We start from the raw sequence: 55,119 nt of genomic DNA on the forward strand, positions 1-55,119 counted from the left end.
CGGCGGGGCCCGCGCGGCCCCCACGCCCGGCGGGCGGGGGGGGGCGCCCCCCCGCCCCCCCCGCGCCCCGTCCGGAACCCGATCCCCGTCAGTGACTGACGGCGTCCTCTTCCGCCTTGCGCCTGAGGTTTTCGGCGACCTCCGCCTCCCACGCCTCATTGGCCTTGGTGGTGTCGACCTCGAACTCGAAGCGCTGCACCGACTTCGGGTCGATGTCGGCGACGTCCACGTAGAACTGCTCGTACCAGCGGCGCAGCTGGTAGACCGGGCCGTCCTCCTCGGTCAGCAGCGGATTCTCGATCTTGGACTTGTGCTTCCAGATCTCGACGTCCTGCAGGAAGCCCTCACCGATGCCGACGGTCATCTTCTTCGCGATCCGATCGGCCGAGGCATCGTCGATGCCCTGCGGCTTGCGCACCGACATGCCGTACTGCAGCACGAACGCGTCCTGCGAGATCGGGTAGTGGCAGTTGATCAGCACGGTCTCGAGCTCGAACCCGCTGTAGTTGTTGACGAGCGGATTGACCATGTAGGACGGCCCGAAGTACGAGGCCACCGACTTCAGCGTCGAGTTGCCGCCGTACTGCGTGGCCATGCCCTTGTCCGGGCGCGCCGTGGAGTCCAGGAACTGGGTGGCGACGTGGCCCTCGAAGACGTTCTTGAAGAACGTCGGATACGCGTAGTGGATGTAGAAGAAGTGGGCCATGTCCACGACGTTGTCGATGATCTCGCGGCAGTTGGAGCCCTCGATCACCATGGACTCCCAGGTCCACTCGGTCCAGCCGTCCGCGAGCCCCTCGGTGCCCTTGCCCTCGGCATCGGTGTACGGGCCCTCGATGTAGGGGATCGTCACCTCGTCCGGCGGCGGGTTGCCCTCGTGGTCGTGCCACACGAAGAGCTGGTCGTTGCGCTCCAAGGTGATCCACGACCGCGTCCGCGCCAGCGGCGGCACCCGCCGCGCGTACGGAATCCCGGTGCACTTCCCATTGCCGCCCCAGCGCCAGTCGTGGAACGGGCAGGCGATGGAATCACCTTTGATCTCACCCATGCTGAGGTCGCCGCCCAGATGCCGGCAGTAGGAGTCGAGCACGTGCAGCTCACCCTTGCTGTCGGCGAAGACCACCAGCTTGGTCCCGAATGCGGAGATCTGATGCGGCTTCCCGTCCCGGAACGACTTCGCGAGCCCGAGGCAATGCCATCCGCGTGCGTACCGCGTGGGCGCCTCGCCCACGTCGATCTCCCGCACCTTCCGAACCCGACCCTGCGGCGCCACTGCCATGACGAGCCCCTTCTCTAAAAACTAGAACGTGTTCTAATCACGGTCGCTTAATACGGTACAGCCCCTGAGCACCGATCGGAAGTTCCCGGGAATAGAAGAAGGCCCCGGCACTGAAACGTGCCGGGACCTTCCGAAACCCATTGGGCCAGTTCAGGAAGCCTGCCGGGTCAGTTCAGACCCGCGTACGAGTGCAGACCGCTCACCACGATATTGATGATGAAGAGGTTGAAGAGCATGGCCACGAAACCGGCGATGTTGATCCAGGCGGCCTTGGTGTCGCGCCAGCCGGAGGTGGCACGGGCGTGCAGGTAGGCGGCGTAGAGGACCCAGGCGATGAAGGAGCAGGTCTCCTTGGGGTCCCAGCCCCAGAAGCGGCCCCAGGCGGCCTCGGCCCAGATCGCGCCGAGGATGACGCCGGCGCCGAAGATCGGGAAGCCGATGATGGTGGTGCGGTAGGCGAGCCGGTCCAGCAGCTGGGCATCGGGGAGGCGGCGGGCCAGCTGGCCGAGGATGGTGTCGGACTCCGCGCCCGCGGGCTGCCAGAGGCGGAACAGGAACAGCAGACTCGCGACACCGGAGACCAGGAAGACGCCCGAGCCGATCGACACCACGGTGACGTGCACCGGCAGCCAGTAGGACTTGAGGGCCGGGACCACGGGGGCCGCGTCCACGTGCAGCTTGGTGCCCGCCAGGAACAGCAGGATCAGCACCGGCACCAGCAGGAACGACCACATGCCACGGTAGCGCTGGTCGCGCAGCAGGATCAGGCCGAGCAGCACGGCCGCGCCGGTCGCCATCGAGATGAACTCGAACATATTGCCCAGCGGGAAGCGGTGGGTCGCGAAGCCGCGCAGCACGATCGAGACCAGGTGCACACCGAAGCCCACGAACAGCACCGCGAAGGCCATATTGCCCAGGCGCTCCGAGAAGGGGCGCTCGCCCCCGCGCGGCTGCACCTTGCCGGGCACAGTGGCGGGCGGCTCGTCGACGATGCCGGAACCGCCTCCGGAGGTGACCAGCTGACGGGCGGCGGCCGTCGGTACCGTGCGGGTGAGGGCGAACTGCCAGACCAGCATGATCCAGACCAGCGCGTAGATCACGATGGCCGACTTGAACGCGAGATCGCTGTAGGAGGCGATGTTCTCGTCGATCGGCATTACTTCTCTCCCGTCAGCAGCCGCTCACGCAGGCGGTCGAACTCGCCGCCCCACCCGGCCTGGTCGGTGCGGGCCAATCCGCCCATTTCTACTACGGTACGTCGTACCTCGTCGGTTCCGGTACCCGGGTACACCCGCAACCAGATGCGACGGCGCTTCACCAGCAGCGACACCAGCAGGCCCGCCATCATGGTCAGCGCCGACACCAGCACCCACTGCTGCGCCGGATCGTGCGAAACCTGCAGGTTCACGAACTCTTCCGCGCCGTCGAAGGTGACCTTGGTGCCGTCGGACAGGGTCGCGGACTCACCCGGCTTCAGGTTCACCCGCTGTTCCTTCACCAGGCGGCCCTGCTTGATCATCTCCGGGTCCAGCGCGAACAGCGACTGCGCGCGGCCGGTGTCCAGGCCGGTATCGCCCTGGTAGATGTCGATCGCCACCGCGGGATCCTTCATGGCCGGATACATGGAGGTCAGCAACTGCCCGTGCATGAGCGCGGTCGGCGCGAACAGGCCCTGGATCGCCACCTGATGCTTGCGGCGCTCCTCCTCGTTCGGATACATGCCGCCCGGCGGATCGATGCGCAGCACCCCCGAGGACAGGAAGGTGGTGGCGTCGTCCGGCTTCCACTGGATGGCCTCGGTGCGGGTCCGGCCGTTCGGGAAGGTCACCGTGAACTTGGGCGCGAAACCGTGTCCCTGCAGGTAGACCCGGTCGCCCGCGACGCGCAGCGGATGGTTCACCTGGATGGCGGTGTCCCGCCAGGTGTCGGAGTTCAGATCCTTACCGGTCTGGTACTGGATGTTCGAGGTGAACATGGACGCCTGGCCGTTCTGGAGGTAATCGGCCCGGAAGTCCTTGACCCGCACACACATCGGCGTCAGGCCGGTGCCGTCGTTCACATTGCCCGCGCGGAACGAGTCGAATACCGCGGGCGAGGTGGTGCAGAAACCCGGGCCGTCATTGGCGAGCACGACCACATTGCCCTCGTAGCCGAACAGCTTGCCGACCGCGATCGCCGCCAGCAGACCCACCAGCGCCAGGTGGAAGACCAGGTTTCCGAGCTCGCGGGTGTAGCCCTTCTCCGCCGAAAGAGTCAGTTCCCCTTCGCGATCGCCCGGCTGCACGACCGTGCGCCAGCCACGCATCTGACCGCGAGCCCGCTCGATCACCTGCTCCGGGGTGGCCGCGTCGGTCCCCGACCAGTGATGCGGCAGGCGAGACAGGTTGCGCGGCGCCTTGACCGGCGGCGTCCGCAGCGCACGGTAGTGGTCCACACAGCGCGGCAGGATGCAGCCCACCAGCGAAATGAACAGCAGCACATACACGGCCGTGAACCAGAAGCTGGAGAACACGTCGAACAGCTGCAGCCGGTCCATCCATGGGCCCAGGGTCGGCCGGTTGCGGATGTAGTCGTCGACCTTGCCCGCGTTCAAACTGCGCTGCGGCAGCAGCGCGCCCGGGATGGCGGCCAGGGCCAGCAGGAACAGCAGCATCAGCGCGGTGCGCATGCTGGTCAGTCCGCGCCAGGTATTGCGCAGGACGCCGAGTACGCGCCGCAGCGGCGACTGACGCGGCGGACGGACGGGGGCGCTGGGGGTTTCGATGGTGGCAGTCATGTCAGATCGGCAGGGTCACATTCGAGACGAAGGCGTCGCGGACCCAGGAGACGAACTGGTCCCACGCCCCGGTCACCAGGGCGATGCCGACGGCCACCAACAGCAGACCGCCCATCACCTGAATGGTGCGGGAATTACGGCGCAACCAGCCGACGCCGCGCAGCGCGGTCGCCGAGCCGAAGGCCAGGATCACGAAGGGCAGGCCCAGGCCCAGGCAGTAGGCCACGATGAGGGCCACACCGCGGACCGCGGTGGCGCCCTCGGTGCCCGCCGACACCGCCATCACGCCCGACAGCGTCGGACCCAGGCACGGTGTCCAGCCGAGCGCGAAGACCGCGCCCAGCAGCGGAGCCCCGATGAGGCCGCTGAGCCGGCGCGGCTCCATGCGGGTGTCGCGCTGCAGCGCCGGAATGAGACCGATGAACGCCAGGCCCATCACGATGGTCACCACGCCGCCGATGCGCTGCAGCAGATCACGATTGACGTTCAGCACCTGGATCGCGCCGAACACGGTCGCCGAGGCCAGCACGAACACCACCGTGAAGCCCGCCACGAACAGGCCCGCCGCGCCGGCCACCCGCAGGCGCGCGGAATTGCGGCCCGCCACGGCGGTTCTGGTGGTCTTGGCCGATTCCACCGTCACCGGCGGGGCCTCCGCGCCCACCACACCGGCCAGGTAGGACAGGTAGCCGGGCACCAGGGGCACCACGCACGGCGAGGCGAACGACACCAGACCGGCCAGCATGCACGCGCCCAGCGCCAGCAGCAGCGGTCCGGTGGCGGCGGTCTGCTGGAACGAATCCCCCACGCTCGCCAGGTAGGTCACGTGGTTCACGCCGGCTCCTGCGCGAGCTTGTCCACCACCGGTTGCAGGTCCTCGGCCAGCAGGGCGCGCAGGAACACCGCCGCCACCCGGTGCTGCTTGTCCAGCACGATGGTGGTGGGAATGACGCTGGTCGGGAACTTGCCGCCGAGCGCGAGCAGGCTGCGCATGGACGGGTCGTAGATGGAGGGGTAACCGACCTTGTTGTCGGTCACGAAGTCCTGGGCCTTGTCCTTCTGGTTGTCGCGGACATTGATGCCCAGGAACGCGACACCCTTGTCCGTGCTCGCCTGGTAGACCTGTTCCAGCGCGGGCGCTTCCGCGCGGCACGGGCCACACCACTGGCCCCAGATATTGACGACCACGACCTTGCCGGGGAAATCGTCCACCGACGTGGTCTTGCCGTCGTGCAGCAGATCCGGGCCGGACAGCTTGCCGATGGTGCCGCGCGAGGCCGGCGGATCGTAGAAGATCTCGGTCTTGCCGCCCGGGGAGACGAAGTCGAAGGTGCCGCCCTGGGCCACCGCGTCCTTGCCCGCCGTCGAACACCCGGCGAGCACGGCCACCACACTCACACCGGCCAGCAACGCCGCGACCCGGCGCAGCGGGCGGCGGGCGGGCCGGGACGCGATGGCGCGGCTCATGCCGTGCCCTTTCGGCATGAGCGGGGGCCCTGCGTGGTTACGCAAGCTGCCTCCTCCGGGCCTGACCCGCTCATGCCCCGGTCACCTTGGGATCCGAGGCGCCCGCCGGCTCCGAGTAGACGATGTCGATCAAGGTATCGCCCTGGTAGACAAGCGAAGTCAGCGAGGCGAGCGAGCACTGGCGGTGCCGCGGGTCGTGCCACAGCCGCTGTCCCTGCAGGAAGCGGCGCAGCGTCCAGACCGGCAGCTGATGCGAGACCAGCACGGCCTCCCGGCCGGCGGCCTCCACCCGCGCCTTGTTCACCGCGGCCAGCATGCGGTGCGCGATCTGCAGATACGGCTCACCCCAGGAGGGCGTGAACGGGTCGCGCAGCTTCCACCAGTGCCGGGGCTTGCGCAGCGCGCCGTCCCCCGCCGAGACCCGCAGCCCCTCGAAGGTATTGCCGGCCTCGATCAGATTGTCGTCGGTCCGGATCACCAGACCGTGGCCCGCCGCAATGGGATCCGCGGTCTCCTGCGCCCGCTGCAGCGGCGACGCCACCACCAGCGCGATGTCATGATCCGCCAGCGACCGCGCCACGGCCTGCGCCTGCGCCCGTCCCGTCACCGACAGCTGGAACCCGGGCAAGCGGCCGTACAGGATGCCCTTGGGATTGTGGACCTCGCCGTGCCGCATGACATGCACGATCGTCTCGAGATCGCTCGCCACGTCACCCGGCAGGATCAACCCGCCCGTGGTGCCGGGGGCCACGTCGGCGCCGTCGGCAGCCGCATCCGAATCGCCCGGGGCCGCGAATTCCGTGCCCGATTCACCCGCATCGGGGTCGATCTCGACCACGATCTCGGACGAGAACGACGCAAGCGGAACAGCGGATTCACCCGCATCGGAGTCATCCGGATCCGTTTCGGACCCGGCGTCGGTAGCGAACTCCCCGGCCGCGGACGCCGCAGCCTCGCCGAGCTCATCGGCCACTGCGCCGGAATTATCGGATTCCGTTGGGGCGGAAACGGGTTCGGCCGGGGAGACGGCGATGTGCTCGCCGGTTTCGGCCAGTTCCTCTTCGGCCTGCCGGATGGAGTCCAGGAGGCGGGTGGCCTCGGCGGCGGAGAGGGGAACCTCGTGCTGGGTGGGTGCGGGTAGGCCGGAGTCGGGGTGGGCGGAGCTCACGCGGCGGATCCTTCGGGGGTGGCGGCCGCCGCGGCGCGCGCGGCGGCGGGGAGGGCGGCGGCGATGCGGTCGAACGCGTCTTCGTCGAGGGCGGCCGAGACGAACCAGGCTTCGAAGGCGCTCGGCGGCGCGTACACACCGGCATCCAGCAGCGCGTGGAAGAAGGCTGGGAAACGCCAGGTTTCGCTCGCCTTGGCGGCGGCGTAGTCGGTGACCGGGTTCTCGGCGAAGAACACGCTCACCATATTGCCCGCGAATTGCGCCCGGTGCGGGACGCTCTCGGCGGTCAGCGCCTCGGTCATGAGCGCGCCCAGCCGCTCCGCGTTCTTGTTCAGCGTCGCGTACACCTGCTCGTCCGCGGCGCGCAGCGTGGCCAGGCCCGCGGCCACCGCGACCGGGTTACCCGAGAGGGTGCCCGCCTGATAGACCGGACCCAGCGGCGCCAGGTGATTCATGATGTCGGCGCGCCCGCCGAACGCCGCGGCCGGCAGGCCACCGCTCATCACCTTGCCGAAGGTGTAGAGGTCACCGGCCACGCCGTCGATGCCGAACCAGCCCGAGTGGCTCACCCGGAAACCGGTCATGACCTCGTCCATGATGAGCAGCGCGCCGTGCTCGGTGGTGAGCCGGCGCAGCCCCTCGTTGAATCCGGCCACCGGCGCGACCGCGCCCATATTGCCCGCCGCGGCCTCGGTGATGACGCAGGCGATCTCACCCGGGTAGGCGGCGAACGCGGCGGCCACCGCATCGAGATCGTTGTAGGGCAGCACGAGGGTGTCGGCCGCCTGCGCACCGGTGACGCCCGGCGAGGTCGGCAGGCCCAGCGTGGCCACGCCCGATCCGGCGTCGGCCAGCAGTGCGTCGACATGCCCGTGGTAGCAGCCGCTGAACTTGATGATCTTGCCGCGCCCGGTGAAACCACGCGCCAGCCGGACCGCGCTCATGGTGGCCTCGGTGCCGGAGTTCACCAGCCGCACCCGATCCACCGGAGCGACCCGGCCCGCGATGGCCTCGGCGAGCTCGATTTCCGCCTCGGTCGGCGCGCCGAAGGACAGCCCGCCCGTGGCCGCCCGCTGCACCGCCTCGACCACCGCCGGGTGCGCGTGCCCGAGAATCATCGGGCCCCACGAACACACCAGGTCCACGTAGTCGTTGCCGTCGGCGTCGGTCAGCGTGCAACCGCGCGCGGAGGCGATGAACCGCGGCGTGCCGCCCACGGAGTTGAACGCACGCACGGGCGAATTCACGCCACCCGGGATGACCGCCGCGGCGCGTTCGAAAAGTTGGGCTGAGACCGGGACCGACACCTGGCTCACACGCGGAGAAGAACTCACGGCACCCAGTCTCTCAGCCGCCCCCGCCCCCGTCGACGACAGGGTGTAGTCGAGTGGCCCTTCCCACAGCCAACCCGCCATCCTCGCACCCCGATACGAACACCGCATCCCGAAGGCGGCCCGGCCGCCCACCCCGGCGCCCGAGCCCTCGCTGCCGATACCGCCTCTCCCGAACTCCCCGCGGCATCGGCCGAACCATCGGGCGGCCCGACCGCGACGATGGCGAACGGCCTGGTGCCGGGTCCGCGGGATGCGGCGCGACCGTCAACCGCTACCGGGCCCGCGAATACCGATGGCGGTTCACCCGTGAGCTGCCGGGCACCGCGTACCCGCGGGTCCCCTTCCAGCCCCGCAGCCGCAGGACTCCGAATTGCGGTGCGCGGACTCCGATGTGGGCTCACTGGGACGGTGGGGCAACACGCCGGAGTCCAGTTTCGTACAACGTTATTCGCTACACGTTTGCTGATGCGTAATGTCTCGGCACAGGAAACGACTTGGGAGAGAGGGCGGGACGTATGCGGGTCGTTCGAATCGGGGTTGGGATCGTCGCGGTGACGGCCGGGCTCGCCGCCGGGGCCGGAGTCGCGGCAGCGGCGGAGCCGCTGGTGCAGATCGATCAGGGACGGGTGGGGGTGACGCTGTCCCACGGTGAGACCGCCGCGCTGGCTGATGGTCCCGTACCCGCGGTGATCAGCATGGTCGTGCCGCTGAACCGGATGGGGGCGGGCCTGCGGCCCGACACCACCATCTACAAGGACGACAAGGGTGGCGTGCACGCCTCGCTCCGGCAGGTGATCGCGGAGGCCGCCGATCATCCCGACGGCAGCGTCGCGATCTTCCTCGATCTGCCGGGCAGCCGGAGCGGACGGGTGCTGGATATTTACCAGAACTGGGGCTGAGGCCTTCGCGTCAGCGGCAGCCGGCCCTCGCGCAAGCGGGGCTGACACCTTTTTCCGCAGCGGAGACGGCGGCGCGGTCTGCGGTCACGCCGCCGCGACCCGTTACGGGAGTGGAATCCCCAGGCAGAACGCCGCCCATCCGGTGGACAGCAGGCAATTCAGCTGGGGCGGTAGTAGGTCTTGCCAGGACAGCTCGACCGGGTGTGTCCGATGATCCGGGACGGCATCGACCGGAGCGGCGGCGGCCGGGGCCACCGCCGCGACGCCGACGACCCCCGTGGCCAGCACCGCGGTGGCGATGCGTTTCACGAGATCTGTGCGCTTCATGCCCATGATTCTCCGCGACCGCCCGGACGCCTCCAAGGCGAATCCGGACTTCGCACCCCCGCGTGGTATGTCGCGAAAAGCTCAGCGCGCGAGCCGAACTGCCCGCGCCACCACGTCGATCAGCGCCAGCCCCGACATGATGGCCAGCACCGCGCACCCCGCCAGCCAGGGCCCGATGTACCGCGTCGCGGTGAACGCGGGCACCTCACCCTGCGGCTTGAAGGCAGTGGTCCGAATCCCGTTGTGCCAGCACCACACCGCCGCCACCACCAGCACCGGCACCAGCACGAACTCGGCGAACACGGTCAGCCATCGCATCACAGCGCTTCCTTCCGCTCGTCGTCCGACCCGCTCTCGTCATCGGTGCCAGGCTCGTCATCGGTGCCGGGGTCGCCATCGGTACCGCGTGCCCGCCCCAGCGCGGCTGTGAGCTCGGCACGCAGCGTGACATGATCCCGCGCCCACGCCTGCACCAGCCGCCCGTCGGTCAGCTTCAGCCCGATTCCCTTGCGCCGCCGCGGTACTCCGGTCAGCTCACCCAGCGCCCGCGCCGACTGCCAGTCCTCATACTCCCAGGACTCCTCGTCCTCCTCCGCCAGCACCTCGGCGATGTCGCGCAGCGGCACCACTTCCGTGCCCTCGCGCAGTTGCGCCGGCGTCAGCTCGACACTGATGTGCCGCTTGCCCGCCACCACCTGCAACCACACGAATCCGGCCAGCAGCACCGCGCAGAAGACCAGCCCGAACCAGTGGACGGCGCCGCCCCGGATCAGCTCGATGACCAGAATGATCGCGCACAGCGCGGGTCCGTAGGCGATGGTCCGCCAGCGCGCACCGGGCTCGGAGAACAGCACGGCCCCGGGGGTGTTGATGGCCTCACTCATAGGTCGAGCGTAAAGATCGTGGATTCGCTCAGCGGGCCAGGCCCGGAATCAACAGCACGGCGAGGGTGAGCAGCCCGAACAGAAACAGCAGACTCAGCACCAGCACATCGCGCCGCAGGCTGTGCGGCTGCTGGATCACCACTCGCATCGTTGCCTCCGCCTTCCCGGAGCCGAACGCGCCATAACACAACGTATGACGACCGGCATCCGGTTCCCGAATTCTCTGTGACTGCCCTCACCATACCCGCTAGTACGCTTGTCACAAACTCAGGCGTACCTACTGCGGTCCGGGACGGAAGAAGGCCTCGGATTCGCTTCGATAGCACAGGAATACGGCCCCGCCCGCCAGCACCGCCCCCACGATTCCGGCCCCGCCGGCGACCAGCGCGGCCGCGCCCTCCTTCGCCCCGATGCCGAACAGCGTGCCCGCCGCGCCGAGCACCAGGAAGACGCCGAACCCGGTGAGAAGCGCTCGCGCCCAGGCCTTTCCGCGCCCCAGCTGGTACACCACCGCCACTCCGGCGCCGGTGAGCACCAGCCAGAACACGCCGACCAGGATGAACACGATCGCCATCCAGGCCTGCACCTGTGCCAGCGTCACGGTCGGCTGCTGCTCCTTGACCTGGTCGAACATCTGCTGCGCCAGATCCTGCCGCTGCCCGAACTGCGTCACCAGCGAAGCGATCAACTGCACCAGCCCGACAGCGAATGTGGCGTACCAGAGTTGGCAGGCGGTGCGCACGTCTTCCGGAGCCGGGCGCGAAATGCCCGGCGGGACCATCGGATTCACGATCGGAACTACTCGGTCACGCTCACGACAGCCAGTGCGCGGCCTCGGTGGCCCAGTAGGTCAGCACCATGTCCGCGCCCGCGCGCCGGATGCTGAGCAGCGACTCCAGCACCGCGCCCTTGCGGTCGATCCAGCCGTGCTGGGCGGCCGCGGTGATCATGGCGTACTCGCCGGAGATCTGATAGGCCGCGACCGGCACCGTGGAGCGGTCGGCGACCTCGCGCAGAATGTCCAGATACGACATGGCGGGCTTCACCATGATGATGTCCGCGCCCTCGAGCAGATCCAGCTCCAGCTCACGTATTGCCTCGCGGCGGTTCGCCGCATCCTGCTGATAGGTGCGCCGATCCCCCTGCAGCGAGGAGCCGACGGCCTCCCGGAAGGGACCGTAGAAGGCCGAGGCGTACTTGGCCGCGTAGGCGAGGATGCCGGTGTCGGAGTACCCGGCGTCGTCCAGGCCCGCACGGATCGCGGCCACCTGGCCATCCATCATGCCGCTGGTGCCGAGCAGGTCCGCGCCGGTTTCGGCCTGCGCCAACGCCATTTCCACGTAGCGGATCAGCGTGGCGTCGTTGTCGACCGCGCCGCTGTCGGCGAGCACGCCGCAGTGGCCGTGGTCGGTGAACTCGTCGAGGCAGGTGTCGGCCATGATCACGGTCGATCCGCCGACCTCGTGCACCAGTGCGCGCAGGCCGCGGTTCAGGATCCCGTCCGGATCGCTGGCGGCACTCCCCTGCGCGTCCTTGTCCTCCGGCTTGGGCACGCCGAACAGCATGAGCCCGCCCACGCCGGCGGCCACCGCCTCCACGGCCGCCTTGCGCAGCGAGTCCATCGAGTGCTGGAAAACGCCTGGCATGGAGGAGATCTCGTGCGGTTCGCCGATCCCGTCGGCGACGAACATGGGCAGAATCAGATGCCGTGGCTCCAGGCTGGTCTCGGCGACGAGCCGACGCATGGCGGGAGTGCGGCGCAACCGCCGAGGGCGGTCCATTCCGGTCATGTTCGCATGATATGCCCGCCCCCGGACCCGGATGCGCGCGCCTCCGCGGCCGGGCCACGCCACACCGTCACGGTCATCGGGTCGCATCGCCAAAGTCATTGGGAGCAGCCGATTTTGTCGGTGCGCACGAGTAGAATCGAAGATGTGTTCGAAGGAGCCGCGCCGCCGATACGGGGTGCGAATCCGGATCGCGACGGGAGGAATGGTCGTGCTCGCAGCTGTTACCAGCATGTCCGACAAGGTGAACAGGGCCGGCGAAGTGCCGAAGAAGGGGGACGTGATCGATCACGCGTGGCGGCCGCTGTCCAAACAGCCGCTGCCCGCGGGACGGCCGCGGTCGTGGTACATCTCGCACAATCGCAGGTTGAAGGCCATGCGGCTGGCCATCGCGCTACTGGATTCCGGATCCTTCAGCCCGGATCAGGCCACCAATGAAAACATCCGCCACACAGCGGAAGTCATCGGCGTGCACCGGCCCTCGGACGCCACCTGCCGCATGGTCCGCCGCCTGATGGCAGCGCAACGCTGACAACGGTGGAGGCTCTCCGAGGCCGCGCAAGAGACTTCGGAGAACCTCCGCCGTGCACGACGGCCGCTAGGAGACCAGGCAGCCGGTGCCGGTGGTGCCCGGGGTACCCGAGCCGGTGGTCAGGCACTTCAGCAGGAATTGCAGCGTGTTCACGGCCGCGCTACCGGAGCTGGTGGCATCGATCGGTGCGACCGCGGTGGTCTGGACCGCGGCCGGAGCCTGCTCCAGCGGTACGGGCGCCGCCGACGCCGCGCCCGGGGACAGCACCGCGAGGGCAATCCCGGACATCGCGATCAGGCCGACTGCCGTGCGCTTCATGGACGTTCACCTTTCGAAGTTCGAATGCTGAACGCAGCGTATGCATTTCGGGTCGAGATGAAACGCCAGCATTTTCATGGGCATCCGTCCAGCGAACGCGAAATGCCACGGGCCCCGCATCATTGGATGCGGGGCCCGGTACCGGCCGGCGAACACGGCGATACCGCCGGGCCCGGCCGCGAGCGCTAGCGGCTGCGGCGGCTCTTCTTGCGGGGCGGGGGCAGCAGGCCCTCGGCGCGCAGGTGGGCGGCGTGCTCGGCGAGCGCCTCGACGAGCGGGCCGACCTGTGCGATCTCGGGCTGCACGTCCACGCGCAGGCCGAATTCGATTGCGGTCTCGGCCGTCTTGGGGCCGATGCAGGCCACGATGGTGCGGGCGTGCGGCTTGCCGGCGATGCCGACCAGGTTCCGGACGGTGGAGGACGAGGTGAACAGCACCGCGTCGAAACCGCCGGTCTTGATCATCTCGCGGGTCTCCGCGGGCGGCGGCGACGCCCGCACGGTGCGGTAGGCGGTGACGTCGTCGATCTCCCAGCCTCGGTCGCGCAGGCCCTCGGCGAGGGTCTCGGTGGCGATGTCCGCGCGCGGCAGCAGCACCCGGTTGACCGGGTCGAAAACGTCGTCGTAGGGCGGGAAGTCGGCCAGCAGGCCCTCGGAGGACTGCTCGCCGCTGGGTACCAGCTCCGGGTTGATGCCGAAGGAGCGCACCTTCTCCGCGGTGGCCTCACCGACGCAGGCGATCTTCACGCCGCTGAAAGCGCGGGCGTCCAGGCCGAATTCGCCGAACTTCTCCCACACCGCGCGCACCGCGTTGGTGGAGGTGAACACCACCCACTGGTAGCGGCCGTCGACCAGACCCTTGACCGCGCGCTCCATCTGCGCCGGACTGCGCGGCGGCTCGACCGCGATGGTCGGCACCTCCATCGGGATGGCCCCGTGCATGACGAGCTTCTCGCTCATCTCACCGGCCTGCTCCTTGGTGCGCGGCACCAGCACGGTCCAGCCGTACAGGGCCCGCGACTCCCACCAGGAGGTCTTGGCGCGCTTCTCCACCGCCTTGCCGACCGTGACCACCAGCGGGCCGACCAGTTCGGAGGCGGCATTGTTCAGCGTCGCCAGCGTGGCGTCGATGGTGCGCTGCTGCCGGGTGGTGCCGCGCACGGTCACCGCGACCGGGGTCTGCGGCGCCATGCCGTGCTCGACCAGCGCCGACGCGGTCTCGGCCAGGTGCCCGGAGGTGGCGTGCAGCACCAGCGGGCCCGGCGCGGCCGCCACGGCCGCCCAGTCCACCTCGCCGCGCACATCCACCTCGGTGTGGCTGGAACCGATTTCGATGCCCGCGTAGGCGGGGACGGTGGTACCGGCCGAAAGACCCGGCAGCACCTCGAAGTTCAGGTGCGAGCGGGTGACGGCGTTGATCTCCTGGATGACCGAATCGGTGGTCATCGGGTCGCCGGAGACCAGGCGCACCACGTCGGAGCCATTGCGCGCCTCGGCGATCAGCGTCTTGGCCACCTCGGCGGCGTCACCGAGCGCGGGACGCACGTCGACGGGACGGGTCCCGTCGGGGTTCTCCTCGACCGCGGTGCCGATCAGGGCGAGCACGCCCTTGTCGACATCGGGATCGGTGAACGCCAGCGTCGCCCGGCCGAGCACCTCGCGGGCCCGCACGGTGAGCAGCGCCGGGTCACCAGGCCCGGACCCCACGAAAAGGATCCGACCGGGATTCTTCTTCGTCACTCGGCTCATCGGCTGTTCTCCATTGGGCTGGGATTGCTGCTGTCGGTGAGCTCAGCGGGCTCCTCTGTGACGCTGAGCAGGTCGCGCGCCCCCAGCTCCAAGAGCTCGCGCGCCAGTGCGCGACCCAGGTCCGCGGCATCCGCGACCGAGCCGACCACTGAAGCCCGGATGACATCCGAGCCGTCGATCGCCGCCGCGCAGGCGCGCAGCGACAACTCCTCCACCACCCGGCCGTCGTCGTCGAGCGACTCGACGACCTCGCCCAGCGCACCGATCGGTGCGGTACAGCCGGCCTCCAGTTCGGCCAGCAATGCCCGCTCCGCGGTGATCGCGGCACGGGTGCCGAGATCGTCGAGAGCCGACAGGATGGTCACGAGTTCGGTATCGGCGCTGCGGCATTCGACCGCCAGCGCGCCCTGCGCCGGGGCCGGCAGCATCTGCACCGGTTCGAGCGATTCGGTGACGGCGTCGAGGCGGTCGATGCGGGCCAGCCCGGCCCGCGCCACCACGACGGCATCCAATTCACCGGAAGTAACTTTGGAGATGCGGGTGTCGAGATTGCCGCGCAACGGCACGATCTCGATACCGAGGCCCAGCGCCTTCAACTGCGCGGACCGGCGCGGCGCGGAGGTGCCGACCTTCGCGCCCGCGGGCAGCTCGCCGAGCACCAGACCGTCGCGCGCCACCAGCGCGTCGCGCGGATCCTGGCGGGCCGGGATGGCCGCGATGTCGAAGCGCGGATCCTGCGCGGTCGGCAGGTCCTTGTAGGAGTGCACCGCGATGTCGACCGTGCCCGCGGCCAATTCCTCGCGCAGCGCGGCGGTGAAGACACCCACCCCGATCTTCTGCACCGGATCGGTGGCGTTCTGGTCACCGGCGGTCTTCACGATGACCAGCTCGGCCTGCTGACCGTTGGCGATCAGGGCGTCGCGCACATGCCCGGCCTGGGTCAGGGCCAGCAGACTGCCGCGGGTACCGATGCGCCAGGGCGCCTCGACGGTCCCGCGGCCAACGATCCGCTCCGTGGAGGGGACGGTTGTCTCGTTCTCGTGCACCATTGCTCCGGTCATGCGGTGTGCCCCTGTTCGTCGCCCGGGTGAGCGGCGGTGAAATCGTCGGCCAGTTCGCCCTGCAGGGCGGAGATCTCCATCGGCGCGGCAACCGCTTGTGCCGCACCGGGTTTCAGTTCGAAAAGCTCGCGCAGCGCCTCGGCGTAGCTGTCGCCGCCGGGCGTGGACGCCAGCTGTTTGACCCGCACCGTCGGCGCGTGCAGCAGCTTGTCGACCACCCGGCGCACGGTACGGGCCACCTCGTCGCGTTCGGTGGATTCGAGTCCCGGTAGTCGGGAATCCAGCCGGAGCAGCTCGGCCTCGACCACGTCGGCGGCCATCTGACGCAGCGCGGCCACGGTCGGGGTGACCTCGGCCATGCGCTGTCCGGCAAGGTATTTCGCGAGTTCGTCGGCGACGATGGTGCGCGCGGCGGCGGTGTCGTCGGCGGCCGCGCCGGCCGACGGATCGCGCTGCAGCGTCTCCATGTCGATGACGGTCACACCCGGCAGCCCGGCCACCGCGTGGTCCACATCGCGGGGCAGGCCCAGATCGCAGATGACCAGCTCCTCCGAGCCGGTGTTGGCGGCCAGCGCGCGATGCACGTCCGCCAGCGTCACCACGGTGCCGACCGCGCCGGTACAGGTGACCACCACATCGGCGGCGGCCATCGCCTCGGCCAGCCGGTCCATTTCGATGGCCTCGGCCGGCACGCCGTGCATGGTGGTGGCCGTATTGGCCAGGCGCTGCGCCTTTTCCAGCGTCCGGTTCACCACCAGGATCTTCGCCGCCCCGCCGCGCGCCAGCTGCGCCACCGCGAGCCCGCCCATGGCGCCGGCGCCCAGCACCAGCGCGGTGCGGCCCGCCAGCGGACCCAGCACCAGGCGCGCGCGATCCAGCGCCACCGACACCACCGACGCGCCCGCGCGGTCGATCCCGGTCTCGGAGTGCACCCGCTTGCCCACCCGCAGCGCGTGCTGGGCCAGCTCGTGCAGGGTGCGCCCGGCGGCCTGCTGTGCGTCGGAGGCGGCGTAGGCGGCGCGGATCTGGCTCAGCACCTGCTGCTCGCCGACCACCATGGAGTCCAGGCCCGAGGCCACCGCGAACAGGTGCTCGGCCGCAGCCTCCGCGTAGCGCACGTACGCGTGCTTGGTGAGCTCCGGCAGCGGCAGACCTGAATGCTTGGTGAGCAATTCGCCGATCTCGCCCAGCGCCGGGTGGAAGGCGTCGACGACCGCGTAGACCTCGATGCGGTTGCAGGTGGAGACGATCATCGCCTCGGAGACGTGGCTGGAGGCCAGCATCTTGTCGGTCAGCTTGGGCCGGTCGGTCTCCGTGATGGCGATCTTCTCGAGCACCGACACCGGTGCGCTGCGATGCGAGATCCCGACGAGAAGCACACTCATGGCTGGACCACCGCTCCCTTGCTGGTTGTCATCGGTACCCGGGGCATCAAGCTCCCGGCGGCCGCGCTCATCGCTTCCTCTGCGGCCGATTCCGCGCTGCGGGCCCGCTCGAACGACAGCAATTGCATCTCCACCGCGAGATCGACGCGCCGCACCTCGACGGTGGCGGGGGCCTCGAGCGCCAGGGCGGAGAAGCTCAGAATGCACTGCATGCCGGCCTCGACCAGCAGATCGCAGACGTTCTGCGCGGCCGCGTCCGGCACCGCGATGACGGCGATGGTGGGCTCCAGAGTGTCCACGGCATCGGCCAATTCGGCGACATCGCGAACGACCAGTCCGCACACCGTCGTGCCGATCACCGCCGGATCGTTGTCGAACAGCCCGACCATGGCGAACCCGCGGCGGCGGAAACCGCCGTAGCCGACCAGCGCGCGGCCCAGATGACCGGCTCCGACCAGCACCACCCGGTGCCCCTCGGACAGGCCGAGCACATCCTCGATGCGGTCGCGCAGCTTGATCACGTCATAGCCCACGCCGCGAACGCCATTGGGCCCCAAGAAGGAAAGATCCTTGCGCAACTTCGCCGAACCGACACCCGCCGCGACAGCCAGTTCCTCACTCGATACGATGGCTACACCGTCGTCGGCGAGTACAGCGAGCACGCGGAGATAGGTGGCCAGCCGGGCCACCGTGGCCTGCGGGATGTCCTTCTGCAGAGCCTTGGAGACGCCAGTCGGCGGCGTCTCGTGCTGCTCTGTCACGTCGCTTGCGCTCCTCGTCCGGCCGGGGGTGAGTGTCCGGGTTCTTTTGTCGACCCGACGCCGGGAGACCGTCGCGGTCCTTGCAGGCGAGGTCGAGTCAGGTTCAGGGGGTCGCTTCCGCTGCCCGAGAAGGCGGGTCGCGTGCCACCACCGTAACCGCTTGTGAAGCCCTGCACAAAGTCGGTGAATTCAGTCACTTTGCGACAGGCTCCGGCCCCGGCTTCATTCAACCCTCATCAGCGCGAACCCGCTACGCAACACACCGGCGGGAAGGGGCCGAGAGGCCCGCCGTCACGAACCCCCGAAAAGCCCCTATTACGCCTTATTTCGCGAGGTCGGCACGCAGTCGCGGCTCGTCCACGTCGAAATAGCTGTGCTCGCGCCCATCCAGTAGCACGACCGGCAGCCGGTCGCCGTATTCGGCGCGCAGGCCCGGATCGGTGGCGGCGGCCTCGTCCACGTCCACGGTCGCGACCTCGATGCCGAACTCGGCGCAGATCGGCCGCAATTGTTCCAGTGCCGTGTGGCACAGGCCGCAGCCGCTGCGGGTCAACAGAGTCACAGCATGTGTCGAATCGCTCATAGCCACCATCTAACAACTCTCCGATAAGTCGTTCGCCGTCTACGTTGCGGCCACCCCCGGGCGTTACTGTGGACTTGTTCGCGCTAACAGGCGGAGGTACTGGTGCCGGAACGTTCGAAAGAGCAGGGGACGGGCTTCATCGCGGGCCGCTTCGGTGAATTCCCGGCGCGCTGGGGTCAGGGCCTGCAGGACCTGCAGGATCAGTTCACCCGCATCACTCGCAGTCCGTTCGGTCCCAGCGAGGAAGAGGTCCGCGCCAACCTGGCCGGCGAGGCCAGCGCCGACGCCGCCATCGCCCTGCACGACGCCGAACTCGCGCTGCGGGACGACGGCACGCCGCCCCTCGCGGTCCCCCGTGACCTCACCGCCGCCGCCTTCTTCGATGTCGACAACACCATGGTGCAGGGCGCGTCCATCGTGCACTTCGCCCGCGGCCTGGCCGCGCGCAAGTACTTCAAGACCTCCGACCTGGTCGATATGGCCTGGAAGCAGGTCAAATTCCGGGTCACCGGCAAGGAAAGCCACTCGGATATGGCCTCCGGCAAGGAGAAGGCGCTCTCCTTCATCGCCGGCCGCCCGACCGCCGAACTCGCCGCGCTCGGCGAGGAAATCTACGACGAGATCATCGCCGACAAGATCTGGCCGGGCACCCGGGCGCTGGCCCAGATGCATCTCGACGCGGGCCAGCAGGTGTGGCTGGTCACCGCCACGCCGGTGGAGCTGGCGCAGGTCATCGCCAAGCGGCTGGGCCTGACCGGCGCGCTGGGCACGGTCGCCGAGAGCGAGGACGGCGTGTTCACCGGCCGCCTGGTCGGCGACATCCTGCATGGGCTGGGCAAGGCGCACGCGGTGCGCACCCTGGCCATTCGCGAGGGCCTGAACCTCAAGCGCTGCACCGCCTACAGCGACAGCCACAACGACGTGCCGATGCTCTCGCTGGTCGGCACCGCCGTGGCCATCAACCCGGACGCGGACCTGCGCGAGGTCGCCAAGAACCGCGGCTGGGAGATCCGTGATTTCCGCACCGGCCGCAAGGCCGCGAAAGTCGGGGTGCCCACCGCCCTCGCACTCGGCGCGGCGGGCGGCGCGGCCGCGGCCGTGCTCTCGCGTAAGCGGGAAGCCAAAGCGAGCTAGCTCGAGCAGTTTTCCCAGCACATAACACGACCGGCCCGCTCCATTTCGGAGCGGGCCGGTCGCAAATATGTGCGAGAAACCTAGCCGGTGAACGGGTTCCGGCGTTTGATCAGATTCTTGTACAGCGTCCCCTGAATGGTTTCGCGGACCTGATCGGTGACTTCGAACATCGTCATCGGATCATCCGCATCCGCCGGTTCGTATCCGGCGGTCGAAATCGGTTCGCCGAATTCGATGTACCACTTCGACGGGAAGGGAATGGCACCGAGCGGACCCAGATGCGGAAACAGCGGCGTCACCGGGAAATACGGGATACCGAGCAGGCGGGCCAGCGGCTTCAGATCGGCCAGTTTCGGATAGATCTCCTCCGAACCGACAATGGAGCACGGAATGATCGGCACGCCGGTGCGCACCGCCGCCGACACGAAACCGCCACGGCCGAAACGCTGCAGCTTGTACCGGTCCGAATACGGCTTGCCGATGCCCTTGTAGCCCTCGGGGAACACGCCCGCGACTTCGCCCGCGCGCAACAGCCTTTCGGCGTCCGCCGGGCAGGCCAGGGTGTGCCCGGCCTTGCGGGCCAGCCCGCCGACGATCGGCGTCTCGAAGATCAGATCCGCGGCCAGGATGCGCAGCGCCCGCTGCTTGGGGTGCCGGTCGTGCACGGCCAGCTGCAGCATCAGCCCGTCCAGCGGCACCGTGCCCGCGTGATTGGCCACGATGAGCGCCCCGCCCACCTCCGGAATGTTCTCGATGCCCGACACCTCGACCCGGAACCACAGGTCCGACAGCGGGCGCAGCATCGGGAGGATCACCGATTCGAGAAGGTGCTCGTCCAAACCGAATTCATCGACCTGGTAATCGCCGGTCAGGCGGCGGCGCGCGAAGTCGGCGGTGAAGCGGACCCCGTCCGCGACGGTCCCCCGGATCAGGTCGCCCAGCGACTTGGGCTGGCGCGCTTCGGCTTCGGCGAGCCGATCGGTCAGCGAGGTTACCGGGGTGAGCGCCGGTTCCCCCACCGGCCACGCCCGGGACGGCCGGCTGTGCCGCGTCTCGAAATCCACGTCGTGAAGTCGAATCACCTTCGCTACATCACTCATTGGTGTGCTCCCGTCCCGGCCCCGAGCAGGCCGAGAAGTTTGTTTTCTGCGGCGTCGATCCACGTGGGATCGATCACGGGCCGCAACGCTGCGCCCCCTATGAAGTCGTCGAACGCCTGCACCGTGGTCCAGCGCGGCTGGAAGCCCAGTTCGGTGCGCATCCGGGTGGTGTCGAGACCACACCCGAAATGGAAGTAGTCGATCTGCTCCGCGGTGAACTCCCGCATGACCGGGCCCATCACGGTCCGCCCGACGGTGCGGAAAACCGCGTACGGAACCGGCAATTCGACCCGCCCGGCCCGGCGGATCGCCTGCGACAGCGCCATCGCGCCGTCACCGGCCACATTGAAGGTCCCGCCCGGAGCCGTCATGGCCCCGTGGACGAGGGCGGCGATGCCGTCCTCCTCGTGCAGCAGCTGCATGCGCGGATCACGCCCGAGGATGGTCGGGGTGATCGGCGAACGGAAGTACTGCACACCGCGTTTGGCCAGTTGCGGCCCCACGATCGGTGGAAAGCGCAGAATGGCCGCCGAGATATCCGGCCGCCGCCGGGCCAGCCCGCGGACGAAGCCCTCCACCTCGATCATGTCCCGGGCGAACCAGCCGCGCGGCGGCGTGCGCGCGCTCATCTCCTCGGTGAATTTCACCGGGTCCTTGGCACTGCACCCGTAGACGGCGGAGGAGGACCGCACCACCACCCGCCGCACACTGGAAGCCTTGCGGCACACCGCGAACAACTGCATGGCGCCCAGGACGTTCATGTCCTTCATGGCGGCCCGGCCGCCGCCCGAGGGCGGGCGCGACAGTGCCGCGGGATGCACCACCGTATCCACCTGATTTCCGTCGATAACCTTGCGGATCAACGGATTACGAATATCGGCGCGCACGAATTCGGCGCGGCCCATACGGCGCAGCAGCTCCCGGCTGGGCTGTTTGGCGTCCACGGCGATGACGCGTTCGACAGCCGGGTCGGCCGCCAGCCGGGCCACCACATTGCCGCCGAAGAACCGGCTCGCACCGGTCACCATCACCACCCTGGGCGCCTGCCCGTCCCGAGTCCCTGCCACTCCGGATCCCACTCGCAGCCCCCATGTCTTGAATATCGCCGCTGTGTTATTCCCGCGCTCCCAGAGTAACCGGCGAGTAGGGACCATCCGAAGGGTATTAACCAGGATCTAACGATGACTTCAATCACCTGTGAAAAACGAAAGCCCGTCACCTGAGGTGACGGGCTTCCAGCTACGACACAGCGGCTTACTTGCCGAGTTTGCGCCGCTGAACACGCGTGCGGCGAAGCAGCTTGCGGTGCTTCTTCTTCGACATGCGCTTGCGGCGCTTCTTGATCACAGAACCCATAGGGTTGTTCCTCGCGTTCTCTCGGGTCATCCCCGCTTCCGCGGGGTGCACACTGTCTGACCCTGCACAGTCCCTACCCGATACGGGCCGAATGGACCCGGCGGCACCACCGGCACGTACAGGATGCCGGTCCATGCTACCGGGCCACTCTCCGGCGAACGAAACGGGTGGCCGATCGGTTATCCGGGTGTACTACCCCGCGTCGAAGTAGGACGTCTCCAGATAGTCGTGCACCGCCTTGGCGTGTACCCGGAAGGAACGCCCCACCCGCACCGCGGGCAGCTCTCCCGAATGCACCAACCGGTACACCGTCATTTTGGATACCCGCATCAGATTCGCGACCTCGGCGACGGTGAGGAACTGAGTTCCGCCGCCGATGACGGATCCTGCATTGATTGGGCTGTTTCCGGACCTCGCTTGGCTGTTTCCAGACATCATTGCGCCACTGACCTCCGGCACGTCCGCGCCGCCGGCTTCCCCACCGGCGGAACAGACACGCACGTGCTCCTTGAAGCTTAGCGGGACCAGTGGGATTGCTGCGACGGGTGTGAGAAATCAGCCTTTGCTATGGCGAGTCGGCCTTCGGCAGCAAACTAGCAACCGAGCAGTATTGGAATGCGGGGAGTGCACTCGCCGCACCTTCAACGTTAGTCCGCGATCGCGCCGAGTTCGACGGAACGGCGTTTTGCGGCGTCCAATGCATCGTGGAAAGCCGAGCGCACCGCACCCCGCTCCAGCGCCCGCAGGCCCGCCGCGGTGGTGCCCGCGGGCGAGGTGACGGCCGCACGCAATTCCGGAGCAGACTGCCCAGACTCCTCGAGCAGGGCCGCCGAACCGAGCATCGTCTGCGTCACCAGCTGGGCGGCCACATCGCGGCTCAGACCCAGGCCCACCGAGGCGTCGATCATGGCCTCGACGATCAGGAAGAAGTACGCCGGACCCGAACCGGACACCGCGGTGACGGCATCCATCTGCGACTCGGCGACCGTCACCACCTTGCCCACCGACTCCAGCATCTCGGTGACCAGGACCAGCTGCTCCTTGCGGGCGTAGCGGCCGGGCGCGATGGCGCTCATGCCCTGGCCCACCAGCATCGGCGTGTTCGACATGACCCGCACGACCGGGAAGCCGGCGGGCAGCCGGGACTCCATGCGCGCGGTCGGCACGCCGGCGGCCAGCGACACCAGCACCTGATCGTGGTCGTCGCCCAGTTCGGCCTTGCCCAGTTCGGCGACCACGGCGTCCACATCGTTCGGCTTCACCGCGATCACGATGAGGTCCGCGGACTTGGCGGCATCGGCGATGTCGTCGGTGGCGCGAATCCCGAACCGGTCGGCCAGCATTTCGGCCCGCGCCGGCACCGGCTCCACGACAACCAGATCCTTGTTCGCCCGCCCGGACTCGAGCAGACCGGCGATCAACGCCTCCCCGATCCGACCCCCACCGATAACCGCAATCCTCGTCATGGAAGTCAAGGCTAGCTGTCCCGCCTCTCCGAGCCTTCAGCGCACAGCCGGGGGGCCGAAGGCCACCGAGCGCGGCGGTCGGGGTCAGCGGGGTTGGGGAATGAGGGCCAGTTGGCGACTCTGGGCGACGATGGCGCCCGTCGAGTCGATGACGAGCTGGTCCTCGTCGAACATGCGGTTGCCGACCTCGCGGCTGTGGGCGATGACGCGGAGCCAGCCGGGGGCCGGGCGGCGGCGCAGGTAGGTGGTGAGCTGAACCGTGGGGGCCCAGCCGAAGTGGCCGAGGTTCATGGGGACCGGGGGGCTCATGTCGGCGGCCATCAGGGCGAAGAAGGCGGCGACGTCGGGGTCCTGCTCGTCGCCCTCGAAGGGGCGGATCCAGAGACGCAGGCGCGGTTCGGATTTCTCGCCGGCGAGGAAGCGGGCCCAGGCCGGGTCGATGGCGACCGAGGAGCCCTGGGCGACATGGACGATCTTGCCCATGGGGTTGCGCTCGTCGTAGGCGAGGGCGTCGGCGGGCGGTTCCGCGGGCATGTCGCCGGCGTGGTCGGCGGCGTACTGCGGGACGGCGTCGTCGAGGTGGCCGAAGGTGAAGGCGGTGTGCACCAGGGTGCGGCCGTCCTGGATCAGGCCGGCGTCGATGAGGGCGATCTGGCGGCCCAGCTTGCGGGTGCGGATCTCGTACTCGACCTCGCCGGGGACGGGCGCGCCGAGGAAGTCGGTGCTGGCCGAGATGGGGAACATGGCGGCCTGCGCGGGCGCGGTGCGGCGCAGCCATTCGGTGGCGGCGGCCGCGCTGCCGGCGACCATGGTGCCGCCGTGCAGTTTGTCGCCGATGGTCCAGGTGGGTTCGATCAGGCCCGCGTAGCGGCCGAGCCCGGGAGTCTCCGCCTCGACCTCGGTCAGCGCGCAGACGCGACTGAACGGCGCGTTCGCCAGTTCGCTCGCCGATTCGAGATCGACGGTCAACTCCGTTGTCATCCGCTGTCCTTCCACTGTCGCGGTTTGTACAGCGTAAACGGACCGTCTGGGCATTCCGGCCCAGCGGTGGGATGAATCACGCAACCCTCGCCGAGGCTCTCAGCCGCGGTGGGCGACGGTCGGCTCGGGGGTGGGGACGGGGGTGAAGGGGTTGAGGTGGGTGCGGGCGAAGGTGAGCGCCCGGTTGAGCATGGCGGCCCGGTCCATGGTGGTGCGGGCCATCTGGGTGTTCACCTCGATGACGGCCTGGCCGTCGAAACCGTTGTGCACCAGCATGTCGCAGAGTTCGGCCACCGGCTGGGTGCCCTCGCCCGGGATCAGGTGCTCGTCGGTGGCGGCGCCGCGGCCGTCGGCCAGGTGCAGGTGGGTGAGGCCGGCGCCCATGCGGCCCGCCAGGATGCGCGGATCCACGCCCGCGGTGGCGGTGTGCGAGGTGTCGAGGGTGTAGTGCCGGAAACCGACGTCGGTGGGGTCGAAGGAGGGGCTGAAGGTGGTGATGGAGGGGCCGGGCCCGCCGCGGCGCTGCAGCCGCTCGATCGAGCTGCCGCGGAACAGGGTGTCGGCGCGCATCGGGAACATGTTCTCCACGGCCACCGCGACCGGGCTCGAATCCTCCAGTTCGGCAACCTGTTTCGCGAAGCCGTCGGCGTAGCGGCGCTGCCAGCGGAAGGGCGGGTGCACCACCACGGTGGCCGCGCCCAGCGCCTCGGCGGTGTGCACGCTGCGGGTGAGTTTCGCGATCGGGTCCGACCCCCACACCCGTTGCGAGATCAGCAGGCACGGCGCGTGTACCGCCAGCACCGGCACGTCGTATTTGTGCGCGAAATGCTGCACGGTCGAAATGGACTGGCTGGCGGGCTCGGCCCACACCATGAGTTCCACGCCGTCGTATCCGAGCTCGGCCGCGTACCGGAAGGCGGCCTCGGTGTTCTCCGGATACACCGATGCGGTCGAGAGCCCGACCCGGACTTCCTTTCGCCCCGCCCGGTCCTCGGTGCTCGCCCCCTGCGCTTGCACGATGTTCCCCACTGCTGCTCCCTGCTCAGTTCGTACTGAGTAGAAAGGCTAGCGGTCCGAGCGTCACGAAGACGCCTACGACGACGGCAATCACGGTGCTGAAGATGTCATCGGTGCGGCGCAGTACCCGTACCAGCGCGACCAGGCCGAGAATCACGATCATGGCCAGGGCCAGAGCCACCCACGGGAGCATTTCCCACATGCGTTCGAAGCCCTTGAACAGCAACATGCCCGCGACCGCGGCGCCCACACTCTGGCCCGCGATCATCAGCCATTGCCGGCGATGCTCATCATCGTCGGAGCGGGCCGCGGCGCGCGCGCGGGCCGGGGCGCCGCGGGTGCTCCTGCTCTTGCTCTTGCGGGCGAAGGAGCCGGCCTTCTGCGTGAGCGCGGAAAGCCGTCCGCCCAGCGACGTCTCGGGCTCGTCGTCGTCATAGTCGTCGTAGTCGTCGAACGGCTCGTAGAAATCGGTGAGGTGGTCGTCGGGCTCCGGCTCGGGCGCCACCGCACGGCCGCGCCCGCCGCCGGGACGTTTGCCGGCATTTCGCGAATTCCGTTCCGCGCGTTGATCGTCGCGCTGCTGGGCGTCGCGGAGCAGATCACCCGCTACCGATTCCCCGGAGAGCAGCTGCTGATCGGAGGCGGCCAGCGACGACCACGCGGCGGTCGGCACCGCGGCCTGATCCTGGCGGTCGCGGACGGGATCGGCGTCGGGTCGTCGGTGCGCGGACCATTCCGGAAGCCCGTTGGCCGCGCCGTGGTCGACGCCGCCGCGGCGGTCGACGGCCGGGCCCTGGGGGGCATTCTGGACCTGCGATTCGGCGTGCCGGCGCGCCGAGCGCGACATGGGCGGCGCGGCGGGCGCGGCCTGCGGCGGCTCGAAGTGCGGCCGATCCTGCCCGGGGGTGCGCGGTAGCGGTTCGGGTCCCGGCACCGGCGACCACGCGGGGGCGGCCGGCTGGAACTGGGTGCGGGCCGGGTCGCCGAAGGGCGGCTGGTCCTCGTACGGCGGCCGGTCGTCGAAGGGCTGGCGGACCGCGGGGTTGAACTGGGTGCGTGCGCCCCCGTCGGCGGGCCGGCCGGTGTCGCCGCGGAACGGACGCACCTCGTCGGTGTTCTCGTCGTCCGGGTCGTAGCGGCGCCGGCGACCGCCCTCGCGCGGCGCGGCGGGCGGGGCGGGAGATTCGATGTCCGGCAACCGGCCCAGCGCGACATCGGAGTCCAGCGGGTCCGGCTTGCGGCGGCGGCCGCCGCTCGGGCGGGCCTCCGGTAGCGGGTTCTCGGTCGGCGGCCAGTCCAGACCGGCGGACCAGTCCTGGGACGGCTCCGGTAGGGACGGTGGCTGCGGGGCGGGGGCCAGCGGGTCGTAGTACGAGATCGGCCCGGAGAGCGGCGAATACGCGGGGTCCGGATCGGGTACCGCGTCGTACTGTGAATAGTCCGGCTTGCCCGATGCGGCGGCTACCAGGTCCGAATAATCCGGAAAGCTTGAATAATCAGGATGATTCGAGAAGTTCGAAGAGTTTGAATAGTCCGATTCGATCGGGGCGGGCTCGGCCACGTCCTCGTCGGGCGCGGCGTGCGAGGACGATCCCGCGTTCACCACCGGGATATCGCCGGTCAGTTCCGCGACGGAAATGCCACGGCCGCTTCGACGTCTGCGCCCCCCGCCGCCGGCGGGGGCCCCACTCTGCTGGCCGTTCCGCGCCAGCAGCTCGGCGACGGACAGCTGGCTTGAATCCTCGGTCATCGAGACACCGTTTCGATCGGGCCCGACAGGCCGTTGTCGGGGCCGCCGGTAATCGGTTCGCTATCCAGGTCGGTATCCAGTTTGCGCAAGATCAATCCCTCTCGCAGTGCCCAGGGACAGATTTCGAGCGTGTCCAGGGACAGAGCCCGCATACTCGCCTCCGCGACCAGCGCACCGGCCACCAGTTGCTGTGACCGATCAGAACTTACGCCTTCCAATTCTGCCCGGTCGGCGGCCGTCATTCTCGATATGAACGCAATCAGCTGCCGCAGGCCGGAACTGGTGAGAGTACGCCGCACCCGGGGTCCCGCAACAGAGGGGGCGGCGCCGGTCAGCCGGGCCAGCGAGCGGAAGGTCTTGGAGGTGCCCACCGCCAGATCCGGGCGGCCCACCTCGAGCAGCTGCTTGCTGGGCAGCACGAGCTCGGCGTCGAGCCAGTCGCGCAGCACCGCGACCCGGCGCTTGCCCGGCGGATCGTGGCGCAGCCAGTCGCGGGTCAGCCGGCCGGCGCCCAGTTGCAGCGACAGCGCCACGTCCGGCACCTCGTCCGCACCGTTGCTCATCTCGAGCGAGCCGCCGCCGATGTCCAGATTCAGCATCCGCCCGGCGCTCCAGCCGTACCAGCGCCGCACCGCGAGGAAGGTGTGTCTAGCCTCATCGACACCGGTGAGCACCTTCAGATTGACTCCGGTCTCGCGCCGCACCCGGGCCAGCACCTCGTCGGAGTTGGTGGCCTCGCGGACCGCGGAGGTGGCGAACGCCATCAGCTCCACACAGCCGGAAGTCTTTGCGATACTTGCGAATTCGGCTACCGTCGCGGTCAGCCGCGCCGCGCCCGCGGAGGTGATCCGGCCCTGGTCGTCCATGTTCTCGGACAGCCGCAGGGCCGACTTCGTCGAACTCATAGGCATCGGGTGTCCACCACGATGCGCGTCCACCACGAGCAGGTGGACGGTATTGCTTCCCACATCGAGTACACCGAGCCGCACAAGAACACGGTACTGGGTGCGTCCGGACTTCTGGCCAGGCGACTGAGCTGTTAGCGTTCCGCATTGTGACAGCAGGTGCATCGGCGAGCGGACCGACCGGGCTGCGACCAGCGGCGAAGATCGACCCGGCGCCCGAAGTTGAACTCGACTTCCCGCGGGAGTGGATCGAATTCGTCGATCCAGCAAATGATGAGCATTTGATCGCGGCCGATCTGACCTGGCTGCTCTCGCGCTGGACCTGCGTTTTCGGCACTCCGGCATGTCAGGGCATCATCGACGGCCGGGAGAACGACGGCTGCTGCTCGCACGGCGCGTTCCTCTCCGACGAGGAGGACGGCAAGAAGCTGCACCAGGCTGTGAAAATGCTCACACCCGAGGACTGGCAGCTGATGGACAAGGCCGTCGACGAGAAGGGCCGGGTCCGCAAGAAGATGTATCTGGAAGAGGACGACCTCGACGACGAGCCCGCTCTGCGCACCCGGCGGGTGGACGGCGCCTGCATCTTCCTCAACCGGCCCGGCTTCGCCGGGGGCATCGGCTGCGCGCTGCACACCATGGCGCTGCGCAAGGGCCTGGAGCCGCTCACCGTGAAGCCGGAAGTGTGCTGGCAGCTGCCCATCCGCCGCACCCAGGAATGGGTGGACCGGCCGGACGGGGTGGAGATCCTGCGCACCGTGATCACCGAGTACGACCGCCGCGGCTGGGGTCCCGGCGGCCTGGATCTGAACTGGTACTGCACCGGTTCTCCGGATGCGCACGTCGGCACCCGCCCGGTGTGGGAGGCTTACGCGCCCGAGCTGATCGAGCTGATCGGCAAGCCGGCCTACGACGAGCTGGCGCGGCACTGCAAGCGCCGTCAAGGCCTGGGCATCGTGGCGGTGCATCCGGCCACGGCCATCGCGGAGGAGAAGGCCGCCGAGGCCGCGAAGCGGGAGGCCACGTCCGCGAAGAAGGCGGCCCGCAAGGCTAAGTCCGCGCAGCAATAGCGGAGAACTAGCCAGTAATTTTCTGAAATTACCCAATTTCACATTGCCGCTCCCTTACTGTGCGACGGACCCCTATCCACATGGGTCGCAGCACAGGAGTACGCATAGTGAGCAAAATCCCCTTGGGCGGCCGCCATCTCGGCATCGGTCTCGCCGGGCTGGCCATCGCGACGGGCGCAGTCACCGTTCTGGCCACACACGAAGCCCCCGCCGCCCACGCCTCGGTCGACTCGGTTTCCATCTCGGGATCGAACTGGACCGTCGGCACCAGCTATACCCTCAGCGCCAACCTCTCCGGCGCCTCCGTCGGCCTGCTCGTCTACTGGAGCGACAACGGCAGCAGCCTCACCCCCGTCGGCAAGGTCCCGTGGCCCCCCGGCCACGCCAGCCTCGACTGGACCCCCAAAACCCCAGGGCAGCACGTCATCACCTGCTCGCAGGGCAGCACCACCCAGACCCTGATCGTGAACGTCGGCGACGGCACCACCACCACGACCGTCCCGCCGACCACCACCACGACGGTCCCGCCGACCACCACCACGGTGCCACCGACCACGACCACCACGGTCCCGCCCACGACCACCACTGAACCGCCGACCACCACAACAGTGCCGCCGACGACCACCACGGTGCCGCCGACGACCACCACCGAACCGCCGACGACCACCACGGTGCCGCCGACGACGACCACCGAACCGCCCACCACCACAACGGTTCCCCCGACCACCACCGTGCCGCCGACCACCACGACCGAACCGCCCACCACCACAACGGTTCCGCCGACGACGACCACGGCACCGCCGACCACCACCACTGAACCGCCCACCACCACAACGGTTCCCCCGACCACCACGACCACCCCCGGCGGCGGTGGCGGCGGTGGCACCGGCAGCGCCAACGGGCTGCCCTTCGGTCTCTGATCGAGACCAATTCCCCTGAAATCCAGGAGTTTTCATGAGAATCACCCCCATGGGGCGCGGCCTCGGCGCGGGTCTGGCCGGGCTGGCCATCGCGACCGGTGCGGTCACCGTCCTGACCACGCACGAGGCTCCGGCCGCGCACGCCAGCGTCGACTCGGTGTCCATCTCGGGATCGAACTGGACCGTCGGCACCAGCTACACCCTCAGCGCCAACCTCTCCGGCGCGTCGGTCGGCCTGCTCGTCTACTGGAGTGACAACGGCAGCAGCCTGACCCCGGTCGGCAAGGTCCCGTGGCCCCCCGGCCACGCCAGCCTGGACTGGACCCCGAGCACCCCGGGCCAGCACATCATCACCTGTTCGCAGGGCAGCACCACCCAGACCCTGATCGTGAACGTCGGCGACGGCACCACCACCACGACCGTGCCGCCGACCACCACGACCACGGTCCCGCCGACCACGACCACGACGGTGCCTCCCACCACTACGACCACGGTGCCGCCGACCACCACCACGACGGTGCCGCCCACCACGACCACCACGGTCCCGCCCACGACCACCACCACGGTCCCGCCGACCACCACGACGTCGCCGGGCAACGGCGGCACCGGCAGCAGCGGCGGCGGCACCGGCAGCGCCAATGGCCTGCCCTTCGGGCTCTGACCCGATTCCCATCCCAATTCCCTTGGGGCACACCATGAGAAGCACAGGAGTATCCATGCGCAGCAAACCTTCGGGCCGCGTGGTCGGGGCCGGACTGGCCGGCGTCACGGTCGCGGCTGCCGCCGCGGTCGCGGTGGTCATGTCGCCGACCGCGAGCGCGACCGTCGACGTGATCACCATTTCCAGCGCCACGCCCACCGTCGGCGGCGACTACACCCTGCACGCGTCCCTGTCGGGCGCGTCGGTCGGCCTGCTCGTCTACTGGAGCGACAACGGCGCCAGCCTGACTCCGGTCGGCAAGGTCCCGTGGCCCCCGGGTGAGGCCAGCCTGGACTGGTCGCCGTCCACCCCCGGCCAGCACATCATCACGGCCTCGCAGGGCAACAGCACCCAGACCCTGGTCGTGAATGTCGGCACCGGTTCCGGCGGGACGACCACGACCACGCCGCCGACCACGACCACCACCACGCCGCCCACCAGTAACCCGACCACCACCACGCCGGGCAGCGGCGGCACGGGCAGCAATGGCACGGGCAGCGCGAGCGGCAGCGCGGGCACCCTGGTCGGCGGACTGCTGCGCGGGTTGTTCGGCAGCAGCTAGCAACCACCCGATTCGGGTACGGCGTGACGGGTTTTCCGGTGGGGCCCGTCACGCCCACCAGCACCAAGCGGACGCTTGCTTGATTATTTTTTCGAAATAGCCGCGCTTCACACATCCGGTCCCTTAGGGTGCGGAAGCCCGCACATCTCCCCGTGGGGCAGCACAGGAGAGCAACACATGCGCAACACACCACCGAGAATCAGCGCGCGCCGAGCCGGCGTGGGGATCACCGGCTTCGCCGCCCTCGCCGCCGCGGCCGTGGTCGCGGCCCCCGCGTCCCTGGCCGCGGTCGACACGGTCAGCATCGATCAGTCGAACCCGGTGGTCGACAAGGCATACACCATCTCGGCCACCCTCAGCGGCGCCTCGATCGGCCTGCTCGTGTACTTCAGTGACAACGGCAACGAGATCGGCCCGCCCAAGATCCCGTCCCCGCCCGGACACGCCTCGATCAGCTGGCGGCCCACCACCAGCGGACAGCACATCATCACCGCGTCCCAGGGCCCCAACAGCCAGTCGATCATCGTGCAGGTGGCCGACGCACCGCTCGGCTCGGGCTCCAGCAGCACCGGCAGCGGCTTCGGGCCCGCCGGCCCGCTCGGCAGCGGCAGCAGCGGCACCACGCCGAACTAGCAAGCGAGACAGGATTTTCCGCATGAGCACCATTCGTGCATCGAAATCAGCCCGCCGGATCGGCGCGGGCGTCGCGGGTCTCGCGACCACCGCCGCCGTCGCCGTACTGGCCGCGCCGCAGGCCGCCGCCACGGTCGACTCGGTCGCCATCTCCGGCAGCGCCCCTTACACCATCAACACCGGCTACACCCTCACCGCCAACCTCAGCGGCGCGGGCATCGGCCTGCTCGTCTACTGGTCGGACAACGGCACCAGCCTCACCCCGGCCGGCAAGGTGCCGTGGCCGATCGGCTACTCCAGCATCGACTGGAAGCCCACCACTGCGGGCCAGCACATGATCACCGCCTCGCAGGGCGGCAACACCAAGACCATCATCGTGACCGTGACCGATCCGTCCCAGCCGGGCGGTGGCGGTGGCACCGGCGGTGGCGGCGGGACCGGCAGCGCGGGTTCGGCGCTGGGCGGCCTGCTCGGCGGGCTGACCGGCAGCGCCGGCTCGTAGCGCACCGGTTTCGTGCCCGCCGTCACATCGCGGCGGGCGCGACTGTCCCGAGCCCGGCCCGCGTCGTTATGTGACGCGATCGCGGGTGGCCGGGAGGTGAACAGCCGGTGCGGCCGGGCGACAAACGAATCAGGCTGCGCAGAAGTATATTTCGCATCCCACCCGGTCCGATGACCTCGGGATGTGAATAGCCCGAAGTATGCGCGACATCGTTCCGCTATTGCGAATTCACCAGAGCGTGTTAGACATCCTGGCCATGATCAAGAAAACTCTCGCCGTCACTGCGCTGGCCGCAGGTGCCGTTCTCGCCATCGCGCCGCAGGCGTTCGCCGACAACGCCGACCCCAATGTGTACAGCGATCGCACCGCCGACTTCGTCGCGTACAACGATCCCGCCGTCCTGAGCGCCAAGGATGCCGGCAAGCAGATCATCGTCAGCCCGTACGGCACCAGCCACACCATCGCGTGCAAGGGCAATGGCGCCGACGTGCCGTGGTACGGCTGCATGCAGCAGGACAACCCGGGCCTGGGCTGGATCATTCTGGACAAGCAGGAGCTGCCGGGCCTCGGCCCCGCGTGGGTCGACAGCATGAAGAACGACCCCAACGCCTGAGCACCGAAGACTGCCGGGGGGCGCTCGAAGGACTTGGTCGGGAGTAAGCCGAACCCGCCCGCTTCGCGAATTCGAAGCGGGCGGGTTCTTTGTCGTCCGGGTGGGCTACGCCTCGAGCTTGTAGCCCAGGCCGCGCACGGTGACCAGGTGTTCCGGCTTGGCCGGGTCGGCCTCGATCTTCGAGCGCAGGCGCTTGACGTGCACGTCGAGGGTCTTGGTGTCGCCGACGTAGTCGGCCCCCCAGACGCGGTCGATGAGCTGTCCGCGGGTGAGCACGCGACCCGAATTGCGCAGCAGGTATTCGAGCAGGTCGAACTCCTTGAGCGGCAGGGTCACCGCCTTGCCGTTCACCTGGACGGTGTGGCGGTCCACGTCCATGCGCACCGGGCCGGCCTCCAGCACGCTGGTCTCGCTACCGTTGTCGGGTTCCTCGCCGGCGCCGCGGCGCAGCACGGCCCGGATGCGGGCGATCAGCTCGCGCGAGGAATAGGGCTTGGTGACATAGTCGTCGGCGCCCAGTTCCAGGCCGACCACCTTGTCGATCTCGCTGTCGCGCGCGGTCACCATGATCACCGGGACACTGCCGCGAGCGCGCAGTTGCTTGCACACGTCGGTGCCGCTCATGCCGGGGAGCATGAGATCGAGCAGGACGATGTCCGCGCCGGAACGGTCGAACTCGGCCAGGGCGGCCGGGCCGTCACCCACCACGGTGACCTCGAACCCCTCCTTGCGCAGCAGGAACGCGAGCGGATCGGCCAGCGACTCCTCGTCCTCGACGATCAGCACACTCGTCATCGGGTTGCCTCCACACCGTTGGTTCTGGCCCGCCCGAGGGAGCGCGAGCCGTTTTCCTTCTTGGCCACCGGAACACCGGTGGCAAGTCTCTTGTCGACCTGCCCGTTGGAATCGGCAGGGTGGGCCGGGATACGCAGGGTGAACGTCGATCCGGTGCCCAGTTTGCTCCACAGGGTGATCTCACCGTTGTGGTTGGCGGCCACATGCTTGACGATAGCCAGCCCTAGGCCGGTACCGCCGGTGGCACGCGAGCGCGCCTTGTCGGCCCGGAAGAAACGCTCGAAGACGCGCTCCTGGTCCTCCTTGGAGATGCCGATGCCGCGATCGGTGACCGCGATATTGACGTAGCCGCCGCGCAGCGCCCGGCTCACCGACACGTGCGAGCCGCGCGGGGAGTAGGCGATGGCGTTCTCGACCAGGTTGGACAGGGCGGTCACCAGCAGGGTCTGGTCGCCGAGCACCTCGAGGCCGCTGGTGGCGTCGGTGGAGACGGTGATGCCCGCGGCCTCGGCCACGTTGCGGGAGCGCTCGATGGCCTGGGTGACGACGGTGTCGACGTCGACGGCTTCCAGCTCCGGCAGCCGTTCCGCGCCCTGCAGGCGGGACAGTGCGATGAGCTCGGTCACCATCTTGCCCATGCGGCGGGCCTCGCCGTGCAGGCGTTCCCCGAAGTGCCGCACCGAGTCCGGATCGTCGGCGGATTCCAGCAACGCCTCGGCCAACAGGCTCATGGCGCCGACCGGGGTCTTGAGCTCATGGCTCACATTGGCGACGAAGTCGCGGCGGGTGGCCTCCATGCGGGCCTGCTCGGAGTCGTCGTCCGCGAACAGGACCACGAAGTTCGTGTTCTCCTGCGAGAGCGGCCGAGCAACTCCCCGGACAGCGAGGCGGGCGCGGCCCGGCATGGGGATCTTGGCGGTGAGTTCGAAATCGACATCCTGGCCGCCGGCCAGCACCTGTTCCACCGCGGCCCAGGCACGCTCGTCGAGCAGGCGGTCGTGGACGACGCCCAGTTCCTCGGCGCGCGGGTTCACCAGCACCACGTCCCGGTACTGGTCCACCACGGCGATGCCGGACTCGGAGGCGAGCACGATCAGGTCCAGGACCTGGGACATGGTCAGCCCGGTGTCGGTGGCGGCGCGCAAGCGCTCCTGGCGAGCGTTCACATACGGAATGAGCAGTCCTCCGACGGCCAGTCCGACTACGGCCGCCAGGACTGCCAAAAGCACGGCCTGTGGAACGCTCACACTTTGAATCGTACGGTCGCCGACGCGGGGTCAAACCCCGGGTGCTGGAAGTTTCACGCAGGTCATGGGTACTTCCATCCTCGTTAGCCCGGCGTTTACGCAATGTTCGGTCAGCGTGTCTCGACCGCTGAGCGCCCTTGCGGCAACCACTTTCGCGATCACGGATCAGTCCTCGGCGTCGCCGTAGAGGGCGGTGCGGACGGTGTCTCCGTGGCGGTCCGCCCACTCTCCCAGCGCGAAGATGGGGATGAGCAGATCCGCGCCCGCCGGAGTCAGCGAATACTCCACGCGCGGTGGGGATTCCGCGTATCGGCGACGTTCCAGCAATCCCATCCGCTCCATGCGCCGCAGCGTCTGGGTGAGCATCTTCTGACTGATGCCGCCGATCGCCCGCCGCAATTCCACCGGCCGCATCGGGCCCTCGCGGAGTGTGTAAACGATCACAGTCAGCCACGAATTGCCGAACACGTCGACGGCCAGCCGCGCGGGGCAATCGGATTCGAGCCCGCCGTACTCCGCGAATTCCACCGGTTCGATGATCTCGGCCGTCATGCATCCAGCCTGCCACCGTCATTGGGCACCCGGGAGTGCGCATCGGAATCCCTAGCGTCGATTGCGCAAGCCAGACCAAGGAGTTCACATGCGAATCGGAATCATCGGAGCCGGACAGATGGCCCGCGCCCTCGGCGGCGGCTGGGCCGCGGCCGGACACGAAATCGCGCTCGGTGCACGCACTTCGGCCCGCGCCGACGAGGCAGTCGCTGTCATCGGCCACGGCGCACGAGCCACCACCATCACCGACGCCGCTCGCTTCGGCGACATCACACTGCTGGCCGTCCCGGTCGACGCCCTCGCCGAGGTGCTCGCCGCGGCGAACTCGGAGGACGCGACAGGGGTGGGTGCGGCGGACGGAACCGACGGACGGCATGCCCTGGCGGGCCGCACGCTGATCGACTGCACGAATGCCTTCGCTCCCGACAGCGGAGGGTTCACCCTCTCCGAACCCGCTGTCGCGGAACGGATCGCGGACACTGTGCCCGGAGCACGTGTGGTGAAGGCGTTCAATCTGCTTGCGGCCGAGGTCTGGGCGGGCCCGCACCGCGAGTTCGAGGGCCGCCCCCTGACCGTTCCGCTGTGCGGCGACGACCCGAACGCCATGGCGACGGTGGCCGCCCTGGCCACGGACCTGAAGCTGCATCCGGTCCACGCGGGCGGCCTCGCCCAGGCCCGATACCTCGAAGCGACTTCGGCTTTCGTCGTCGGCCTCTGGTTCGCGGGCCATGACGCCCGAGCCATGTTCCCGCCCTTGGAGTCCGCCTTCGCCGCTGCCGATTAGGCCGGTGGGCTTGCGGGGAACCGGAGAGTGAGTGTACGGTCACTCACATGAACAGGCGCGGGATCGCACTCTCGACTTCGGACATTCGGCGGGAAGCCGTGCTGGACGCGGCCATCACCGAATTCGCCAAGACCGGATTCCATGGGACCCCGATCAACACCGTCGCCGCGACGGCCGGGATCTCCCCCGCGTACGTGTTCAAATTGTTCCCCAGCAAGGTGGAGTTGTTCGTCGCCGCGCTGGACCGGTGTTTCGAGCGGGTCGAGGGGGCACTGGCCACCGGAGCCGCCCGGACACCGGGCGGCGATCCGGAGCGGGTGCTGCACGAAATGGGCGGGGCCTACGCCGAATTGATCGCGGACAAGAGCCTGCTCATGCTGCAGGTGCACGCCCTGTCCGCGGCCGATACGCCCGATATCGCCGCGGCCCTGCGCCGCGGCCTCCAGCGCATTACCGACTTCGCCGAAACCCGTTCCGGCGCAACGGGTGAGCAGGTGCAGCACTTCATGGCCTACGGACAGCTGTGCCACCTGATCACCACTCTCGGCCTGGATGCCGGCGAGGGCGCCTGGGTCGCCACCCTGACCGCGGGAATCCGCCACTTCAACTGACCTTCACACGCCCTCCGACGAGGGCGTTTTCTTTCAACCACAGAGTGATTGACCAATCACACACCTGAGAGGGACAGGCCGATGTCGAACATCATCGCCACCGAGGTAGTGCTGCCGGGACGCGTCGAGCCGGAGGGCCTGACCGTCACCGACCGCGAATTGCCGCCGCCGGGCAGCGGCGAGGCGCTGGTCCGCATGGAGGCGACGGGCGTGTCCTTCGCCGAACAGCAGATGCGGCGCGGCAAGTACTACGACCAGCCGGCGTTTCCATTCGTGCCCGGCTACGACATCGTCGGCGAGGTGATCGCGGTCGGAGCCGGGGTCGATCCGGCCCTGGTCGGCCGCCGGGTCGCGGCGCTGACCAAGATCGGCGGCTGGAGCAGTCACCTCACGGTGCCCGCGGGCGATCTGGTGCCGGTACCCGACGGACTGGCGGCGGACGCGGCGGAGACCTTCGTCGTCAATGGCATCACCGCCTGGCAGATGCTGCACCGGAAGGCGAAAGCCCGTGCGGGGCAGACGATTCTGGTGCACGGCGCGAACGGCGGTGTCGGCTCGACGCTGGTGCAGCTGGCGCGCGCCGCCGGGATCCGGGTGATCGGGACGGCGTCGGCACGCAATGCGGACGCGGTGGCCGCGCTCGGCGCACTGCCGGTGGACTATCGCGGGGACGTGGCGGCCCAGGTGCGGGCGCTCGCGCCGAACGGGGTGGATGCCGTCTTCGATCATGTCGGCGGTCCCGGCATCGTGGACTCCTTCGCATTGCTGGCGCCCGGCGGCACCCTCGTCTCCTACGGCAGCGCGGCCACCAAGAACGAGGAGGGCGATTCCCGGCTGCCGGTGCTGAAGCTGTTCGCCCGGCTGCTGTGGTGGAACGCGCTGCCCAACGGGCGGAATGCGTCCTTCTACAACATCTGGGCCGGACGCCGCCGGCTCGCCCGGTTCCGGGCCCAGCTCGCCGCCGACCTCGGCGCGGTGCTCGATCTCGCGGAGCGCGGCGTGCTGCACCCCCAGATCGCGGCCCGAATCCCGTTGCGGGAGGCCGCACGGGCGCTCACCCTCGCCGAATCCGGCACCGTCACCGGCAAAGTCGTCATCGTCGGCGAAGCCTGAACCTCGGCACCGATGCGGGCGAAAAGCAAAACCCCGGGTGTGCACGCCGTTGTGCGCACCCGGGGCTTCGATCCCGGAGGGACGGATTCACCAGCCGGTGTTACCGCGGACCGGGATGTTCACGAAGCTCGGACGGTCGGGGTCGAGCTGGAGGTGCTCGGGCTTCAGACCGGTGTCGATGAGCATCGGCAGGATGGGCAGGCCCTTGGGGAAGTTGCCGGCGAAGACGTCGACGCGCAGGCGGTGACCCGGCTGCAGGACGGCCTGGGTGCCGCCGAGGGCGATGTCGAGGGTGGTGGCCTCGCCGGGGACGGTCTCCTCGCGCTTGTCCAGGGAGGTGAAGGCGCGCGGGTCGGTGTAGTCGCCGTTGGCGGAGCGACTGCTGTTGGCCTCGTCGACCTGGCGCAGCGAGGCCATGAGCTCGCCGGAGGTCAGCACGGTCGACTGGCCGTCGGGGGCGACGTCGTTGACGGTGACGGTCCAGTAGCCGTCGGCGGCGTCCTGAACGGTGTTGAGGTGCACCGCGATCGGGCCCGAGACGGTGGTGGCCTCGACCACCGGCGCGCTGGTGAAGGTGAGCGCGTTGGTCTCGGCGATGCGGGAGTCCTTGGCGCAGGCGTCGACCAGGTTCAGGATGCCCGCGGTGGCCTGGGCCGCGTCATTGGAGCAGACGGTGGACAGGCCGGGCGCGACGGTGAGCCGGTCGGTGTCGCCATTGGCGTCCGCGGTGAGCGAGCCGTCGTAGCGGCTGTTCGCGGTGCCGGAGCGCTGCGACGAGAGGTACATGCGGCGGTAGTCGGCGGCCTCGGAAACCGGTGCGGTCGGCCCGAATCCGCCCTGGGTGGTCCAGCCGCCACCCTGCTGCTTCAGGGTCACCGGACCGTACTGATCGATGCCGTTGTCGATGCCCTTGAGCCACTTGTCGAACCAGGCGCGCTGCAGCACGTCCAGTCGCGGCGGCGCCCCGACCCGGTTGACATCCGCACCCGAGGTGACGTGGTAGGTGTTGCCCATGAGCAGCTGCTTCTGGCCGGGCGGCAGCGGAATCTGGTTGTAGATCTTGGATTCCGAGTAGGTGAACAGATCGTGCCAGCCGCCGGTCACGAAGGTCGGCACCTGGATCTTGGCCGGGTCGCCCAGCCACTCCTGGCGTTCCTGGCTGAAGCCGTTGAGCATGTCCTTGACGCGCGGGTCGATGCTGTTCATGTCCGTGCTGGTGTAGGCCGACATGAGCACGTCGAGGTAGCCGAACGGATCGTTGACGCGGTCCTGCAGCCATGTGAAGTCGAAGGCGCCGTTGGCGATCGAGGCCAGGTCCGGCACCCACTTGAGGCCGTTGACGGCGCTCAGCCACAACGGAATGAAGTTGAAGCCGAAGCCGCCGCCGGGCGCGAGCACGTCGTCGATGAGGTCGCTGCCGGGCACGATGGGGAAGATGGCCTTCAGCGCGGGCGGCTGCTTCTCGGCGGCCTGCACCTGGTTGATGGCCGAGTAGGACAGGCCGTTCATACCGATGCGGCCATTACTGAAGCCCTGTTCGGACGCCCAGTCGATGACCTCGACGGTGTCCTGCTGTTCGCGGCCGCGCAGCATGTCCCACTCACCCTGTGAGAAGCCAGTGCCGCGCACGTCCACGACGACCTGCGTGTACCCGGACCTGATGAGCTGGCGGTCGACGGAGAAGTTGCGGAGTTCGCCGTTGCCCGCCGCGTTCAGCAGTTCACCGAAGCCGGTGAGCGGAGTGCCGTCGAGGTGGATGTTGCGGAAGACGTCGAGGAGCGCGTCGGACAGGCCGGGGATGGAGAAGGCGCTGTCGGCGACGTTCGACACCAGCTTGGTGTAGGGCGTCATATTGACGACGGTCGGCGTCGGGCTGTCGATGGGATGACCGGCGGCGTCGGCCGGGTGGTAGACATTGGCCTTCAGGACGGTGCCGTCACTCATGGTGATCGGGACGTCCCAGTCGATGAAGACGTTGGGGTACTGCTGCTGCCCGTCCTCGGTGGTGGTCCATTCGGCGCCCGCGGCACCGCCGTCGGGGCCGGTGGGGATGGCGGCATCGGCGGTGATGCCGGCAACAGGCAGGAGCAGAGCGGCCGCGGCGGCCGAGACCGTGGCCCGTAGCGCGTGCTTCATCGAACGTGATCTACCTCTCGCAAATGGTCGAACGCCCAGCAGCATATCTACTGCGAAGTAAGTTGCAAACCCCGGTTACAGACACCGATTTAAACTGGCAACGCTTCGGCAAATTCCTTTGCGAGACAGGGAAATACCCTACGCTCACGTAGTGAGACGCGGATCACAGTAGCGGATAAGGCATTCCGATCGAGGCTTCGACGCGAAAACCTCGCCGGAAATGAAAACGCGCTGTGACCGGATAATCCCGGTCACAGCGCGAGTTTCGTTTCGAATTACTTGCCGCCCTGGCTGGTTACTTGCCGCCCTGGCTGGTTACTTGCCGCCCTGGCCGGCCACGGCGGCGGCGCCCGCCGCGGCGGCCTCGGGGTCGAGGTATTCGCCCTTGCCGATCGGCCGCAGGTTCTCGTCCAGCTCGTACTTGAGCGGGATACCGGTGGGGATGTTCAGCTCGGAAATCTCCTCGTCCGAGATGTTCTCCAGGTGCTTCACCAGGGCGCGCAGCGAATTACCGTGCGCGGCAACGAGAACCGTCTTGCCCGAGCGCACATCGGCCGCGATGGTGTCCTCCCAGTAGGGAACCATGCGGGCCACGACGTCCTTGAGGCACTCGGTGCGCGGCACCTCGATGCCGGCGTAGCGCGGGTCGCCGTCCTGGCTGTACTCGCTGTCCACCTCGATCGGCGGCGGCGGAGTGTCGTAGCTGCGGCGCCACAGCATGAACTGGTCGTTGCCGTACTGCTCCTTGATCTCCGCCTTGTTCTTGCCCTGCAGCGCGCCGTAATGGCGCTCGTTCAGGCGCCAGTCGCGGACCACCGGAATCCAGTGCCGGTCGCAGGCGTCGAGGGCATTGTTGGCGGTGCTGATGGCACGGCGCAGCAACGAGGTGTAGACGATATCCGGCAGAATCCCGTGCTCGGCGAGCAATTCACCGGCACGCTTGCCTTCCGCGACACCCTTGTCGGTGAGACGAACGTCCACCCAACCGGTGAACAGGTTCAGGGCATTCCATTCGCTCTCGCCGTGGCGCAGCAACACGAGGGTGTACGTCATGGGCTCATCCTCCCACGCGGGGTTTCGCCTGCATTCGCGGCCCCGAGCGCGAGAATCGCGGCACCCTGCAGGGTGGCCTGATCGGTCAATTCGGACGGCACGACGCGCAGTCCGCGCAGGTACTTCAGCCGCGCGTGCGCCGCGGCGGCGGTCCGCAGCGCACCCCACAGCGGTTCGCCGGATTGCGCGAAACCGCCCCCGATGACCACCAGATCGGTGTCGAGCAAAGCGGCGGCCGAGGCGACAGCCGTCCCGATCGCGGTGCCCGCCCGCTCGAGGGCGGCCACCGCGATCGGCTCCCCCGCGTGCGCCGCGGCCGCGAGCTCCACCCCGGTCGTTCCGGTCCAGCCCTGCCGCCGCGCCCAGCGCACCGAGGATTTGCCACTCGCCACGGCTTCCACACAACCGAATCCACCGCACGCGCAGGGCTCGTCCTGACCGGGCACGACAATATGACCGACGTGCCCGCCATTTCCGGTGCGTCCCATGACAACCCGGTCATCGGAGATGATGCCGCCACCAATCCCTGACGAAACGGTCATGGCGAGCACATTCGGCACCCCGCGCGCAGCCCCGAACCGCTGCTCGGCCAGCACCAGGCACACACCGTCGATGGCGAACCGAATCTCGGCCTCCGGAAACAGTTTCCGCACCGCATCCACGATCGGAAATCCCTCGGCCCACTCCGGAATATTGAGCGGCCCGCAAACTCCGGCACCCACATCCACCGGCCCGGCCGACCCGATACCGACCGCACTGATTCGGGCATCCCCGGCAACATCGGTCAGCAATGCCCGGCAGGCGTCCCACACCCCGGATTCCGGCACCGCGATCCGCCGCGGATCCCCGGCCACCCCATCCGAATCCACGGTCGCCGCAGCGAATTTGGTCGCTCCGATATCCAGCGCTAATACCGTCATCGCCGACCGCCTCCTGTGCGCTTCCGTGTTCCGATGGCCCGGCCGATTGTCGCGCACGGAGCTCGTTCTCCGTATGCCGAGGTGACGACTGATTTCGTAACGGTCGGGGTGACTCGTCGGGACGTCCAAAATCGGTTCGGCTCCCAGCCTCCGGCACGCGTTCCCGACGCCGACAGCTCTCAGCCGTGCGCTGAAGTCCCGGGGAGGCGGGTCAATCTATCAAGTGTTCGAAGGCGCGGAGGTTCTTGAGGGATTCGCCGCGGGCGACCCGCCATTTCCATTCCTTGCGAATGGATTCGGCGAAGCCGAGTTCGAGGAGGGTGTTGAAGTCGGCGTCGACGGCCTCGAGGATCTGGCCGAGCCAGCGGTCGAGTTCGTCGGGGGTGACGCGGTCGTTGGACATGCGGCCGACCAGGTAGATGTCGCCGACGCGGTCGATGGTGTAGGCCACGCCGTAGAGGCGGCGGTTGCGGCGGAGCAGGAATTTGTAGACGCCCTCGAAGTTCTCGTCGGGCTTGCGGCAGACGAAGGACTCCATGCGGACGCCGTGCTTGCCGACGCTGACGCCGATGACGGTCTTGAGCTTGCGCTCACCGGGCAGCACCACCACGAACAGGTCGGGGGCGTCGCGGGTGTACTCGATCTCGCGTTCGCGGAGCGTCTCGTCGATGAGTTGCGCGGTGGCACGGGCGGTTTCGTCGTTCAGGCCGCCGGTGCTGGCATGCGGGCGGGGCGTCCACTCCTCGGTGCGGTCGGCCTCGCTCATCTGCGTACTGCTCCCATCCGACGCCGCCACAGCGCCAGCGATCTGGCGTGATTGCTGTCGATGTGCAGGTTACCGCTGTGCGGCCGGACGGCCGGCGCCTGGGCGAGCGCGGCGGCATAGCTGTCGAGCAGCGCCTCGGCCGTGTGCGCCCAGGAGAAGTTGGCGGCGTGCCCGACCGCGGCCCGGCCCATGTCCTCGAGCTTGCCCGGATCGTCGAGCAGTGAATGCAGGGCGGCGGCCCAGTCGCCGGTCTGGTGGCCGGGGACCAGCAGGCCGGAAACACCGTCGTGGACGGCGGTGCTCAGCCCGCCCACATCGGCGGCGAGCACGGGGGTCCCGCTGGCCTGCGCCTCGATGGCGACCAGGCCGAAGGATTCGTTGTAGCTGGGCACGGCCACCAGGTCGGCGGCCCGGTAGACCTGCACCAGCCGGTGCGCGGGCTGGGGTGGCAGGAAGGTGACGCGGTCCGAAATACCCAGGGCCGCAGCCAGTTCGATCAGGGCCTCGGGCTTCTTCAGTCCGCTGCCGGACGGGCCGCCCACGATCACCACGCGCAGCGGGCGTTGCGGCGGGATCGGCAGGGCGGCCTCCTCGGCCAGCACCTGCGCGGCCGCGCGCACCAGCACGTCGGGGGCCTTGAGCGGCTGGATGCGCCCGATGAAGGCGACGATGCGCTCGTGCGCGGGCAGACCGAGCTCGCGGCGAGCGGCGAGCTTGTCACCGGGCTGGTAGCGGGTCAGGTCGGCGCCGGGCAGGGCCACATCGATGTGGTCGGGGTCCGCGCCGTACAGCTCGATCAGCTGCCGGGCCTCGTCGGCGGTATTGGCCACCAGCCGGTCGGCCTCGGCCACGATCTGCTTCTCGCCGATCTCGCGGACCGCGGGCTCGGGGCAGTCGCCCTCGGCGAGGTAGGCGTTCTTGACCGCGGCCAGGGTGTGGGCGGTGTGCACCATCGGCACCCGCCAGCGGTCGCGGGCCAGCCAGCCGACCTGACCGGAGAGCCAGTAGTGCGAGTGGATGAGGTCGTAGTGGCCGGGCAGATTGCGGGCCTCGGTGCGCAGCACCTCGGCGGCGAAGGGGCACAGCTGGGTGGGCAGATCGTGCTTGTCGAGCCCCTCGAAGGGCCCGGCGGCCACCGTGCGGACCAGCACGCCCGGCGCGGCCTCGACCACCGGTTCGTCATTGGAGGAGGTTGCCCGGGTGAAGATCTCGACCTCGGTGCCACGACGAGCCAGTTCGATGGCGGTCTGCAGCACGTAGACGTTCATGCCGCCCGCGTCGCCGGTCCCGGGCTGGGCGAGTGGTGAGGTATGCACCGATAACACGGCAATCCGATTGGGCCGTAGGTCCAGGCGCTGACTCACCACTCCAGTGTGCACGGGGGTAGTAACACCCCATGCACGGGTTACCTTCCCAAGTGAGGTCGGTCACAACTCGCGGAGGCCGCACGAGGACTCCGTCCCCGATCTTCCGCGACGCGCGATTACCCCAGCGCCTCAACGAAATTGGTGATCTCCGTCACGAACCGGCTGGGATCCTCGATGAAGAGGCCGTGCTGCGCACCCTCCCAATAGGAGGTCCGCACCTCCGGCGCGGTGCCGGCGATGTAGCGGCCGTTCTCGATCGGCACGACCGGGTCGGCGGTGCCGTGCAGCACCAGCACCGGCACGTCCAGGCCGCGCAGGGTCTCGGTGTTGTCGACGGTGCGATAGAACAGGGCCTTGCGCACCCGGGGCAGGGTGGCGATGCTGCCGCCGAACAAGCGCTGGGCGTCCACGCCCTTGTCGCGGCTGGGTCCGGTATTGGCATTGCCGAACGCGGCGAAACCGCGCATGGCCTTGCCCGCGCTCTCGTCGAAGACGTCGGGGATGGCCTTGCTCATGCCCGGACCGGTCTCCGCGCCCTGGACGCCGCGGCCGATATTGGCCTGTGAACCGGTGTAGACGACGCCCGCGATCGCGCCGGTCCCGTAGGCGGTCAGGTAGTCGGACAGCACGATGCCGCCGTAGGACCAGCCCAGCAGGATCGCGCCGGAGGAGATGTCCTCGGCGGCGAGCACCGCGGCGATATCGGCAGCCCAGTTCTTCGGGTCGTCGTATCCGGCCTCGGGAGCGTCGGAGTAGCCGTGGCCGCGCAGGTCGACCGCGATCACGCGGAATTGCTCGGCGAGCAGGTCGGCGGCCTGCCCCCAGCAGCGCAGGTTTCCGGACCAGCCGTGCAGGAGCACGAGCGGCCGGGCCCCCTCCGGACCGGTCACCCGGTAAACGATGGTCGTGCCGTCCGCGCTTGCTACTTCCCGAATTGCCATAGGAGTGAGGCTAACCACCCGCGACGCACCGGCGACACGCCCTGCCTAAGCTCAGGGACATGAGCACTCGTACCGCTGTGGTGACCGGAGCCAGTTCGGGTATCGGCGAGGCAACCGCCCGCGAACTCGCCAAGCAGGGGTACCACGTGTACGTCGGCGCCCGCCGGGTCGATCGGCTGGAGCAGCTGGCCGCGGAGATCGGCGGGACCGCGCTGCCGCTTGACGTGACCGACGAGGAGTCGGTGCGCGCCTTCACCGAAGCCGTCGAGCGCTGCGATGTGCTGGTCAACAATGCCGGCGGCGCGAAGGGCCTGGCCCCGGTGCTCGAGGCGGATCTGGACGACTGGCGCTGGATGTGGGAGACCAATGTGCTGGGCACGCTGCGGCTCACGAAGTCGTTGCTGCCCAAGCTGATCGCCTCCGGTGACGGCCTGATCGTCACCATCACCTCGGTGGCCGCGTTCTCCACCTACGACAACGGCTCCGGCTACACCTCGGCCAAGCACGCGCAGGCGGTGCTGCACCGGACGCTGCGGGGCGAGCTGCTGGGTCAGCCGGTGCGGCTGACCGAGATCGCGCCGGGCGCGGTGGAGACCGAATTCTCGCTGGTGCGCTTCGGTGGCGACGCCGAGCGTGCGGCGAGCGTGTACCAGGGCATCGATCCGCTGGTCGCGCAGGACATCGCGGAGATCGTGGGCTTCGTGGCCTCGCGCCCGCCGCACGTCGATCTGGACACCATTGTCGTCAAGCCGCGCGATCAGGCCGAGGCCGGACGTTTCGCCCGCCGCTCGTGAAGTCCGCTGCGGGGTAGGTCAAATGGCGTTGTGCCGCAATGTAGTTCACCTCACATGATCTGAATCATAGATTTTTCAAAACCGAAATACCGGCACTGCTAGCGTCGCCCGCAACCGAGGGCTGCTGGGAGTGAACATGGTGAGATCACGAATCGAGGCGGTCGGGTCCTATCTGCCCGACACCGAGATATCGACCGCGGAGTTGCTGGCCCAGCTGGCCATCGACTCCCCCATCGACCTGGAGCGCATCAGCGGCGTGCGGCACCGCCGCCGCTGCGCCGAGAACGAGGATTCCCTGAGCGTCGCCCTGGCCGCGGCGCGGACCGCACTGGAGAATTCGTCCTATGACGCGGCCGATCTGGATATCGTCATCTCCTGCTCCATCACCCGCATTCGCGACGGCGAATTCTGCGTGGAGCCGTCCTTCGCGCTCATGATCCGCAATGAACTCGGCGCGACCGGGGCCATCCACTTCGACGTCTCCAATGCCTGCGCGGGCATGATGAGCGGAGTTCTCGTGCTGGATCGCATGATTCGTGCGGGCATGGTGAAACGCGGGCTGGTGGTTTCCGGGGAGTACATCACGCCCATCTCCGACACCGCCGTGCGTGAGATGTCCGAGAAATACGATCCGCAGTTCGCCTCGCTGACGGTCGGCGACGGTGCGGCCGCCGTCATTGTGGACAGCGAGGGCAGCGCCGACGAGGGCATCGACTACATCGAACTCAATACCAGCGCCGGTTTCGCACAGTTGTGCCTGGGCATGCCCAGCGATCGCAGTTCCGGCATCGCGCTGTACACCGACAACCGGGCGATGCACAATGAATCCCGTTATCTGCTGTGGACGACCCGGCAGCGGGATTTCCTGCGCGAGAACGGCAGCAGTTTCGCGGCGGAGGGCTACGACCACGTGATCCATCATCAATTCAGCGCACCCGCGGTGGAATTGGTATCGAAGATCGCCGAACGCGAATTCGACGCCCCGGTGCCGCCCGCGCTCATGGTCCTGGACCGCTATGGCAACACCGCATCCACGTCGCATTTCGTGGTATTGCACGACGCGCTCAAACAACAGCGGATAGCGTCCGGGGCGAAAGTACTGATGGTGCCCGCGGCTTCCGGCGTCGTGGCCGGGTTCCTGTCGGTGACGCTCGGCGACCTTCGGGTGTGATGCAGCATGGGAATCGTCATTTCTTCCGTAACCACCGAAATCGGCGGCGGCAGCTCCATCGAGCAGGCGGCGGCCGCGGCGCGCCGGGCCATCGCGGAGGCCGGCGCCACGCCGGAGCAGATCGACGCGCTGATCAATACCGGCGTCTACCGCGACTCGAACATGGTGGAACCCGCCATGTCCGCGCTGATTCAACAGCAGGCCGGCATCGGGCTGGAATATCGCAGCGGCGATGTGCCGTGCCTGTCCTTCGACCTGATGAACGGCGCCTGCGGCATGCTCAATGCCATCCAGGTCAGCCAGGCGCTGCTGGAGGCCCCGACCGTGCACCGGGTGCTGCTGGTCTCCGGTGACGCGCATCCGTCGAAATCCCCCGACCCGCAGCCGGGCTTCCCGATCAAGCCGGTGGGCGCGGCCATGCTGCTGGAAAAGCGGCCGGGCACAGCCGGATTCGGGGCGCTGCACATCAGCGCCACCGACGGGCGGCCCGCGGCGGAGGGCTTCGTGCGACTGTCGGAGATGGGCTCGACCGGCCGGTCCTCGATCACCGTGAACCGCACCGGTGATGTGGAAGAGCTACTGCACCACGCGGTTTCCGCAGCGTCCGAGGCGCTCGACGTGGCCGACGCTCCCCCCGCGCGGACGGTGCTCATCTGCGGGCGGCCCACCGCCGGATTCCCCGCGCTGCTGGCCGAGCGCCTGGGCATCGCGCCGGAGGCGGTCAGCGCCGACGACACCGAGCGCTCCGACTCCCCGCGCTTCGACGCACACACCTCGGCACTCCCGGTGGCGTATCTGGCGGCCCGCGACAGCGGCAAGCTCGATCGGGCCGACGTAGCCTTGTTCGTGGCCGCCGGGGCCGGGCCTTCGGCCGCGGCCATCGCCTACCGCCTGCCGAAACCGTAAGCCGGGGCGAGGAATCCGCCGGGAAGGGCCATGAACGAACTGTGGGTGATCGTGCCCGCCTACAACGAGGAGCACGGCATCGCCGGCACGCTGTCCGCCCTGGCAGGGCAGCAGGACCGGGACTTCACGCTGCTGGTGGTGGACAACAACTCCACCGACGCCACCGTCAAGGTGGTGCGCGATTTCGCGGACACCCATCCGGGCCTGCACGTCGAGGTGATCACCGAGCTGCGCAAAGGCACCGGCGCGGCCGCCGACACCGGCATGCGGCACGCCATCGCGGCCGGTGCGACCCGGCTGGCCCGCACCGATGCCGACTGCCTGCCCACCCCCGACTGGACCGCGCGCATCCGGGCCGCCTTCGACTCAGGGCTGCGGCTGATCAGCGGGCAGCTGATCCCGCGCACCGACGAGGGCGTGCGGCTGCGTGATCGCACCATCATCCTGGTCGCGCTGGAGGTGGCCTCCCTGTTCGGGAAATTCCGGCCCGGCAACCGCGATCCGCGCTACCTGGGCCCGTATGTCATGACGCCCGGCTGCAATATGGCCATCACCGCCGAACTGTACGAGGCCGCGGGCGGATTCCCGCGCACCGCCATCGAGGAGCTGCACGAGGATCGGGCGCTGGTGAACGCCGTGCGCATGCTCACCACCGACTACGGGCTGTGCCGGGACGTGCGGGTGTACGGCTCCAACCGGCGCGTGCGAGCCTGGGGTGTGCGCAAAACTCTCGCCTGGTACGCCGACCACCGCTACAAACCGGAGCTGGTGGACATCCGGTGAGCGCTGGATACCCCTCGGCGGGTGAGGATTTCACCGCGCTGCTCCGCGAGCAGGTACTGCGCACCCCCGACGCGCCCGCGCTGGGCATGATCGGCGAACCGCCGCTCAGCTTCGCCGAACTCGACGCCCGTGTCCGGCTGGTCGTGAAACGCCTGCACGGCATGGGCTTCCGGCCCGGCGACCGCATGCTGTTCTCCATCCGGCCCTGCGTGGACGCCGTGGTCATGGTGTTCGGGACCATCGCGGCGGGTGGCACCATCGTGTTCGTGGACCCGGGCGTCGGACCCGAATTGTTCGCGCGCCGCATCGAATTGGTGCGGCCGAGCTGGGCCGCGACGGAATCGCTGCTGTACCTGCTGAGCGGGCCGCTGCGCGGGTTCGGCCGCCGATTCGGCCTGTCGCTGCCGGAGTTCGGGCAGCTGCCGGTGCGGCACATCCGCTGCGGGCCATGGCTACCGGGCACGCCGCGTGGGGCCCTCCCGCTGCGGAAGCTGGTGGGTTCCGAGCCCGGCTGGCAGGGTCCCGCGGCCACATCGACCTTCGACGCGCCCGTGGAGGACCCCGACGCCGAGGCGCTCATCGTCTTCACCTCCGGCACCACCGCCGACCCGAAAGCCGTTGTGCACACCCGCGGTTCGCTGGGCGCGGGCCTGGCGGCCATGGCGGGCTGCACCAGCCTCATGCCCGGTTCGCACCTGTACACCGAGCAGCTGATGATGGGGCTGCCCGCGGTGCTCGAGGGCGCACGCTGGTCCATGCCGCGGTACCCGCGCTTCGGCACCCACATCGACCCGATCGGCTTCGCGCGCACCCTCGGCACGGCGACGCACGCCTTCGTCACGCCCGCCGACCTGGCGGTGGTGCTGGACGCCATCGAGGCCGGACGACTGGTCGCGCCGGTGCACCTGGAGGAGATCTCGCTGGGCGGCGCGCCGGTCACCACCGCGCTGCTGCGCCGCGCCCGCGCCGCCCTCCCGGACACCGAATTGCTGGCCGTCTACGGCATGACCGAGATCCTGCCGGTGGCCATCACCTCCGGCGCGGACAAACTGGCCTTCGAGGGACCCGGTGACCCGCTCGGCCCGCCGGTCGAGGGCGTGGACGCGCGTGTGGCCGACGACGGCGAGCTCATCCTCTCCGGCCCCAATCTGTGCCGCGGCTACCTCGGGGAACCATCGCTGAAGGAGATCGCCACCGGCGACCTGGCCCGGTTCGAGGGCGGCACCCTGGTGCTCATGGGCCGCAAGAAGGACATGATGATCCGCGGTAAGACCAATATCTATCCGGGTCTGTACGAACCGGCCATCGCGGGCGTCGAGGGCGTGCGGCAGGCCATCATGGTCGGCATTCCCAGCGAGATCGGCGACGAGCGCATCGTGCTGGCCGTGGTGCCGGACCCGGACGCCTCCGATATCGAGGAGCGGCTACGCCGCGAATTACCCTCCCTGATCGATGTTTCCGCGCTGCCGGACGACATCGTGCTGGTCGCGGAGATCCCGGTCGGCGGGCGCACCAGCAAACCCGACCGGGCCGCGCTACGCGCCCGGCTGGCGCAGCGGCTCGGCTGAGGGATCCGGGCGCTCGCGCAGCGCGGTCAGCATCGCGTCCGCGAAATCCGCCGCCCGCCGCTCGGACAGGACCGGTTCCGCGTAGCAGAACCCGAGGCGCATTTCCCCGTGCGCGGTCGCGACCGCCACCGTCAGGACGCTCACACAGGAATTCGACGCGGCCAGCGTGAGCCCCGAAAGCCGCCATGCCCCGGCCGTTTCCGGGAATTCGACCCGCCCCAGATTGGTGACCGACACATTCCACGGCGCCCGCCGATCCACCAGGTCCGCCAGGCGCCGGCCGGATTCCAGCGCCCGCGGCGTCCCGAATCGCATGCCCGCCACCGTCGCCAGATGCCGCCGCTGCCGCACCCCGCGCTCGAGTTGGCGCTTCACCGACCGGGCGGCGGTCCACAGCGGAACTCCGAACGGCACGAATCCGACCAGCACCGGCGCATAGATCCCCAGCTCATCGTCGGTCGGACGCAGGGAGAGCAATTCCCGGAAATCCACGGGCGACGCGATCCCGGCGATTCCGCTCCCCCCGGAATTCGAGGCGCCGATCGCGGACGCCGCCGCGGCGACCAGCGCCCCGTGCACGGTGACTCCGGCGCGCCGGCAGTCGGTTACCAACGCCGCCAGCGCTTCCCGATCGAGCACCCGGTGCACGACCCGGGTTCGCCGCTCCGGTAGCGCCGCCCGCGCACCGGCCACGCGCTGCGGCCGCTGCCCGAGCGCCGCCACCTGATCGAACAGCGTCGTATACACCCACCGCCACACCCCGCGCGCCCCAGCGGGAATCAGATAATCCGCGGCCGGAACCTCCGCACGCTCTGCCACCCCGGCACTCGCCCCCGCCGCATGCCCGATCAGCTTCTGCAGCAACGCCATCAGCGACCGGCCGTCCATGATGAGATGCGAGATCGTGAGCACGATGTCATGGAACTCGCCCGTGGTCCCCGCCCCGACCGCGATATCGACAATGCGCGCCAACCCCTTCGCGGTATCGAAGGGATCAGCCATCTCGGCATCGATTTCCCGCACCCACGCCTCGGAATCATGCGACTCCATGCGCCGCACCGGAATTCGCGGATCGGCCAAGTCCCGGAACCACGGATCCCGGCCCGCCTCGTCCACTACCCCTACCCGCAAGAGCGGATACTCCGCCACCAGCGCAGCGGCCGCCTCCTCCAGCCGCCGCGCCGCGACCCGCCCGTGAACCCGCACGCGCCCAGTGCAATTCGACGGCGAGATCCGGTCGATGATCCAGAACCACCGCTCCGAGGGACTCAGGGCGCGCATGTCGCGGAAGGGTTCTCAGCGGCCGCCGACGGGCTGGGGCGGGAGCGGGGAGGCCGAGATCTGGTTCTTCGGCTCGCCCTGCAGTGCCGAGAGACCCTTCCAGGTCTCCCAGTCGATGGTCCAGTCGTAGATGTCGCCGTCCGCCGCGGAGAGCTGGATGCGGGTGCCGGTGACTTCGACCGGGTCGCCGTAGAGGGCGGTCGGGAAGTAGGCCTGGGCGTCGGTCGGGTTGAGGTTGATGCAGCCGTTGGTGACGTTCGAATTGCCCTGGGCGGACACCGATTCCGGATTGGCGTGAATGAACTCGCCATTGTTGGAGATGCGCACGGCCCAGCGTTCCCGCACGTTCGTGTAGAACGGCGGGTTGGACATCATGAAGTCCTCGTACTTCTCGGTCACCACGTGGATGCCGGAGCGGGTGACATTGCGGTCCTGGTTGCCTTCGCCGTAGCTGCAGGCGAAGTCGAAGACGGTCTGCCCGTCGCGCACCACCTGGACGCGGTGGGTGGGGGCGGCGGCCTTCACGATCTGGGCGCGGCCGATGCGGAAGTCGGAGGTCAGGTCGGAGTCGCCGAACAGCCCGCTGCCCATGTCCAGGCCGTACAGCTTGGCGCCGACGTGCACGGTGGTGCCCGGCTGCCAGTACTCGCGGGGCCGCCAGTGCACCCGGGAGCCGCCGTTTTCGTCCTGCAGCCACGCCCACGAGCCCTCGGTCTCCGGGGTGGCGGTGACGACGAGCGCCTTCTCGACCGCGGCCTTGTTCTCGACGTGCCCCTTGAACTGGAGCATGATCGGCGCCGCGATGCCGACCTCCTGGCCGTCACCGATATTGATGGTGGCGGGCGCGGTGTTCTTGGGGCTGATGGTGGTGAACTTGCCGTCGATGGCCACCGGCTTGTTGTCGGTGCCGATGGCGGTGCCGGACCAGGTGTAGGTGGCGCCGTAGCCGAGCGGTTCGTTCACCGTGAATTTGCTGTGAGTGGCATCGAAGGTGCCGGTTACCTGCTTGCCATTGGAATTGGTCAGCGCCAGCTGATCGATGCGGCCATTGCTGACCGTCGCCGACACCGCGGTGGTCGGGTTGACATTGTCGGTGCCGCTACCCGGCTCCAGCTTGACGGACGCGATCGGAGCGGCCGGCTGCGCGGGGCCGCCACCACCCTTGTTCGACGACGAACACGCCGCCGCGATCACTGCCGTCGACGCCACCAGAGCGGCCCGCATGGCCGCCCGGCGGGACAGTCCTCGATTACTCACTCGCTCGACCCTACCCCCGCAAACCGTGTATTCCGGACGCTGAATTGGTGGCGAAAGCCACTCGCTACAGGCTGACTCCTACGGTCACAGGTTCCGGATCCAGATGAATGCCGAAGCGCTCAGCAACCCCCTCGCGAACCGTGCGGGCGAGGGTCACCAGATCGGTCGCGGTAGCCGCGCCCCGATTGGTCAGCGCCAGCGTGTGTTTGGTCGACAACCGCGCTGGAGACCCGTCGCCCGGAAAGCCCTTGGCGAAGCCGGCGCGCTCGATGAGCCAGCCCGCCGAGAACTTTACCCCGCCGTCCGCGGGATAGGTGGGCACGGCCACGTCCGCCCCCAGATGTGACGTGATCGCCGCGCGCACCGCGGCCACCTGCGCATCCGGAATCACGGGATTGGTGAAAAACGATCCCGCACTCCAGGTGTCGTGATCCGCCGGATCCAGCACCATGCCCTTGCCCGCCCGCAAACGCAGCACCGCGGCGCGCACCTCCGCCGCGGGCCGGGACTCGCCTTCGGTCGCACCGAGCGCGTTGGCCAGTTCGCGGTAGGCGAGCGGCGCGCTGGAACCGTCAGCACGCAGGGCGAATTCGACCGCCAGCACCACGGCGGCGTCACTGTGCTTGAGAACCGAAGTGCGATAACCGAATCCGAGCTCCTCCGGCCCGGCCCAGCGAATCTCGCCGGTCGCGCGGTCCAGCAACCGCACCCGGCGCAGCAAACTCGCCACCTCGACACCGTAGGCGCCGACATTCTGGATCGGTGTGGCACCGGCCGAACCGGGAATTCCGGACAGGCATTCGAGACCGCCCAAACCGGCTGCCACGGTCGCGGCCACCACCGCGTCCCAGTTCGCGCCCGCCTCGGCGATCACCGTGTCACCGGTGATCTCGACGTCCTCGGTCGCGATCCGCACGACAACCCCGTCGAACCCGTCGTCGCCGATGAGCAGGTTGGAGCCACCCGCGATGAGCAGCACCGGAACCCCGGCCGCGTCCAGTTCGCGCACGGTCGCCACCAGGGCGTCGGTGGTCGCGCAGTCGGCGACCGTGGCCGGACCGCCGACCCGCAGGGTCGTCAGCTCCGCCAACGGGACCGCGGCACGCGGCCGCGCACCGGTCGCCGTCAGCCGGTCCCGCAGGTCGTCGAACGACACCACCCGAGAAGTACGCACAGGCACAGACGGTAGCCTGTCCGACCATGGCGACACCTCTGGCCTTCACTGCGCACTCGACACATCCCATGGCCGCGGTGCGCGCGGCGTTCGCCGACGAGCAGTACTGGAAGGACCGCATCGAGGCGGTCGGCGGTCCCAATGCCCGCATCGAGAACCTCCTCATCACCGGTGACCAGGTGCGCGTCGACATGGTGCAGACGATTCCGGCCGAAGAGCTGCCCGCGCAGATCACCGCGATCAAGCCCGACGGCCTGACCATTCCGCGCACCGAGACCTGGCACGGCAGCGGCGGCACCGTCGAGGCCCGCGTGGACGGCGCGCCCGCCACCGTGAACGGCACCCTGACCGTCACCGACAACGGCTCCGGCTCCACCTTCGTGGTGGACGGCTCCATCGACGTGAAGATCCCGCTGTTCGGCAAGAAGATCGAGGCCGCCATCCAGCAGCACCTCACCGAGCTGCTGGAGCGCGAGGCCGAGTTCACCGACACGTGGCTGAGTTCGCATTGAGCACCCCGGTTCACAGCCGGCGACCCGCCCCAAGGTCGCGCTGACCGGGGTCGCCCGGCAGTAACCTGACCGATCGTGGTACGCCGACTCGACTACTCCGCGCGGTATCCGCTGCACACCACCCGAGAGGTGTACGCCGCGATGATGAACCGCGAGCACTGGGATGCCCGCATCGAGGAACTGCGCAAGCACTCCCCGAACGACATCGTCAGCCTGGACTCCGGGGACCATGGCATCACGATCGAACTGCGGCACGTGCTACCCCGCGACACCCTGCCCGAGATGGCGCAGATGGTGGTGCACAGGGACATGGTGATCACCCGCCGGGAAACCTACGGCCCCTACGGACCCGAGGTGACCGGCGAGTACA

The 55,119-nt window shown here is 68.8% G+C and carries 59 protein-coding genes (1 of these 59 only partly in view); 20 read left to right on the forward strand and 39 right to left on the reverse strand.

Annotated elements, in window-relative coordinates; translation table 11 throughout:
* Positions 1-88: 88 nt before the first annotated feature.
* The 7 genes from ABZV44_RS36460 to hemL form a co-directional block, all read right to left on the reverse strand.
* Entirely contained in the window at positions 89-1,279 is a 1,191-nt protein-coding gene (locus ABZV44_RS36460) for a Rieske 2Fe-2S domain-containing protein (protein WP_354846848.1), read from the reverse strand.
* A 167-nt stretch (positions 1,280-1,446) separates the two neighbouring features.
* Positions 1,447-2,436 carry a c-type cytochrome biogenesis protein CcsB gene (gene ccsB / locus ABZV44_RS36465; RefSeq protein WP_354846851.1) on the reverse strand — a complete coding sequence of 330 codons (990 nt, stop codon included), beginning with the start codon at positions 2,434-2,436 and terminating at the stop codon, positions 1,447-1,449.
* Positions 2,436-4,055 carry a cytochrome c biogenesis protein ResB gene (locus ABZV44_RS36470; RefSeq protein WP_354846854.1) on the reverse strand — a complete coding sequence of 540 codons (1,620 nt, stop codon included), beginning with the start codon at positions 4,053-4,055 and terminating at the stop codon, positions 2,436-2,438. The genes ccsB and ABZV44_RS36470 overlap by 1 nt, the downstream gene beginning before the upstream one ends.
* A 1-nt stretch (position 4,056) precedes the next feature.
* Positions 4,057-4,881 (reverse strand): cytochrome c biogenesis CcdA family protein, encoded by an 825-nt coding sequence (locus tag ABZV44_RS36475; protein WP_354847152.1) that lies wholly within the window; start codon positions 4,879-4,881, stop codon positions 4,057-4,059.
* Between the two features lie 5 nt (positions 4,882-4,886).
* Positions 4,887-5,522: a TlpA disulfide reductase family protein gene (locus tag ABZV44_RS36480; protein WP_354847155.1), complete on the reverse strand. Its 636-nt coding sequence runs from the start codon at positions 5,520-5,522 to the stop codon at positions 4,887-4,889.
* A gap of 70 nt (positions 5,523-5,592) precedes the next feature.
* The gene (locus tag ABZV44_RS36485; protein WP_354847158.1) at positions 5,593-6,198 is read right to left on the reverse strand and encodes a histidine phosphatase family protein; all 606 of its coding nucleotides are present in this window, start codon (positions 6,196-6,198) and stop codon (positions 5,593-5,595) included.
* 488 nt (positions 6,199-6,686) lie between these two features.
* A complete protein-coding gene (gene hemL / locus ABZV44_RS36490; RefSeq protein ID WP_354846857.1) occupies positions 6,687-8,024 on the reverse strand; it encodes a glutamate-1-semialdehyde 2,1-aminomutase in 1,338 nt (445 codons plus the stop codon).
* A 515-nt stretch (positions 8,025-8,539) separates the two neighbouring features.
* Here hemL and ABZV44_RS36495 point away from each other — a divergent pair.
* Positions 8,540-8,923, forward strand: coding sequence for a hypothetical protein (locus ABZV44_RS36495; RefSeq protein WP_354846860.1), 384 nt, complete (start codon positions 8,540-8,542; stop codon positions 8,921-8,923).
* Positions 8,924-9,025: 102 nt separating this feature from the next.
* Here the strand turns inward: ABZV44_RS36495 and ABZV44_RS36500 are convergent, their stop codons facing one another.
* From ABZV44_RS36500 to hemB, 5 genes are all read right to left on the reverse strand, one after another.
* Positions 9,026-9,250, reverse strand: coding sequence for a hypothetical protein (locus tag ABZV44_RS36500; RefSeq protein ID WP_354846863.1), 225 nt, complete (start codon positions 9,248-9,250; stop codon positions 9,026-9,028).
* Positions 9,251-9,331: 81 nt separating this feature from the next.
* Positions 9,332-9,568, reverse strand: a complete 237-nt coding sequence (locus ABZV44_RS36505; RefSeq protein ID WP_354846866.1) for a hypothetical protein — start codon at positions 9,566-9,568, stop codon at positions 9,332-9,334.
* The gene (locus tag ABZV44_RS36510) at positions 9,568-10,134 is read right to left on the reverse strand and encodes a hypothetical protein (protein ID WP_354846869.1); all 567 of its coding nucleotides are present in this window, start codon (positions 10,132-10,134) and stop codon (positions 9,568-9,570) included. Before ABZV44_RS36510 ends, ABZV44_RS36505 begins: the two co-directional genes overlap by 1 nt.
* Positions 10,135-10,411: 277 nt before the next feature.
* The gene (locus ABZV44_RS36515; RefSeq protein WP_354846872.1) at positions 10,412-10,924 is read right to left on the reverse strand and encodes a hypothetical protein; all 513 of its coding nucleotides are present in this window, start codon (positions 10,922-10,924) and stop codon (positions 10,412-10,414) included.
* 22 nt (positions 10,925-10,946) lie between these two features.
* Positions 10,947-11,924 carry a porphobilinogen synthase gene (hemB, locus tag ABZV44_RS36520; protein ID WP_354846875.1) on the reverse strand — a complete coding sequence of 326 codons (978 nt, stop codon included), beginning with the start codon at positions 11,922-11,924 and terminating at the stop codon, positions 10,947-10,949.
* A gap of 208 nt (positions 11,925-12,132) precedes the next feature.
* Between hemB and ABZV44_RS36525 the strand changes: the two genes are divergently transcribed.
* Entirely contained in the window at positions 12,133-12,453 is a 321-nt protein-coding gene (locus ABZV44_RS36525; protein WP_354846878.1) for a hypothetical protein, read from the forward strand.
* A gap of 66 nt (positions 12,454-12,519) precedes the next feature.
* Here the strand turns inward: ABZV44_RS36525 and ABZV44_RS36530 are convergent, their stop codons facing one another.
* The 6 genes from ABZV44_RS36530 to ABZV44_RS36555 form a co-directional block, all read right to left on the reverse strand.
* Positions 12,520-12,771, reverse strand: a complete 252-nt coding sequence (locus ABZV44_RS36530) for a hypothetical protein (RefSeq protein WP_354846881.1) — start codon at positions 12,769-12,771, stop codon at positions 12,520-12,522.
* 185 nt (positions 12,772-12,956) lie between these two features.
* Positions 12,957-14,519, reverse strand: a complete 1,563-nt coding sequence (locus tag ABZV44_RS36535; protein ID WP_354846884.1) for a bifunctional uroporphyrinogen-III C-methyltransferase/uroporphyrinogen-III synthase — start codon at positions 14,517-14,519, stop codon at positions 12,957-12,959.
* On the reverse strand, positions 14,516-15,580 hold the full coding sequence (gene hemC / locus ABZV44_RS36540) for a hydroxymethylbilane synthase (protein WP_354846887.1): 1,065 nt from the start codon (positions 15,578-15,580) through the stop codon (positions 14,516-14,518). Before hemC ends, ABZV44_RS36535 begins: the two co-directional genes overlap by 4 nt.
* Positions 15,577-16,965: a glutamyl-tRNA reductase gene (locus tag ABZV44_RS36545; RefSeq protein WP_354846890.1), complete on the reverse strand. Its 1,389-nt coding sequence runs from the start codon at positions 16,963-16,965 to the stop codon at positions 15,577-15,579. The genes hemC and ABZV44_RS36545 overlap by 4 nt, the downstream gene beginning before the upstream one ends.
* On the reverse strand, positions 16,962-17,726 hold the full coding sequence (locus ABZV44_RS36550; RefSeq protein ID WP_354846893.1) for a redox-sensing transcriptional repressor Rex: 765 nt from the start codon (positions 17,724-17,726) through the stop codon (positions 16,962-16,964). The genes ABZV44_RS36545 and ABZV44_RS36550 overlap by 4 nt, the downstream gene beginning before the upstream one ends.
* A gap of 322 nt (positions 17,727-18,048) precedes the next feature.
* Entirely contained in the window at positions 18,049-18,309 is a 261-nt protein-coding gene (locus tag ABZV44_RS36555) for a glutaredoxin family protein (protein ID WP_354846896.1), read from the reverse strand.
* A gap of 183 nt (positions 18,310-18,492) precedes the next feature.
* Between ABZV44_RS36555 and ABZV44_RS36560 the strand changes: the two genes are divergently transcribed.
* Complete coding sequence (locus ABZV44_RS36560) at positions 18,493-19,443, forward strand: HAD-IB family hydrolase (protein ID WP_354847161.1); 951 nt, start codon at positions 18,493-18,495, stop codon at positions 19,441-19,443.
* An 80-nt stretch (positions 19,444-19,523) separates the two neighbouring features.
* Here ABZV44_RS36560 and ABZV44_RS36565 read toward each other — a convergent pair whose 3' ends face one another.
* The 9 genes from ABZV44_RS36565 to ABZV44_RS36605 all read right to left on the reverse strand — a co-directional run bounded on the left by ABZV44_RS36565 (position 19,524) and on the right by ABZV44_RS36605 (position 28,102).
* Positions 19,524-20,543 (reverse strand): lysophospholipid acyltransferase family protein, encoded by a 1,020-nt coding sequence (locus ABZV44_RS36565; RefSeq protein WP_354846899.1) that lies wholly within the window; start codon positions 20,541-20,543, stop codon positions 19,524-19,526.
* Positions 20,540-21,571, reverse strand: a complete 1,032-nt coding sequence (locus ABZV44_RS36570; protein ID WP_354847164.1) for an NAD-dependent epimerase/dehydratase family protein — start codon at positions 21,569-21,571, stop codon at positions 20,540-20,542. The genes ABZV44_RS36565 and ABZV44_RS36570 overlap by 4 nt, the downstream gene beginning before the upstream one ends.
* Before the next feature lie 226 nt (positions 21,572-21,797).
* Positions 21,798-21,899 (reverse strand): AURKAIP1/COX24 domain-containing protein, encoded by a 102-nt coding sequence (locus tag ABZV44_RS36575; protein WP_003402602.1) that lies wholly within the window; start codon positions 21,897-21,899, stop codon positions 21,798-21,800.
* Between the two features lie 192 nt (positions 21,900-22,091).
* Positions 22,092-22,337 carry a helix-turn-helix domain-containing protein gene (locus ABZV44_RS36580; RefSeq protein WP_071812431.1) on the reverse strand — a complete coding sequence of 82 codons (246 nt, stop codon included), beginning with the start codon at positions 22,335-22,337 and terminating at the stop codon, positions 22,092-22,094.
* Between the two features lie 209 nt (positions 22,338-22,546).
* On the reverse strand, positions 22,547-23,365 hold the full coding sequence (gene proC, locus ABZV44_RS36585; RefSeq protein ID WP_354846910.1) for a pyrroline-5-carboxylate reductase: 819 nt from the start codon (positions 23,363-23,365) through the stop codon (positions 22,547-22,549).
* An 84-nt stretch (positions 23,366-23,449) separates the two neighbouring features.
* Complete coding sequence (locus tag ABZV44_RS36590) at positions 23,450-24,346, reverse strand: thioesterase family protein (RefSeq protein ID WP_354846913.1); 897 nt, start codon at positions 24,344-24,346, stop codon at positions 23,450-23,452.
* Positions 24,347-24,445: 99 nt separating this feature from the next.
* The gene (locus ABZV44_RS36595; RefSeq protein ID WP_354847167.1) at positions 24,446-25,366 is read right to left on the reverse strand and encodes a sugar phosphate isomerase/epimerase; all 921 of its coding nucleotides are present in this window, start codon (positions 25,364-25,366) and stop codon (positions 24,446-24,448) included.
* A 22-nt stretch (positions 25,367-25,388) separates the two neighbouring features.
* On the reverse strand, positions 25,389-27,113 hold the full coding sequence (locus tag ABZV44_RS36600) for a hypothetical protein (protein ID WP_354846916.1): 1,725 nt from the start codon (positions 27,111-27,113) through the stop codon (positions 25,389-25,391).
* The gene (locus ABZV44_RS36605; protein WP_354846918.1) at positions 27,110-28,102 is read right to left on the reverse strand and encodes a Ppx/GppA phosphatase family protein; all 993 of its coding nucleotides are present in this window, start codon (positions 28,100-28,102) and stop codon (positions 27,110-27,112) included. Before ABZV44_RS36605 ends, ABZV44_RS36600 begins: the two co-directional genes overlap by 4 nt.
* A gap of 119 nt (positions 28,103-28,221) precedes the next feature.
* Here ABZV44_RS36605 and ABZV44_RS36610 point away from each other — a divergent pair, with 119 nt between their 5' ends.
* The 7 genes from ABZV44_RS36610 (at position 28,222) to ABZV44_RS36640 (ending at position 33,018) form a co-directional block, all read left to right on the forward strand.
* Positions 28,222-29,088 carry a hypothetical protein gene (locus ABZV44_RS36610; protein ID WP_354847170.1) on the forward strand — a complete coding sequence of 289 codons (867 nt, stop codon included), beginning with the start codon at positions 28,222-28,224 and terminating at the stop codon, positions 29,086-29,088.
* A gap of 107 nt (positions 29,089-29,195) precedes the next feature.
* Positions 29,196-30,008: a hypothetical protein gene (locus ABZV44_RS36615; RefSeq protein ID WP_354846921.1), complete on the forward strand. Its 813-nt coding sequence runs from the start codon at positions 29,196-29,198 to the stop codon at positions 30,006-30,008.
* Between the two features lie 34 nt (positions 30,009-30,042).
* Positions 30,043-30,669: a hypothetical protein gene (locus ABZV44_RS36620; protein WP_354846924.1), complete on the forward strand. Its 627-nt coding sequence runs from the start codon at positions 30,043-30,045 to the stop codon at positions 30,667-30,669.
* A 55-nt stretch (positions 30,670-30,724) separates the two neighbouring features.
* A complete protein-coding gene (locus ABZV44_RS36625; RefSeq protein WP_354846926.1) occupies positions 30,725-31,270 on the forward strand; it encodes a hypothetical protein in 546 nt (181 codons plus the stop codon).
* Between the two features lie 177 nt (positions 31,271-31,447).
* Complete coding sequence (locus ABZV44_RS36630) at positions 31,448-31,903, forward strand: Ig-like domain-containing protein (protein WP_354846929.1); 456 nt, start codon at positions 31,448-31,450, stop codon at positions 31,901-31,903.
* A gap of 22 nt (positions 31,904-31,925) precedes the next feature.
* Complete coding sequence (locus ABZV44_RS36635; RefSeq protein ID WP_354846931.1) at positions 31,926-32,405, forward strand: hypothetical protein; 480 nt, start codon at positions 31,926-31,928, stop codon at positions 32,403-32,405.
* A 199-nt stretch (positions 32,406-32,604) separates the two neighbouring features.
* Entirely contained in the window at positions 32,605-33,018 is a 414-nt protein-coding gene (locus ABZV44_RS36640) for a hypothetical protein (RefSeq protein WP_354846934.1), read from the forward strand.
* A 105-nt stretch (positions 33,019-33,123) separates the two neighbouring features.
* On the opposite strand, the gene ABZV44_RS36645 is transcribed toward ABZV44_RS36640, so the two are convergent.
* The 3 genes from ABZV44_RS36645 to ABZV44_RS36655 form a co-directional block, all read right to left on the reverse strand.
* Positions 33,124-33,813, reverse strand: coding sequence for a response regulator transcription factor (locus ABZV44_RS36645; RefSeq protein ID WP_154790977.1), 690 nt, complete (start codon positions 33,811-33,813; stop codon positions 33,124-33,126).
* The gene (locus ABZV44_RS36650) at positions 33,810-35,060 is read right to left on the reverse strand and encodes an ATP-binding protein (protein WP_354846937.1); all 1,251 of its coding nucleotides are present in this window, start codon (positions 35,058-35,060) and stop codon (positions 33,810-33,812) included. The genes ABZV44_RS36645 and ABZV44_RS36650 overlap by 4 nt, the downstream gene beginning before the upstream one ends.
* 165 nt (positions 35,061-35,225) lie before the next feature.
* Positions 35,226-35,612: a helix-turn-helix domain-containing protein gene (locus tag ABZV44_RS36655; protein WP_354846940.1), complete on the reverse strand. Its 387-nt coding sequence runs from the start codon at positions 35,610-35,612 to the stop codon at positions 35,226-35,228.
* Positions 35,613-35,700: 88 nt separating this feature from the next.
* Between ABZV44_RS36655 and ABZV44_RS36660 the strand changes: the two genes are divergently transcribed.
* From ABZV44_RS36660 to ABZV44_RS36670, 3 genes are all read left to right on the forward strand, one after another.
* Positions 35,701-36,396: an NAD(P)-binding domain-containing protein gene (locus ABZV44_RS36660; RefSeq protein WP_354846943.1), complete on the forward strand. Its 696-nt coding sequence runs from the start codon at positions 35,701-35,703 to the stop codon at positions 36,394-36,396.
* Positions 36,397-36,443: 47 nt separating this feature from the next.
* Positions 36,444-37,007 carry a TetR/AcrR family transcriptional regulator gene (locus tag ABZV44_RS36665; RefSeq protein ID WP_354846946.1) on the forward strand — a complete coding sequence of 188 codons (564 nt, stop codon included), beginning with the start codon at positions 36,444-36,446 and terminating at the stop codon, positions 37,005-37,007.
* Positions 37,008-37,088: 81 nt separating this feature from the next.
* The gene (locus ABZV44_RS36670) at positions 37,089-38,120 is read left to right on the forward strand and encodes a medium chain dehydrogenase/reductase family protein (RefSeq protein ID WP_354846949.1); all 1,032 of its coding nucleotides are present in this window, start codon (positions 37,089-37,091) and stop codon (positions 38,118-38,120) included.
* Positions 38,121-38,207: 87 nt separating this feature from the next.
* Here the strand turns inward: ABZV44_RS36670 and ABZV44_RS36675 are convergent, their stop codons facing one another.
* The 6 genes from ABZV44_RS36675 to ABZV44_RS36700 form a co-directional block, all read right to left on the reverse strand.
* The gene (locus ABZV44_RS36675) at positions 38,208-40,256 is read right to left on the reverse strand and encodes a CocE/NonD family hydrolase (RefSeq protein ID WP_354846952.1); all 2,049 of its coding nucleotides are present in this window, start codon (positions 40,254-40,256) and stop codon (positions 38,208-38,210) included.
* Between the two features lie 315 nt (positions 40,257-40,571).
* Entirely contained in the window at positions 40,572-41,309 is a 738-nt protein-coding gene (locus ABZV44_RS36680; RefSeq protein WP_354846955.1) for a phosphoglyceromutase, read from the reverse strand.
* The gene (locus tag ABZV44_RS36685) at positions 41,306-42,229 is read right to left on the reverse strand and encodes an ROK family protein (protein ID WP_354846958.1); all 924 of its coding nucleotides are present in this window, start codon (positions 42,227-42,229) and stop codon (positions 41,306-41,308) included. Before ABZV44_RS36685 ends, ABZV44_RS36680 begins: the two co-directional genes overlap by 4 nt.
* 211 nt (positions 42,230-42,440) lie before the next feature.
* Positions 42,441-42,995, reverse strand: coding sequence for a YbjN domain-containing protein (locus ABZV44_RS36690; protein WP_354846961.1), 555 nt, complete (start codon positions 42,993-42,995; stop codon positions 42,441-42,443).
* Positions 42,992-44,359 (reverse strand): D-inositol-3-phosphate glycosyltransferase, encoded by a 1,368-nt coding sequence (gene mshA / locus ABZV44_RS36695; RefSeq protein ID WP_354846965.1) that lies wholly within the window; start codon positions 44,357-44,359, stop codon positions 42,992-42,994. The genes ABZV44_RS36690 and mshA overlap by 4 nt, the downstream gene beginning before the upstream one ends.
* 119 nt (positions 44,360-44,478) lie before the next feature.
* Entirely contained in the window at positions 44,479-45,303 is an 825-nt protein-coding gene (locus ABZV44_RS36700) for an alpha/beta hydrolase (RefSeq protein WP_354846967.1), read from the reverse strand.
* 59 nt (positions 45,304-45,362) lie between these two features.
* On the opposite strand from ABZV44_RS36700, the gene ABZV44_RS36705 reads away from it, so the two are divergent.
* The 5 genes from ABZV44_RS36705 to ABZV44_RS36725 all read left to right on the forward strand — a co-directional run bounded on the left by ABZV44_RS36705 (position 45,363) and on the right by ABZV44_RS36725 (position 50,525).
* Positions 45,363-46,097, forward strand: a complete 735-nt coding sequence (locus ABZV44_RS36705; protein WP_354846970.1) for an SDR family NAD(P)-dependent oxidoreductase — start codon at positions 45,363-45,365, stop codon at positions 46,095-46,097.
* A 136-nt stretch (positions 46,098-46,233) separates the two neighbouring features.
* Entirely contained in the window at positions 46,234-47,268 is a 1,035-nt protein-coding gene (locus ABZV44_RS36710) for a 3-oxoacyl-[acyl-carrier-protein] synthase III C-terminal domain-containing protein (RefSeq protein WP_354846973.1), read from the forward strand.
* A 6-nt stretch (positions 47,269-47,274) separates the two neighbouring features.
* Positions 47,275-48,174: a hypothetical protein gene (locus ABZV44_RS36715; protein WP_354846976.1), complete on the forward strand. Its 900-nt coding sequence runs from the start codon at positions 47,275-47,277 to the stop codon at positions 48,172-48,174.
* Between the two features lie 30 nt (positions 48,175-48,204).
* The gene (locus tag ABZV44_RS36720) at positions 48,205-48,957 is read left to right on the forward strand and encodes a glycosyltransferase (protein ID WP_354846979.1); all 753 of its coding nucleotides are present in this window, start codon (positions 48,205-48,207) and stop codon (positions 48,955-48,957) included.
* A complete protein-coding gene (locus ABZV44_RS36725; protein WP_354846982.1) occupies positions 48,954-50,525 on the forward strand; it encodes a class I adenylate-forming enzyme family protein in 1,572 nt (523 codons plus the stop codon). The genes ABZV44_RS36720 and ABZV44_RS36725 overlap by 4 nt, the downstream gene beginning before the upstream one ends.
* On the opposite strand, the gene ABZV44_RS36730 is transcribed toward ABZV44_RS36725, so the two are convergent.
* The 3 genes from ABZV44_RS36730 to ABZV44_RS36740 form a co-directional block, all read right to left on the reverse strand.
* Positions 50,493-51,806 carry a hypothetical protein gene (locus ABZV44_RS36730; protein ID WP_354846984.1) on the reverse strand — a complete coding sequence of 438 codons (1,314 nt, stop codon included), beginning with the start codon at positions 51,804-51,806 and terminating at the stop codon, positions 50,493-50,495. The two genes, ABZV44_RS36725 and ABZV44_RS36730, sit on opposite strands and share 33 nt — an antisense overlap.
* 15 nt (positions 51,807-51,821) lie before the next feature.
* Positions 51,822-53,063, reverse strand: coding sequence for an Ig-like domain-containing protein (locus tag ABZV44_RS36735; RefSeq protein ID WP_354846987.1), 1,242 nt, complete (start codon positions 53,061-53,063; stop codon positions 51,822-51,824).
* A gap of 64 nt (positions 53,064-53,127) precedes the next feature.
* Positions 53,128-54,204 carry a UDP-N-acetylmuramate dehydrogenase gene (locus ABZV44_RS36740; protein ID WP_354847173.1) on the reverse strand — a complete coding sequence of 359 codons (1,077 nt, stop codon included), beginning with the start codon at positions 54,202-54,204 and terminating at the stop codon, positions 53,128-53,130.
* A 59-nt stretch (positions 54,205-54,263) separates the two neighbouring features.
* On the opposite strand from ABZV44_RS36740, the gene ABZV44_RS36745 reads away from it, so the two are divergent.
* Both ABZV44_RS36745 and ABZV44_RS36750 read left to right on the forward strand, forming a co-directional pair.
* The gene (locus ABZV44_RS36745) at positions 54,264-54,749 is read left to right on the forward strand and encodes a DUF2505 domain-containing protein (RefSeq protein WP_354846989.1); all 486 of its coding nucleotides are present in this window, start codon (positions 54,264-54,266) and stop codon (positions 54,747-54,749) included.
* A 75-nt stretch (positions 54,750-54,824) separates the two neighbouring features.
* Positions 54,825-55,119: the 5' portion of a DUF2505 domain-containing protein gene (locus ABZV44_RS36750; RefSeq protein WP_354846992.1), read on the forward strand. Its footprint extends 221 nt past the window's final position; 295 of the gene's 516 nt are visible here — the first part of the coding sequence; its start codon is at positions 54,825-54,827; its stop codon lies off the right edge, out of view.

It is taken from the genome of Nocardia sp. NPDC004860 (genome assembly GCF_040609015.1).
Lineage (GTDB): Bacteria > Actinomycetota > Actinomycetes > Mycobacteriales > Mycobacteriaceae > Nocardia.

Coding starts and splice junctions, on each gene's coding strand:
- ABZV44_RS36460 (WP_354846848.1), bottom strand. CDS start 1,279: ATGGCAGTGGCGCCGCAGGGTCGGGTTCGGAAGGTGCGGGAGATCGAC.
- ccsB (WP_354846851.1), bottom strand. CDS start 2,436: ATGCCGATCGACGAGAACATCGCCTCCTACAGCGATCTCGCGTTCAAG.
- ABZV44_RS36470 (WP_354846854.1), bottom strand. CDS start 4,055: ATGACTGCCACCATCGAAACCCCCAGCGCCCCCGTCCGTCCGCCGCGT.
- ABZV44_RS36480 (WP_354847155.1), bottom strand. CDS start 5,522: ATGAGCCGCGCCATCGCGTCCCGGCCCGCCCGCCGCCCGCTGCGCCGG.
- ABZV44_RS36485 (WP_354847158.1), bottom strand. CDS start 6,198: ATGCGGCACGGCGAGGTCCACAATCCCAAGGGCATCCTGTACGGCCGC.
- ABZV44_RS36495 (WP_354846860.1), top strand. CDS start 8,540: ATGCGGGTCGTTCGAATCGGGGTTGGGATCGTCGCGGTGACGGCCGGG.
- ABZV44_RS36500 (WP_354846863.1), bottom strand. CDS start 9,250: ATGAAGCGCACAGATCTCGTGAAACGCATCGCCACCGCGGTGCTGGCC.
- ABZV44_RS36505 (WP_354846866.1), bottom strand. CDS start 9,568: ATGCGATGGCTGACCGTGTTCGCCGAGTTCGTGCTGGTGCCGGTGCTG.
- ABZV44_RS36510 (WP_354846869.1), bottom strand. CDS start 10,134: ATGAGTGAGGCCATCAACACCCCCGGGGCCGTGCTGTTCTCCGAGCCC.
- hemB (WP_354846875.1), bottom strand. CDS start 11,924: ATGACCGGAATGGACCGCCCTCGGCGGTTGCGCCGCACTCCCGCCATG.
- ABZV44_RS36530 (WP_354846881.1), bottom strand. CDS start 12,771: ATGAAGCGCACGGCAGTCGGCCTGATCGCGATGTCCGGGATTGCCCTC.
- ABZV44_RS36535 (WP_354846884.1), bottom strand. CDS start 14,519: ATGAGCCGAGTGACGAAGAAGAATCCCGGTCGGATCCTTTTCGTGGGG.
- hemC (WP_354846887.1), bottom strand. CDS start 15,580: ATGACCGGAGCAATGGTGCACGAGAACGAGACAACCGTCCCCTCCACG.
- ABZV44_RS36545 (WP_354846890.1), bottom strand. CDS start 16,965: ATGAGTGTGCTTCTCGTCGGGATCTCGCATCGCAGCGCACCGGTGTCG.
- ABZV44_RS36555 (WP_354846896.1), bottom strand. CDS start 18,309: ATGAGCGATTCGACACATGCTGTGACTCTGTTGACCCGCAGCGGCTGC.
- ABZV44_RS36565 (WP_354846899.1), bottom strand. CDS start 20,543: ATGAGTGATGTAGCGAAGGTGATTCGACTTCACGACGTGGATTTCGAG.
- ABZV44_RS36570 (WP_354847164.1), bottom strand. CDS start 21,571: ATGGTGACCGGTGCGAGCCGGTTCTTCGGCGGCAATGTGGTGGCCCGG.
- ABZV44_RS36575 (WP_003402602.1), bottom strand. CDS start 21,899: ATGGGTTCTGTGATCAAGAAGCGCCGCAAGCGCATGTCGAAGAAGAAG.
- ABZV44_RS36580 (WP_071812431.1), bottom strand. CDS start 22,337: ATGATGTCTGGAAACAGCCAAGCGAGGTCCGGAAACAGCCCAATCAAT.
- proC (WP_354846910.1), bottom strand. CDS start 23,365: ATGACGAGGATTGCGGTTATCGGTGGGGGTCGGATCGGGGAGGCGTTG.
- ABZV44_RS36590 (WP_354846913.1), bottom strand. CDS start 24,346: ATGACAACGGAGTTGACCGTCGATCTCGAATCGGCGAGCGAACTGGCG.
- ABZV44_RS36600 (WP_354846916.1), bottom strand. CDS start 27,113: ATGACCGAGGATTCAAGCCAGCTGTCCGTCGCCGAGCTGCTGGCGCGG.
- ABZV44_RS36620 (WP_354846924.1), top strand. CDS start 30,043: ATGAGAATCACCCCCATGGGGCGCGGCCTCGGCGCGGGTCTGGCCGGG.
- ABZV44_RS36625 (WP_354846926.1), top strand. CDS start 30,725: ATGCGCAGCAAACCTTCGGGCCGCGTGGTCGGGGCCGGACTGGCCGGC.
- ABZV44_RS36630 (WP_354846929.1), top strand. CDS start 31,448: ATGCGCAACACACCACCGAGAATCAGCGCGCGCCGAGCCGGCGTGGGG.
- ABZV44_RS36635 (WP_354846931.1), top strand. CDS start 31,926: ATGAGCACCATTCGTGCATCGAAATCAGCCCGCCGGATCGGCGCGGGC.
- ABZV44_RS36640 (WP_354846934.1), top strand. CDS start 32,605: ATGCGCGACATCGTTCCGCTATTGCGAATTCACCAGAGCGTGTTAGAC.
- ABZV44_RS36645 (WP_154790977.1), bottom strand. CDS start 33,813: ATGACGAGTGTGCTGATCGTCGAGGACGAGGAGTCGCTGGCCGATCCG.
- ABZV44_RS36655 (WP_354846940.1), bottom strand. CDS start 35,612: ATGACGGCCGAGATCATCGAACCGGTGGAATTCGCGGAGTACGGCGGG.
- ABZV44_RS36660 (WP_354846943.1), top strand. CDS start 35,701: ATGCGAATCGGAATCATCGGAGCCGGACAGATGGCCCGCGCCCTCGGC.
- ABZV44_RS36665 (WP_354846946.1), top strand. CDS start 36,444: ATGAACAGGCGCGGGATCGCACTCTCGACTTCGGACATTCGGCGGGAA.
- ABZV44_RS36670 (WP_354846949.1), top strand. CDS start 37,089: ATGTCGAACATCATCGCCACCGAGGTAGTGCTGCCGGGACGCGTCGAG.
- ABZV44_RS36675 (WP_354846952.1), bottom strand. CDS start 40,256: ATGAAGCACGCGCTACGGGCCACGGTCTCGGCCGCCGCGGCCGCTCTG.
- ABZV44_RS36680 (WP_354846955.1), bottom strand. CDS start 41,309: ATGACGTACACCCTCGTGTTGCTGCGCCACGGCGAGAGCGAATGGAAT.
- ABZV44_RS36685 (WP_354846958.1), bottom strand. CDS start 42,229: ATGACGGTATTAGCGCTGGATATCGGAGCGACCAAATTCGCTGCGGCG.
- ABZV44_RS36690 (WP_354846961.1), bottom strand. CDS start 42,995: ATGAGCGAGGCCGACCGCACCGAGGAGTGGACGCCCCGCCCGCATGCC.
- ABZV44_RS36700 (WP_354846967.1), bottom strand. CDS start 45,303: ATGGCAATTCGGGAAGTAGCAAGCGCGGACGGCACGACCATCGTTTAC.
- ABZV44_RS36705 (WP_354846970.1), top strand. CDS start 45,363: ATGAGCACTCGTACCGCTGTGGTGACCGGAGCCAGTTCGGGTATCGGC.
- ABZV44_RS36710 (WP_354846973.1), top strand. CDS start 46,234: ATGGTGAGATCACGAATCGAGGCGGTCGGGTCCTATCTGCCCGACACC.
- ABZV44_RS36715 (WP_354846976.1), top strand. CDS start 47,275: ATGGGAATCGTCATTTCTTCCGTAACCACCGAAATCGGCGGCGGCAGC.
- ABZV44_RS36720 (WP_354846979.1), top strand. CDS start 48,205: ATGAACGAACTGTGGGTGATCGTGCCCGCCTACAACGAGGAGCACGGC.
- ABZV44_RS36730 (WP_354846984.1), bottom strand. CDS start 51,806: ATGCGCGCCCTGAGTCCCTCGGAGCGGTGGTTCTGGATCATCGACCGG.
- ABZV44_RS36745 (WP_354846989.1), top strand. CDS start 54,264: ATGGCGACACCTCTGGCCTTCACTGCGCACTCGACACATCCCATGGCC.